Origin of the sequence: Gardnerella sp. KA01000 (genome assembly GCF_049244035.1) — a bacterium.
Classification (GTDB): Bacteria; Actinomycetota; Actinomycetes; order Actinomycetales; family Bifidobacteriaceae; genus Bifidobacterium; species Bifidobacterium leopoldii.
In genome coordinates this window covers 1,211,099-1,268,769 of sequence record NZ_CP058367.1, presented here as the reverse complement: position 1 = coordinate 1,268,769, position 57,671 = coordinate 1,211,099, and the positions used below count along the sequence as shown (strand labels likewise).

Annotated in this window: 48 protein-coding genes, 1 tRNA gene and 2 pseudogenes (2 of these 51 running past the window's edge); 44 read left to right on the top strand and 7 right to left on the bottom strand. The window is 43.9% G+C overall.

Features of this window, described 5'->3' with window-relative positions; genetic code table 11:
• From rpmD to HXT58_RS04760, 13 genes are all read left to right on the top strand, one after another.
• Window positions 1-126 carry the 3' portion of a 50S ribosomal protein L30 gene (gene rpmD / locus HXT58_RS04820; RefSeq protein ID WP_004105491.1) on the top strand. 57 nt of this gene lie to the left of the window's left edge, so only the last 126 of its 183 coding nucleotides appear in the window; its start codon lies off the left edge, out of view; it ends in the stop codon at window positions 124-126.
• Window positions 127-128: 2 nt separating this feature from the next.
• The gene (rplO, locus tag HXT58_RS04815; protein WP_004105490.1) at window positions 129-584 is read left to right on the top strand and encodes a 50S ribosomal protein L15; all 456 of its coding nucleotides are present in this window, start codon (window positions 129-131) and stop codon (window positions 582-584) included.
• Between the two features lie 195 nt (window positions 585-779).
• Entirely contained in the window at window positions 780-2,123 is a 1,344-nt protein-coding gene (gene secY, locus HXT58_RS04810) for a preprotein translocase subunit SecY (RefSeq protein WP_004574086.1), read from the top strand.
• Window positions 2,124-2,151: 28 nt separating this feature from the next.
• On the top strand, window positions 2,152-2,712 hold the full coding sequence (locus HXT58_RS04805; RefSeq protein WP_004574085.1) for an adenylate kinase: 561 nt from the start codon (window positions 2,152-2,154) through the stop codon (window positions 2,710-2,712).
• A gap of 142 nt (window positions 2,713-2,854) precedes the next feature.
• Entirely contained in the window at window positions 2,855-3,073 is a 219-nt protein-coding gene (gene infA / locus HXT58_RS04800) for a translation initiation factor IF-1 (RefSeq protein WP_004105485.1), read from the top strand.
• A gap of 20 nt (window positions 3,074-3,093) precedes the next feature.
• Entirely contained in the window at window positions 3,094-3,207 is a 114-nt protein-coding gene (gene rpmJ, locus HXT58_RS04795; RefSeq protein ID WP_003842636.1) for a 50S ribosomal protein L36, read from the top strand.
• Window positions 3,208-3,351: 144 nt separating this feature from the next.
• Window positions 3,352-3,729: a 30S ribosomal protein S13 gene (rpsM, locus tag HXT58_RS04790; RefSeq protein WP_421775623.1), complete on the top strand. Its 378-nt coding sequence runs from the start codon at window positions 3,352-3,354 to the stop codon at window positions 3,727-3,729.
• 83 nt (window positions 3,730-3,812) lie between these two features.
• Window positions 3,813-4,211, top strand: coding sequence for a 30S ribosomal protein S11 (gene rpsK, locus HXT58_RS04785; protein WP_004105468.1), 399 nt, complete (start codon window positions 3,813-3,815; stop codon window positions 4,209-4,211).
• A gap of 79 nt (window positions 4,212-4,290) precedes the next feature.
• Entirely contained in the window at window positions 4,291-5,286 is a 996-nt protein-coding gene (locus HXT58_RS04780; protein WP_004574084.1) for a DNA-directed RNA polymerase subunit alpha, read from the top strand.
• 77 nt (window positions 5,287-5,363) lie between these two features.
• The gene (gene rplQ, locus HXT58_RS04775; protein WP_004129014.1) at window positions 5,364-5,798 is read left to right on the top strand and encodes a 50S ribosomal protein L17; all 435 of its coding nucleotides are present in this window, start codon (window positions 5,364-5,366) and stop codon (window positions 5,796-5,798) included.
• A gap of 129 nt (window positions 5,799-5,927) precedes the next feature.
• Window positions 5,928-7,166, top strand: coding sequence for an Mbeg1-like protein (locus HXT58_RS04770; RefSeq protein ID WP_004105456.1), 1,239 nt, complete (start codon window positions 5,928-5,930; stop codon window positions 7,164-7,166).
• Between the two features lie 28 nt (window positions 7,167-7,194).
• Entirely contained in the window at window positions 7,195-8,100 is a 906-nt protein-coding gene (gene truA, locus HXT58_RS04765; RefSeq protein WP_004574082.1) for a tRNA pseudouridine(38-40) synthase TruA, read from the top strand.
• 92 nt (window positions 8,101-8,192) lie between these two features.
• Window positions 8,193-8,278, top strand: a tRNA-Ser gene (locus HXT58_RS04760).
• A 270-nt stretch (window positions 8,279-8,548) separates the two neighbouring features.
• Here the strand turns inward: HXT58_RS04760 and HXT58_RS04755 are convergent.
• Window positions 8,549-9,550: a hypothetical protein gene (locus HXT58_RS04755; RefSeq protein WP_004105452.1), complete on the bottom strand. Its 1,002-nt coding sequence runs from the start codon at window positions 9,548-9,550 to the stop codon at window positions 8,549-8,551.
• 171 nt (window positions 9,551-9,721) lie between these two features.
• Between HXT58_RS04755 and nusA the strand changes: the two genes are divergently transcribed.
• The 10 genes and pseudogenes from nusA (at window position 9,722) to HXT58_RS04705 (ending at window position 21,501) form a co-directional block, all read left to right on the top strand.
• On the top strand, window positions 9,722-10,804 hold the full coding sequence (gene nusA, locus HXT58_RS04750) for a transcription termination factor NusA (protein ID WP_004105450.1): 1,083 nt from the start codon (window positions 9,722-9,724) through the stop codon (window positions 10,802-10,804).
• Window positions 10,805-11,123: 319 nt separating this feature from the next.
• A pseudogene (locus tag HXT58_RS04745) lies at window positions 11,124-11,271 on the top strand (translation initiation factor IF-2 N-terminal domain-containing protein); the annotation flags it as partial.
• A 176-nt stretch (window positions 11,272-11,447) separates the two neighbouring features.
• A pseudogene (gene infB, locus HXT58_RS04740) lies at window positions 11,448-13,979 on the top strand (translation initiation factor IF-2); the annotation flags it as partial.
• A 2-nt stretch (window positions 13,980-13,981) separates the two neighbouring features.
• Window positions 13,982-14,506: a 30S ribosome-binding factor RbfA gene (rbfA, locus tag HXT58_RS04735; RefSeq protein WP_415705811.1), complete on the top strand. Its 525-nt coding sequence runs from the start codon at window positions 13,982-13,984 to the stop codon at window positions 14,504-14,506.
• Window positions 14,507-14,554: 48 nt separating this feature from the next.
• Complete coding sequence (truB, locus tag HXT58_RS04730; RefSeq protein ID WP_415705813.1) at window positions 14,555-15,658, top strand: tRNA pseudouridine(55) synthase TruB; 1,104 nt, start codon at window positions 14,555-14,557, stop codon at window positions 15,656-15,658.
• Between the two features lie 61 nt (window positions 15,659-15,719).
• On the top strand, window positions 15,720-16,964 hold the full coding sequence (ribF, locus tag HXT58_RS04725) for a bifunctional riboflavin kinase/FMN adenylyltransferase (RefSeq protein WP_004105442.1): 1,245 nt from the start codon (window positions 15,720-15,722) through the stop codon (window positions 16,962-16,964).
• Between the two features lie 111 nt (window positions 16,965-17,075).
• Window positions 17,076-18,119 (top strand): ADP-ribosylglycohydrolase family protein, encoded by a 1,044-nt coding sequence (locus tag HXT58_RS04720; RefSeq protein ID WP_012913835.1) that lies wholly within the window; start codon window positions 17,076-17,078, stop codon window positions 18,117-18,119.
• Window positions 18,120-18,173: 54 nt separating this feature from the next.
• Complete coding sequence (locus tag HXT58_RS04715) at window positions 18,174-19,298, top strand: PfkB family carbohydrate kinase (protein WP_076002624.1); 1,125 nt, start codon at window positions 18,174-18,176, stop codon at window positions 19,296-19,298.
• A gap of 79 nt (window positions 19,299-19,377) precedes the next feature.
• Complete coding sequence (locus tag HXT58_RS04710) at window positions 19,378-20,901, top strand: purine-cytosine permease family protein (protein WP_415705817.1); 1,524 nt, start codon at window positions 19,378-19,380, stop codon at window positions 20,899-20,901.
• A gap of 42 nt (window positions 20,902-20,943) precedes the next feature.
• Window positions 20,944-21,501: a cysteine hydrolase gene (locus HXT58_RS04705; RefSeq protein WP_415705819.1), complete on the top strand. Its 558-nt coding sequence runs from the start codon at window positions 20,944-20,946 to the stop codon at window positions 21,499-21,501.
• A gap of 28 nt (window positions 21,502-21,529) precedes the next feature.
• Here the strand turns inward: HXT58_RS04705 and radA are convergent, their stop codons facing one another.
• Entirely contained in the window at window positions 21,530-23,017 is a 1,488-nt protein-coding gene (radA, locus tag HXT58_RS04700; RefSeq protein WP_415705821.1) for a DNA repair protein RadA, read from the bottom strand.
• Window positions 23,018-23,124: 107 nt separating this feature from the next.
• On the opposite strand from radA, the gene HXT58_RS04695 reads away from it, so the two are divergent.
• Both HXT58_RS04695 and HXT58_RS04690 read left to right on the top strand, forming a co-directional pair.
• Window positions 23,125-23,781, top strand: coding sequence for a hypothetical protein (locus HXT58_RS04695; protein ID WP_004109607.1), 657 nt, complete (start codon window positions 23,125-23,127; stop codon window positions 23,779-23,781).
• Window positions 23,782-23,884: 103 nt separating this feature from the next.
• Complete coding sequence (locus HXT58_RS04690; RefSeq protein ID WP_004268639.1) at window positions 23,885-23,974, top strand: 30S ribosomal protein bS22; 90 nt, start codon at window positions 23,885-23,887, stop codon at window positions 23,972-23,974.
• Window positions 23,975-24,110: 136 nt separating this feature from the next.
• Here the strand turns inward: HXT58_RS04690 and rpiA are convergent, their stop codons facing one another.
• From rpiA to HXT58_RS04670, 4 genes are all read right to left on the bottom strand, one after another.
• Window positions 24,111-24,809 carry a ribose-5-phosphate isomerase RpiA gene (rpiA, locus tag HXT58_RS04685; RefSeq protein WP_004105437.1) on the bottom strand — a complete coding sequence of 233 codons (699 nt, stop codon included), beginning with the start codon at window positions 24,807-24,809 and terminating at the stop codon, window positions 24,111-24,113.
• Between the two features lie 597 nt (window positions 24,810-25,406).
• Complete coding sequence (locus tag HXT58_RS04680) at window positions 25,407-26,513, bottom strand: ribonuclease H family protein (RefSeq protein ID WP_415705823.1); 1,107 nt, start codon at window positions 26,511-26,513, stop codon at window positions 25,407-25,409.
• 34 nt (window positions 26,514-26,547) lie between these two features.
• Entirely contained in the window at window positions 26,548-28,221 is a 1,674-nt protein-coding gene (gene pgm, locus HXT58_RS04675; RefSeq protein ID WP_004574076.1) for a phosphoglucomutase (alpha-D-glucose-1,6-bisphosphate-dependent), read from the bottom strand.
• A 30-nt stretch (window positions 28,222-28,251) separates the two neighbouring features.
• The gene (locus tag HXT58_RS04670; RefSeq protein WP_004105433.1) at window positions 28,252-29,352 is read right to left on the bottom strand and encodes a diacylglycerol/lipid kinase family protein; all 1,101 of its coding nucleotides are present in this window, start codon (window positions 29,350-29,352) and stop codon (window positions 28,252-28,254) included.
• Window positions 29,353-29,734: 382 nt separating this feature from the next.
• Here HXT58_RS04670 and HXT58_RS04665 point away from each other — a divergent pair, with 382 nt between their 5' ends.
• The 5 genes from HXT58_RS04665 to HXT58_RS04645 all read left to right on the top strand — a co-directional run bounded on the left by HXT58_RS04665 (window position 29,735) and on the right by HXT58_RS04645 (window position 39,004).
• Complete coding sequence (locus HXT58_RS04665) at window positions 29,735-31,552, top strand: L,D-transpeptidase (protein WP_112928497.1); 1,818 nt, start codon at window positions 29,735-29,737, stop codon at window positions 31,550-31,552.
• Window positions 31,549-33,033, top strand: coding sequence for an App1 family protein (locus HXT58_RS04660; RefSeq protein WP_101885888.1), 1,485 nt, complete (start codon window positions 31,549-31,551; stop codon window positions 33,031-33,033). The genes HXT58_RS04665 and HXT58_RS04660 overlap by 4 nt, the downstream gene beginning before the upstream one ends.
• A gap of 89 nt (window positions 33,034-33,122) precedes the next feature.
• Window positions 33,123-35,627 (top strand): S9 family peptidase, encoded by a 2,505-nt coding sequence (locus tag HXT58_RS04655; protein WP_421775622.1) that lies wholly within the window; start codon window positions 33,123-33,125, stop codon window positions 35,625-35,627.
• A 286-nt stretch (window positions 35,628-35,913) separates the two neighbouring features.
• A complete protein-coding gene (locus HXT58_RS04650) occupies window positions 35,914-36,624 on the top strand; it encodes a Crp/Fnr family transcriptional regulator (protein WP_004105425.1) in 711 nt (236 codons plus the stop codon).
• A gap of 58 nt (window positions 36,625-36,682) precedes the next feature.
• On the top strand, window positions 36,683-39,004 hold the full coding sequence (locus tag HXT58_RS04645; protein ID WP_004574072.1) for a transglycosylase domain-containing protein: 2,322 nt from the start codon (window positions 36,683-36,685) through the stop codon (window positions 39,002-39,004).
• Window positions 39,005-39,145: 141 nt separating this feature from the next.
• On the opposite strand, the gene HXT58_RS04640 is transcribed toward HXT58_RS04645, so the two are convergent.
• Window positions 39,146-40,300: a quinone-dependent dihydroorotate dehydrogenase gene (locus HXT58_RS04640; RefSeq protein WP_004105417.1), complete on the bottom strand. Its 1,155-nt coding sequence runs from the start codon at window positions 40,298-40,300 to the stop codon at window positions 39,146-39,148.
• Between the two features lie 229 nt (window positions 40,301-40,529).
• On the opposite strand from HXT58_RS04640, the gene HXT58_RS04635 reads away from it, so the two are divergent.
• The 14 genes from HXT58_RS04635 to HXT58_RS04570 all read left to right on the top strand — a co-directional run.
• On the top strand, window positions 40,530-41,387 hold the full coding sequence (locus HXT58_RS04635; protein ID WP_004105415.1) for a DeoR/GlpR family DNA-binding transcription regulator: 858 nt from the start codon (window positions 40,530-40,532) through the stop codon (window positions 41,385-41,387).
• A gap of 533 nt (window positions 41,388-41,920) precedes the next feature.
• On the top strand, window positions 41,921-43,114 hold the full coding sequence (locus tag HXT58_RS04630) for a hypothetical protein (protein WP_421775621.1): 1,194 nt from the start codon (window positions 41,921-41,923) through the stop codon (window positions 43,112-43,114).
• Window positions 43,115-43,748: 634 nt separating this feature from the next.
• On the top strand, window positions 43,749-44,999 hold the full coding sequence (locus tag HXT58_RS04625; protein ID WP_421775620.1) for an AMP-dependent synthetase: 1,251 nt from the start codon (window positions 43,749-43,751) through the stop codon (window positions 44,997-44,999).
• 396 nt (window positions 45,000-45,395) lie between these two features.
• Window positions 45,396-45,692, top strand: a complete 297-nt coding sequence (gene rpsF, locus HXT58_RS04620; protein ID WP_004574062.1) for a 30S ribosomal protein S6 — start codon at window positions 45,396-45,398, stop codon at window positions 45,690-45,692.
• A 154-nt stretch (window positions 45,693-45,846) separates the two neighbouring features.
• On the top strand, window positions 45,847-46,428 hold the full coding sequence (locus HXT58_RS04615; protein ID WP_064340624.1) for a single-stranded DNA-binding protein: 582 nt from the start codon (window positions 45,847-45,849) through the stop codon (window positions 46,426-46,428).
• 139 nt (window positions 46,429-46,567) lie between these two features.
• Window positions 46,568-46,816 carry a 30S ribosomal protein S18 gene (gene rpsR / locus HXT58_RS04610; protein WP_004105399.1) on the top strand — a complete coding sequence of 83 codons (249 nt, stop codon included), beginning with the start codon at window positions 46,568-46,570 and terminating at the stop codon, window positions 46,814-46,816.
• A 16-nt stretch (window positions 46,817-46,832) separates the two neighbouring features.
• Window positions 46,833-47,279 carry a 50S ribosomal protein L9 gene (rplI, locus tag HXT58_RS04605; protein ID WP_102703364.1) on the top strand — a complete coding sequence of 149 codons (447 nt, stop codon included), beginning with the start codon at window positions 46,833-46,835 and terminating at the stop codon, window positions 47,277-47,279.
• Window positions 47,280-47,819: 540 nt separating this feature from the next.
• Window positions 47,820-48,944, top strand: coding sequence for a mevalonate kinase (gene mvk / locus HXT58_RS04600; protein WP_415705861.1), 1,125 nt, complete (start codon window positions 47,820-47,822; stop codon window positions 48,942-48,944).
• A gap of 135 nt (window positions 48,945-49,079) precedes the next feature.
• The gene (gene mvaD / locus HXT58_RS04595; RefSeq protein ID WP_410297454.1) at window positions 49,080-50,177 is read left to right on the top strand and encodes a diphosphomevalonate decarboxylase; all 1,098 of its coding nucleotides are present in this window, start codon (window positions 49,080-49,082) and stop codon (window positions 50,175-50,177) included.
• A 9-nt stretch (window positions 50,178-50,186) separates the two neighbouring features.
• Entirely contained in the window at window positions 50,187-52,550 is a 2,364-nt protein-coding gene (fni, locus tag HXT58_RS04590) for a type 2 isopentenyl-diphosphate Delta-isomerase (RefSeq protein WP_415705829.1), read from the top strand.
• A 127-nt stretch (window positions 52,551-52,677) separates the two neighbouring features.
• On the top strand, window positions 52,678-52,872 hold the full coding sequence (rpmB, locus tag HXT58_RS04585) for a 50S ribosomal protein L28 (protein ID WP_004105392.1): 195 nt from the start codon (window positions 52,678-52,680) through the stop codon (window positions 52,870-52,872).
• A gap of 91 nt (window positions 52,873-52,963) precedes the next feature.
• On the top strand, window positions 52,964-55,414 hold the full coding sequence (locus HXT58_RS04580; protein ID WP_415705831.1) for an ATP-dependent DNA helicase RecG: 2,451 nt from the start codon (window positions 52,964-52,966) through the stop codon (window positions 55,412-55,414).
• Between the two features lie 289 nt (window positions 55,415-55,703).
• Window positions 55,704-56,852, top strand: coding sequence for a PfkB family carbohydrate kinase (locus HXT58_RS04575; protein ID WP_421775619.1), 1,149 nt, complete (start codon window positions 55,704-55,706; stop codon window positions 56,850-56,852).
• 72 nt (window positions 56,853-56,924) lie between these two features.
• On the top strand, window positions 56,925-57,671 hold the 5' portion of the coding sequence (locus HXT58_RS04570; RefSeq protein WP_004574052.1) for a nucleoside hydrolase. Its footprint extends 192 nt past the window's final position; the window shows 747 of its 939 coding nt (coding positions 1-747); its start codon is at window positions 56,925-56,927; the stop codon falls past the right edge of the window.

Here is a 57,671-nt window from a genome sequence, read left to right as displayed (position 1 = left end):
CGCGCGAATGTTCATACGCTCGGCCTTCATAAGATTGGTCACAGCGTAGTTCGCGAGGACACCCCCGTCAATCGTGGCTTGGTTATGGCCGTTCGCCACTTGGTGAGCGTCGAGGAGGTCGACTGATTATGGCTAACGAAGAACCAATGCTGCATATGCACACGTTGCGTCCAGCTCCAGGAGCTAAGAAGGATCGCATCCGTGTAGGTCGTGGTGAAGGCTCTAAGGGTAAGACCTCAGGTCGTGGTGATAAGGGCACAAAGAAGCGTTATCAGGTTCGTCCTGGCTTCGAAGGTGGCCAGCTCCCACTGTACATGCGCTTGCCTAAGTTGCGTGGCTTCAAGAGTCCTTTCAAGAAGGAATTCCAAGTCGTCAACGTTGCAGATCTTGCTGAACTTTTCCCAAAGGGTGGCGAGGTTACTGTAGCTGACCTTATTACTAAGGGCGCTGTACGTGATGGCTATCCTGTAAAGGTTCTTGGTGATGGTGAATTGACTGTTGCCTTGACTCTTAAGGGTATGAAAGCTTCTGCTTCTGCTAAGGCAAAGGTTGAGGCTGCCGGCGGCTCCATCAGCGAAGAGTAGTTAAAGGCTACTTAAAGCTTGATGCAGTTATAAATCTGTGATAGTCCCTCTAGCATTGTCTAGAGGGACTATTTTTATCACCAAAACTCACCAATAACCTATTTCAGTAGGTACCGTGGGTTAAACTATTGCCTCAGAGTTTGTTTTTTGCACTGTTGCGCCTAGGAGTGCGCGAAAAAAGGGAGGAAGACCCAGGTGAAAACGTTAATCCAGGCCTTCAGGACGAAGGAGTTGAGGAACAAGATCCTCTTCGTCTTCGCTATGATAATTATTTATCGTATTGGTTCATTTATTCCGATTCCGGGTGTGGACTATAAAGTTGTGCATGCTTGCACTGTTAAATTAGCTTCATCGAGCGAGAACTTTATTGGGTTAGTTAACTTGTTCTCAGGTGGCTCGCTGTTGCAGCTTTCTATTTTTGCTTTGGGTGTTATGCCTTACATCACTGCTTCCATTGTGATTCAGCTTTTGCGCGTGGTTATTCCTCGCTTTGAAGCTCTTCATAAGGAAGGTCAGTCTGGAGAAACAAAGCTTACGCAGTACACGCGTTATCTAACTATTGGATTGGCAATTTTGCAATCTACTACGATTTTGGTAACAGCACGTACGGGTGCTTTGTTTAATTATCAGTGCGGAAATAATATTATTCCAGACGGAAGCATGTGGAGCCTTATTGTCATGGTTTTGATCATGACTGGCGGTACTGGTCTTATTATGTGGATGGCAGAACTCATCACCGATAAGGGTATCGGTCAAGGCATGTCTGTCTTAATCTTTATGTCTATTTGCTCTGGCTTCTTGCCAAAGCTTTGGGAAATTGGTTGGGGCACCAACGGTTCTAATGGCGATTGGAATAAGTTCGCTATTGTTGGTGGCGTTTTGATTGTTATCCTCATATTTGTTGACTTTGTTGAGCTTGCTCAACGTCGTATTCCTGTGCAGTATACGCGCCGCATGATTGGCCGAAAAATGTATGGTGGCTCTTCGACTTATTTGCCATTAAAGGTGAATATGAGTGGTGTTATCCCACCAATCTTTGCTTCGTCAATTCTTGCTGTTCCTACTCTTATTGCCCAGTTTGGAGATAAGAGCAAGGCTTGGGTGAATTGGATTGAAGCTAATTTGGCTAATTCCACTTCTGCTTGGTATATTGCGTTTTACACAGTAATGATTGTGTTCTTCTGCTTCTTCTACACAGAGATTACTTTTAATCCTGATGAGACTGCAGATAACATGAAAGAGTATGGTGGCTTCATACCAGGCATTCGCGCTGGTAGTGCTACAAGTCATTATCTTAGCTATGTTATGAACAGGTTGAATACTGTCGGTGCTATTTATTTGCTCTTTGTTGCATTGATTCCTACCGTTTTGATTATGGCTTTGCATTTGAATACAAAATTGCCATTCGGTGGTACAACAATTTTGATTATTGCTGGCGTTGGTTTGGATACGTTGCGTCAAGCAAAGGCTCAGACTGAACAATTCCAGTATGCTGGTTTCTTGTTCAAGCATGATGAGCAAAAGCAAGTATCTAAGTAACTACAGTTAGCGAGCCAAGGAGATGAATATGCGATTACTAATTATGGGTCCACAGGGCGTTGGAAAAGGCACTCAGGCCGCTTTGTTAAGTGAACATTATGGCATTCCAGCGATTTCTACTGGTGATATTTTCCGCTATAACCTTAAGAATCATACTGAGCTTGGAAAACAGGTTCAGGGATATCTTGACAAGGGCGAGTTGGTTCCAGATGAGCTGACTAACAACATTGTTAAGGATCGTCTTGCTCAAGATGATGCAAAGAGTGGTTGGATTCTCGACGGTTATCCTCGCAACGCTTCTCAGGTTCAAGCTTTAGATCGTATGTTGGAAGAGCTTGGCACTCCTCTTGATCACGTTGTGGCTCTCGAGGCTGAGCGCGATGTTTTGCTCGAACGCATGCAAAAGCGTGCAGTGGAGCAAGGCCGTTCTGACGATACTCCAGAAGTAATTGCTAAGCGTTTGGAAACGTATGAGAAAGAAACAGCTCCATTGCTTGATATTTATGATAGCCGCGGTCAGTTGGTTGAAGTAGATGGCGTTGGAGATATTAAGGAAATCAATAATCGCATTGTTGAATCACTTAATTAAGTAGTGCGTTTTTAAATTTAAAAAGTAAGATGCGTTCTATTCGACACGCCGAGTGTTGAATGGGACGCATTTACTGTATTATAGAAGATTGGCGTGTCTTCGGATGCGCAAAGTAGTATGCCCAAGGAACGGAACGAGGCTCATGGCAAAAGACGGTGTGATTGAAGTCGAAGGCACGGTAGTAGAAGCACTACCAAATGCGATGTTTCGCGTTCAGCTTGAGAATGAGCACATTGTTTTAGCTACGATCTCTGGTAAGATGCGTAAAAATTATATTCGCATTCTTCCTCAAGATCGTGTAGTGCTAGAGATGAGCCCTTACGATCTGAATCGTGGGCGTATTACGTACCGTTATAAGTAAGGTACAAGCAAAGGAAAACCATGAAGGTCAGCCCTAGCGTGAAGAGGATCTGCGAAAACTGCCGCGTGATCCGCCGTCACGGCCGCGTCATGGTGATCTGCATTAACCCACGTCATAAGCAGCGTCAGGGCTGAGCAGATTTCCATCGCGGAATACAAAGAATAAGGCGCTAAGTCACAGCAGAAGCTGAACCCTGGGTGCGCAGGCCCAGGCCGCATTTAATTTATATTAATGCGGAAGACTTGGTGCACGACCTGCGTAACAGTAAAGGAATTACAATGGCACGTCTTGCCGGAGTAGATATTCCCAATGAGAAGCGCATTGAGATTGCCCTCACCTACATTTTTGGTGTTGGTCGTACTCGCGCTAAGGAAACGCTTGTCGCGACCGGTGTTAATCCGGACACTCGCGTCAAGGATCTTACGGATGAACAGCTGATCACCTTGCGTGATTATCTTGAGGCCAATTACAAGATTGAAGGCGATTTGCGTCGTGAGATTGACGCTGACATCCGTCGTAAGATTCAGATCAACTGCTATCAAGGCCAGCGTCATCGCAAGGGTCTTCCTGTGCGTGGTCAGCGTACCAAGACTAATGCTCGTACTCGCAAGGGTCCGAAGCGTACTGTCGCCGGGAAGAAGAAGGCCACCCGATAGTAGTCGGTGGTCGGCTCTAGGCCACGGATATATTTCCATCGTCTAGACATACCAACTCATTCGTCATTAGGAAACGAGGGTCAATGGCAGCTGCAAAGCAAGCCTCGCGCAAGCCGCGTCGCCGGGACCGCAAGTCGGTGCCGGTTGGGCAGGCGCATATTAAATCAACATTCAATAACACGATTATCTCCATTACCGATCCATCCGGTGCAGTCCTTTCTTGGGCTTCCGGCGGTGATGTCGGCTTTAAGGGTTCCCGTAAGTCGACTCCTTACGCTGCAGGTATGGCTGCTGAGTCTGCCGCACGCAAGGCAATGGAGCATGGCCTCAAGAAGGTCGACGTGTTTGTTAAGGGTCCAGGTTCCGGTCGTGAAACCGCTATCCGTTCCCTCCAGTCCGCGGGTCTCGAAGTTGGTTCTATTACCGACGTTACCCCGCAAGCGCATAACGGCGTACGTCCACCAAAGCGTCGCCGCGTCTGAGCACTCTTACGAATCCATCCATCCAACCCGCTTATGGGCGGCGAGTGCACCACCGACCAGAAGCTGAAAGGATACCAAAGTGCTTATCGCACAGCGTCCGACACTTACCGAGGAATCACTGAATCCCCAGCGTTCTCGCTTTACTATTGAGCCGCTGGAACCAGGTTTTGGCTACACTCTCGGCAATTCGCTGCGTCGTACCTTGTTAAGCTCTATTCCAGGTGCTGCCGTTACTTCGGTTCGCATCTCTGGAGCTCTGCATGAGTTTACGACTCTGCCAGGTGTTGAAGAAGATGTCACTGAAATTCTGCTGAACATCAAGGGCATCGTGCTCACGAGTGAGTACGACGAGCCTGTAGTGATGTATTTGCGCAAGAATGGTAAAGGTGAAGCCACTGCTGGAGATATTACTCCTCCAGCCGGTGTTACTATTGCTAACCCTGACTTGCATATTGCTACACTCGCAGAAGATGGTGAACTTGAAATTGAGTTTACTGTTGAACGCGGTCGCGGCTACGTGCCAGCTCAGATGAACAAGCAGGAGAACAGCGAAATCGGCCGCATTCCTGTGGATTCGATCTACTCACCAGTTTTGAAGGTGAGCTATAAGGTCGAAGCTACCCGCGTGGAACAGCGCACGGACTTCGATAAGCTCATCCTGGATGTGGAAACCAAGCCAGCTATTACACCGCGTGATGCAGTTGCATCTGCAGGCTCGACTTTAGTTGAGCTTTTCGGTCTTTGCCGTGAGCTTAACGTTGATGCTGAAGGTGTTGAAGTTGGTCCAGCGCCAACTCATGATGAAGCTGATTCTCAGTTGGCTATACCGATTGAAGATATGAATTTTACTCAGCGTAGCTATAATTGCTTGAAGCGTGAGGGTATTCATACAGTCGGCGAACTGGTAGTTCACACTGAGCAGGATTTGCTCGATATTCGTAATTTCGGCATGAAATCCATCGATGAAGTTAAAGAGAAGTTGCAGGCAATGGGTCTGTCTTTGAAGGCTTCACCGATTGGCTTCGACGCCAATAATCTCGAAGGTGGCACTTTCTTCTCGCCTGAAGACGAGTAAGTTCCGCCTGCAATCGTCGTAACGTTCGGATGTTCGGGTTGATGCCCACCTGAGCGATGCGACAATAAGGAGTAATAATGCCTACACCGAAACAAGGCCCTCGTCTGGCTTCTAGCCCGGCTCATGAGCGCCTGATGCTGGCCAATATGGCGACCAGCCTCTTCCAGCACGGTCGTATCGTAACGACGTTGCCAAAGGCAAAGCGTCTTCGTCCGCTTGCTGAGCGTTTGATTTCATTCGCTAAGCGTGGCGATTTACATTCGCGTCGTCGTGTGTTGCGTGTAATTCGCAACAAGTCCGTGGTTCACGTGCTTTTCACTCAGATTGCTGAGCAGATGAAGCAGCGTGAAGGTGGTTACACCCGCATCGTGAAGATTGCTCCACGTCGTGGTGATACCGCTCCTCAGGCAATTATTGAGCTCGTGACTGAGCCAGTAAGCCCAAAGAAGGCTGTTGTGAAGGAAGCTGAAGCAGCTACTAAGGTTGCAGCTAAAGAAGAAGCTGCCGAGTAGTTTATATTCCAGCTTTACGCATCGGTAAAGTGAATCTTAAAGCAAGCGTTTAATCGCTTCTTAAAGAATTGCTAAGACGAGTCGAGGTTAGTTCCTCGGCTCGTTTTTTATTTGTATTATTATTAAGTTATGCCGAATATTATTGATTTGTTGCGCAACGATTTCTCTACCTTCGCTCAGCGCAAGTTTAATGCCGTGGATGCGCTGATTTTGTGCGAGCTATCTTATATAAATATGCCAACTTCCGTGCCAAAATATTGCGATAATCCAAAGAATATTTCGACTGTATCTATTAACGAATTGCTTAGAATAGAAGACTATTCGTCAATGTTTGCTTCTGGGGCTCCTAAAGTAGATAAATTCCGTAGGAAGCTGCTTCTTGCTGTCGCTTCCAGCCCTAGGTATAGGGGAATTCGCGTAGGGGAGTATCTTGAGAGGTTTGATGAATCAAATATTGACGAATCATTAGAACAGCAGTTTGCTGGAGTTACTTTTGATCTTAGCAATTGCGAGGGGATTGATAATCCTCATACTCTTGTTGTTGCGTATCGTGGCACTGATAATACGCTTGTTGGGTGGAAAGAAGATTTCAACATGGCTTTCCGCTGCCCAGTGCCAGCGCAAGAATCTGCTGCTGAATATTTGACTTCTGTAGCGCAAAGATATAGCAAACGTTATTCTAATAAAAACTTCTTTAATAAACTTTTTGCGAACAAACTTTTTGCCCGCTTTTCAAAATCTTCCGTAGACTTGCAAAATAATAATTCAAATATTATTGTTGTCGGTCATTCAAAAGGTGGGAACATGGCTGCTTATGCGGCTATGCGCTTAGATGCTACAAGTCAAAAACTAGGTGACCTTGTATCAAAAATTTATTCTATGGACGGCCCTGGTTTTGCGTCTGATGTAGTGGATACAAGCGTTTTTGCGAATGTTTCAAGTCGTATTGAAAAAGTAGTTCCGCAGTCTGCTTTTATTGGACTGATTATGGATACTGGGGTGCCGTATAAAGTCACGACTGCCGATTCTATTGGCTTAATGCAACATTTTGGCATGTATTGGCAAGTTAAGAATGGCGATTTTGATTACTGCGATTGCGTAACGCCGCGCGCGCTGGCAGTTTCTAAGGCAGCGAACGAGTGGATGATGAATTTGCCGTTTGAAGAGCGCAAGCGCAGGATTGACGCTGTTTATAAGATTTTTAGTAATTTGGGTTACCCAACTTTTGATGAAATGTCTTTGCATTGGTCGGAAGTTGTTCCTAAATTATTGAAGGTTGCGATGCATATGGATTCAAAGACTCATGAGCTGATTCGTAGTGTTATGAGCGCTTTTGCGCTTGTGGGCGGTTCGGATAAGAAAAGCTAGTGTAAAGTCTGTTTGGAAAGGTTTTTAAATGCGACTTCGCTTGGATTTGGCTTATGACGGCGGCGGATTTTATGGTTGGGCCAAGCAGCCTACTTTGCGCACTGTTCAAGGTGATATTGAAGCAGCATTGCATATGGTTTTGCGCGTCCCGGAAAATGATCCTACTGAATCGTTGCGTCTTACTGTTGCTGGTCGTACGGATACTGGCGTTCATGCATCTCATCAAGTGTGTCATTTAGATATTTCAGATGAAACATTGCAGCGTTGCATAGGGCATACTGGTTTAGATGGTGTTAGTGCGTTGGAGTATAGGCTGAGGCATGTGCTTCCGCAGGATATTGTTATACACAAGGTTAGTGTTGCGCCTTATGGCTTTGATGCTAGATTTTCTGCGCTAGAGCGCACATATGTGTATCGTATTGCTGATGGATATTGCAAAGCTAAATATGATCCTCGTATGCGCGGCTTTGTTTTGCGTTTTGATTCAGAGCTTGATATTGATGCTATGAATCAGGCTGCGCGTCTTATGGTTGGTTTGCATGATTTTGGCTCATTTGCTAAGCCGAATCCTGGCGGAACTACTATTCGCGAAGTTAAGCAGGCTCGATGGCACAGAGTTGGGTCAAAGGATGCGCAGAATAGTACTGGATTTGTTCTTCCTATTGAACAAAGTTTGCTTGAATTTACTATTGTCGCTGATGCTTTTGCGCACAATATGGTGCGTTCTCTTGTGCAAGCTTGTGTGCAAATTGGTTGCGGAAAACGTTCTGTTGATTGGTTTGAGGAAAAGATTAATGTTCCTCTTCGTGAAGGCTCGACGGGTCCAATTGATCCTCATGGATTGACATTGGAATATGTAGCTTATCCTCCTGATGAGGAGCTTGCTTCTCGCGCTGAAAAAATTCGCGCTCGCCGTGATTCGTCTGAGTTATAACGTTTCAACGCACCATGGATTTTATATTCGCGGCATGGTTTACAATTGAAAAGTTGCGTTTGTGCGCGCTTGCAGTGCGACAAATCGCAAGTGGATGAATGTCCGAGCGGTCTAAGGAGCACGCCTCGAAAGCGTGTGAGGGTAAACTCCTCCGCGAGTTCGAATCTCGCTTCATCCGCGAATTAACCAAGCCTAAAGCATGTAAATTGCTTTAGGCTTTTTTAATTCGCCGAGCTTGCGTCAATAAAGACGCAGGCAGGGCAGACTAGTGTATTTCCGCGCAAGCTCAGCAGCAAGCGCGTAATCCGCGCGAACTTTCTCTCGTGTTTGGAGCGTTTTGTTTTGGAAATTGCTCCAAACGTGCGCAACTTATCTCGCGTTTGAAGTCAAGTCCTGTTTTGTGTGTAAAGGGGAATGCCGTATAGGCTAAAAGCACTAAGTTTAAGTTTTACTTCAAAATAAGTTTTGCATCAGTAGGATACCCAAGCTCATAAGCTCTTAACAGTCTAGATGTGATTAATTGCACAATTGCATTTTTAAGAGTTTGTTGGGCGCGCATTACAGAATCGTTATCATCGCTTTTTGCAGTAACGTTATTCTCGGATGCATTATTATTTTTTGACGTAATCGTTATTATTTGATTAAAAGCAGCTAGTTCTTCTCTAGCGCAATCCATGTAAGCTATAGCGGTAATCGGCAGATCTTTTCCGTTTACTGAATCATGTGTTTTTCCGCTTTCTAACGTCTCTTGAGGAATATCGTAAACTTTTTTGCGCAAGTCTGTTCCTTCTCCTGCAGCTCGCATAAGAGTTTGAGCATTTGTCGACGCCATATCGCTGTATTCCAATGCAATATTTTGCTCTTTTCGCGCTGCTAGTGTCTGTAAAATAAAAGCAAGTTTGTCTTCAGCTTCTGCAGCTTGAGCCAAGGGCTGATGTGTCCATTTGAAGTTTTTGTAATGATTTATTACTTCTATAAGATTCGCGTATGAATCATGCTCCATTTGTTGCGCTGTTGTAGTTTTTGTATTTTCTGAGCTTTCGTTTCCGCTTTTATTGCTTACATTATTTGAATTTTCGTCACTATTTTTCTTTGAAAGCATTTCCCATTGAGCTTGCGTGCTGTATACAATACTTTCGCTTAATCTTCCTGGGCATTGCTGAGCGACAGTTTTCCAATATTTCGCTGCAGTTTCAAAATCCTTAAGGGATGTGTTATTCTGGTTCTTCTTGATTTCGCGCTGCCTTTTTTGCGCAAGCCTGTATGCTTTAGCACATGCATTTTCTGGAGCTGCTGTGTGAACTGTATGCTCGACATGAATGTTTTGCAATGTTCCGCAAGCTGTTAGAAGTGGAGATATTAAAACGCATATAAGAAGCACGAGTGCTCTGGCAATACTGCGTTTTACTTGTTTGTGCATATCATTTAACAAAACATAAAGTGTCTGCATAATCTACTAAAATAGCCACTGACTGTGACCAATATCGATTTATTAATTTGGTATTTGTTCTAAGTCTGTAACAATTAAAGCTAACTGTTGTTAGAAGAAAAAAATAAGTGTGCTCTAATAGTTACAATTAATAATCATAAATTAATGCGTTATAACGAGAGGACGTGCGCGATGGAATTGGATTTGGCGGGAATGCATCAGCTTGCGGCACAGCAGGGGATTAATGCCGAGGAGCTGGACGAGGCGCTCGCCGAGGCCTTGCGTCTTGCGTATATGAAAACCGCTCATCCTGCAAAGCATGTGCGAGTTGAATTGGACGAACGTGCAGGTTCGTTCACTGTGTGGGCTAGGGATGAAATTCCTGGTAAACCTACTGAAGATAACCCGTATCCAGCCCCAACGCTGGGAGAGGAGTATGACGATACTCCGCGTGATTTTGGTCGTTTAGCTGCTGCGACGGCTCGTCAAGTTATTAGTCAAATTTTCCGTAAAGCTGAAGATGACCGCGTATTTGGTGCGTTTTCTGGTCAAAAAGGCAAACTTATTAACGGCATCATTCAACAAGACGCAAAAGATAACACTAACATCCACGTTGCTGTTGGAGATGTTGAAGCTATTTTGCCGCGTCGCGAGCAGGTTCCAGGTGAACGTTACCGCCATGGTGAGCGTATTCGCGTATATGTCGTAAATGTTGCGCGTGGTCTGCGTGGTCCAGAAATTGTTGTTTCACGTTCACATCCTGAATTAGTTCGTCGTCTTTTTGAGCGAGAAGTGCCGGAACTTGTTTCTGGAGCAGTTTCTATTATGTCGATTGCGCGCGAAGCCGGTGCTCGCACAAAGATTGCTGTTAGAGCTAATACTGAAGGTGTGAATCCAAAGGGTGCTTTAATTGGTCCTGGCGGTTCACGCGTGCGTGCTGTAATGGAAAACTTGGGTCAAGAGAAGATTGATATTGTGGATTGGTCATCTGATCCAGCAAAGTTTGTTGCTGCTGCTCTTTCGCCTGCTACTGCTACACAAGTGCAAGTAGTGAGTGAAAAGAATCAAACTGCAGTTGCTTTTATTCATGATGCTCAGCTTTCTCTTGCTATTGGTAAAGAAGGTCAGAACGCTCGTTTGGCTGCAAAGTTGACTGGTTGGAAGATTGGTATTGAGTCTGCGGAAGAGCATGCTAAGAAGGTTGCTGCAGCTCAAGCACAAAATGCTCAGCCTGCTTCAGTTGATTTGAATAATAACGCATCTGCTGCTGAATAGATTGTTAATTGAGAAGTGCTAAATATTTTTTAGATTGATATTTCCGCAATGTTTAGCACTTCTTGATTGTTTATATTGCTAGTGGTGTGCAAATAAAGTAGTCTCTCGCGTGGCATTTAGCGACACTCGAGCCAATCCAACGTTTCGAGTATGCTAAAAGCTGGAATCTGGGCGAAAGGCAATCGCCATCGTCCGGCGGGAGACGAGGTATAAGATCATGGTCGCACGATGATATATCGCACGATAATAAATAATAAGCTCGCAATAATGTAAAGTGGTCGCGTGTACTAGCGCTGCCACAGACAGAGGAGAACACTGAGTGGTTAAAAAGCGCGTGTATGAACTGGCCAAAGAATTTGGTGTAGACAGTAAAACCGTGTTGGAGCGTTTGAAGAGCATGGGCGAATTTGTTAAGTCTGCTTCTTCAACAGTTGAGGCTCCAGTAGTCCGTCGTTTGCAAACAGCGTTAGCATCTGACGGAAATAAGTCCGAAAAGGCATCTAGTGCAAGTAAGCCTGCTGCGCCAAAAGCTAAGCCTCAAGCTAAGCCGCAGGCTAAACCTCAAGCTAAAGATTCGTCACACAGTGATTCTGTAGCTGGCTCTTCTGCTAACCAGCCTGTGCATAACACAGCTTCTCATTTTGCTCCAAAGCCGGGTGCAAATCATACTCGTTCAAACAATACTTCGCGTTCTAATGCGTCTGCCGGCGAAAATAGAAAAAATGATCGCCGCAATGATAATCGCGGCGAATCGCGACAGCAAGCTCAAGGTCAATCTCACTCAGATCGTTCACAGATGCCTCCTCGCCCTCGTCCGCACCAGAATGCACAAGGTGCAGGCGCATCTGCTCCACGTCCTGGTAATAATCCGTTTAGCCGTAAGCAAGGTATGCGTGCTCCTACACCTGGAGATATTCCACGTCCTCATCCGATGTCTCGTCCTGGCGCTGAAAATGGCCGCGGTGGTCGTCCGGGTCAAGGTGGCTCTGGAGCTCAAGGTTCGCGTGGTGAACGTGCAGAACGCGGTGGTCGCTCACGTGGCGGTCGCTCTGGTCAAGGTGGCGCACGCTCATCGCAGTGGTCGGGTCAGCGTCGCGGTCAAGGTGGCGCAGGTGCAGGCTCTGGTGCATCTTCTCGCCCATCTGCAGAATCTCGTTTTGCGTCTCAAGGAGCTAGCTTCCAGGCTGCTGCAGCGGGCGCACCTAATGGTGGTCCATCGCGTGGTGGCGGTCGCGGTCGTGCAGGAGCTGCAGGTGCATTCGGTCGTCAAGGTGGTAAATCTTCTAAGGCTCGTAAGAATCGCTTGGCGAAACGTCGTGAATACGAAGAGCTTAAAGCACCAGTGATTGGCGGTGTGCGTATTCCTTCTGGTAACGGCGCTACGATTCGCTTGCGTCAAGGCGCAACTCTTTCTGATTTGGCAGAAAAGATCGATGTAAATCCAGCAGCTTTGGTAACTGTTCTCTTCCACTTGGGTGAGATGGCAACAGCTACACAATCTTTGGATGAGTCGACATTCCAAATTTTGGGTGAAGAAATCGGCTGGAATATCAGCATTGTTTCTGCTGAAGAAGAAGATAAAGAGCTTTTGCAGCAGTTTGACATCGATTTGGACGAAGAAGAGCTGCAAGAAGATGACGATTTGCAGTCTCGTCCGCCTGTAGTAACAGTTATGGGTCACGTCGATCACGGTAAAACTCGCTTGCTTGATACCATTCGTAAGTCGAATGTTATCGATCGTGAAGCAGGTGGCATTACTCAGCGCATCGGTGCTTATCAAGTAACTGTAAATCTTGAAGGAAAGCCTCGTAAGATTACGTTCCTCGATACTCCAGGCCACGAAGCGTTTACTGCTATGCGTGCTCGCGGTGCTGAGCTTACAGACGTTGCAATTCTTGTTGTTGCAGCAGACGACGGCGTAATGCCTCAGACTGTTGAAGCTATTAACCACGCTCAAGCTGCTCATGTGCCAATTGTTGTGGCTGTGAACAAGATTGATGTTGAAGGTGCTAACCCAGATAAGGTTCGCGGTCAGCTTACAGAATACGGTTTAGTTGCTGAAGATTACGGTGGAGACACCATGTTTGTGGATATTTCTGCAAAGCAGGGCACGAATGTCGATAAGCTTCTTGAAGCTGTGTTGTTGACTGCTGACGCTGAGCTTGATCCTAAAGCAAATCCAAATATGGATGCTCGCGGTGCAACTATCGAAGCTCGACTCGATAAGGGTCGTGGTGCTGTTGCTACTGTTCTTGTGCAGCAAGGTACTCTTCACGTCGGTGATTCCATTGTTGCTGGCACTTCTTATGGTCGTGTGCGCGCTATGCTCGACGAGAACGGCAAGCATTTGCAGGATGCGGCTCCTTCCACTCCTGTTCAGGTGCTTGGTTTGACTTCTGTTCCAACCGCTGGCGACTTGTTCTTGGTTACTTCGGACGACCGTTCTGCTCGTCAAATTGCTGAAAAGCGCGCAGCTACAGAGCGTGCAGCTCAGCTTGCTAAGCGCCGCAAGGTTGTGTCTCTTGAAAGCCTTAAGGAACAGTTCGCTAAGTCTGAAGTTGACATGCTGAACATCGTTATTAAGGGCGATTCTTCTGGTTCTGTTGAAGCTTTGGAAGATTCCTTGATGAAGATTGAGGTCTCTGAGGAAGTTGGCATCCAGGTTATTCACCGCGGTGTTGGTGCAATTACTCAGAATGATGTGAACTTGGCAACTGTCGATAAGGCTGTGATTATTGGCTTCAACGTGCGTCCAAACCGTCAGGTTGCTGATTTGGCTGAGCGCGAAGGCGTGGAGGTTAAGTACTACTCGGTTATTTACAAGGCAATCGAAGATATCGAAGCTGCTTTGAAGGGTATGCTTAAGCCAGAATTTGAAGAGGTTGTCACTTCTCACTCTGAGATTCGCGAAATCTTCCGTTCTTCCAAGTTCGGCAATATTGCTGGTGTTATGGTTCAAGATGGCGAAGTCAAGCGCGGTACGAAGTGCCGTATTTTGCGCGACGGCGTTGCTACAGTCAACGACTTGGAGATTTCCAGCTTGCGTAGGTTTAAGGATGACGTGCAATCCGTTAGCGAAGGTTACGAAGCTGGTATTAATCTCGGCAGCTTTAATGACATTGAGCTTGGCGATATAATCGAAACCTTTGAAATGAAGCAGATTGAGCGCAAGTAATTATGGCAGGAACGAATCCTAGAGCTGCACGTATTGCAGCATTAATTCAGCGCGTAATCGCTTCCAATATGGAATCGCATTTGCATGATAAGCGTTTGGCGAGTGTGACTATTACGGAAGTGCGTGTTACGAACGATTTGCAAATTGCAAAGGTTTACTGGACTCAACTTGGTCACGAAGGCAAAGAGCAGGGCGAGCGTCAGCGTGCAGCACAAGCTTTGCAGCAGGCTCACGGTCGACTGCGCTCTTTGGTCGGTGCAAAAGCTGGATTGCGTTTGACTCCTCAATTGCAATTTATTTATGACGAAGTGCCGTCTGAAGCGCACGAAATTGAGGATATTCTTGTTGCAGCTCGTCATCGTGATGAAGAATTAGCTAAGTTGCGTGAAAATGCTAAGTATGCTGGTGATGTCGATCCGTATAAGAAGCCACGCGAAGTTGAAGAATCTGACGATGATTTCGATGACGACGACGATTTTGAAGAGGACGACTTTGAAGACACGTCTGAATCGTCTGACAACAATTAAATCTCAAAGCAAACTCAATGTGAATCGTATAGTAGCTAGATTTAACTTATGTGCATACCAGATTCAGGATTACTGCTTGTAGATAAGCCTCAGGGCGTTACAAGTCACGATATTGTTGCATGCGCTCGTCATTTGTTGCATACAAAACGAGTTGGGCACGCAGGAACGCTTGATCCTATGGCAACAGGATTGCTAATCATAGGTTTTGGCAACGCAACGCGACTTTTAAATTACATGTTGGGGCATGATAAAACCTATGAAGCAGTAATCCGCTTAGGAGAAGCAACTACTACTGATGATGCAGAAGGTGAAATTCTTCCGGATGACGCATTAAATATAGGTCCGGGGGTTCACGTCGCTAATAAAGACATGTCTTTTGAAAAGTCACTGTCTTTTGAGCGAATTAAGCAAGTTGTTAGCGAAAATTTAGTAGGCAAAATTATGCAAGCTCCTACTGCTTTTTCTGCTATTAAAATTAATGGTCAACGCGCTTATGATTTAGCGCGCGAAGGAAAATCAGTAGAGATTGCTCCTAGAGAGATATTTGTTAGTGATTTTTCAGTGAGCAATCCTCGAATTACTAGGGGAGTGAGTGGGAAACTCGTATGCGATATATCTGCAAAAGTTTCTTGCAGTAGTGGAACATATATTCGCGCTTTAGCTCGTGATTTAGGTCGCTTACTAGGAGTTGGTGGACATCTTACTCAGCTTCGTCGCACTAGCGTTGGTGATTTTTCGGTTGCTGATTCGCGAGTTCTTAAACTTCGCGCTCAAATGCGAGAATTTACTGATCGCAATGGAGTATTGCAGCATCGCTCAAAAGCAGTTCCTAGTGACGATTTTGACGCAAATAATATGCTTCCTAAAATTTGCTTAAATATGATGGATGCAGCTTCGCATTCGCTTCCAACTTTAAGCATTGATGAGAATCAAGCTAAAGACTTACGTTTTGGTCGCTGGATTGAGCTTAAATCTGGCATAAATTACGAAAATTATCCGGCAATAGCGTACGTTTCAAACGCAAATAATGCGGAATGTGACGTTGTTGCAGTAGTTGAATTGACAAAAAATATAAAAAGTAATCAAATCAAACCAATTGTGGTATTTCCGGCAAGCGAGAAGACTGGTAAACTAGATAAGTATTTAAAATAACGAATTGCGTATTTTGCGTAGTTTGCTTGAGTAATGCTTGAACGCGGATAGTAAGGATATCATGAAGGTCATCGACATTCGACCAGATGCCAACGGCATGATTAATTGGCCAACGTTAAGTGCAGAGCGTAAAGCGGTTGTTACCATTGGCGTATTCGACGGTATGCACAAAGGTCATCGCGAGGTTATTCGTCGTACTGTGGATCTTGCGCATCGTCATGGAGCGTTTTCAGTAGTGATTATGTTTGATCCGCGTCCAAGCGTAGTGCATGCTAATCCTGATTTATACGATGATTTTGGCGACGTTAATTCTAAACTTCCGGACGATCCGGATGCTCTTACAAGCGTGCGTCAACGTTTGCGCGTGATGTCACAGTTGGATGTTGATCATGTTGTGATTGTGCGCTACAGCCTTGCTTTTGCTGCAAAATCGTACCGTTTCTTCTTAGGTCAGCTCGTTGGAAAGCTTGGTATGCGAGCATTAGTTCTTGGCTCTGATGCTGCGCTTGGTGCTCGTCGTGCTGGTGATATTAAAGCAATTCGTGAGTTGTCTCAAGCAACTGGAGTTTTTGAGCTTATTGAAGTAGAGGATTTGGGTCCAGATGACGTTCGCGTGCCTGATCCTATTGTTCGTGAAGTTCCACAGGAGCCTGGAGATCCTAAAGATCCTTCTGAGGGCATGAATAAAGCTGAATATCGTGCTTGGAGTAAGAGCATGCCAAATAAGAAAGTGCGTGCTTGGAGTTCTACAAATGTGCGCTGGATGTTGGCTACTGGTCGAGTCAAAGAAGCGCGTGAAATTTTGGATCAGCCGCATCGCGTTGAAGGAACAGTAGTTCATGGAGACGAGCGTGGGCGCGAGATTGGATTCCCAACAGTAAATCTTGGCGAAAAAATTGAAGGCTATGTGCCAGTTGATGGCGTGTATGCAGGCTGGGTTGTTGATTTAGATGCTGACAATAAGAACGATGTCAGACCATCGAAAAATGCTGTTCCAGATGTGAGTGTTTTGCGTCGTGATGAGCTTCATTTAGGCGTTCATTCTCCGTGGCGTTGGCCTGCTGCGATTTCTATTGGAACTAAGCCAACATTTAATAAAGATGGCGAAGAAGATGCAGAGCGCACTGTTGAAGCTTACGGATTGTTCGACGATTGGAAAGACTTGTACGGGCATCGCGTTTGCATTGAGTTTGCTAGTTTCTTGCGTCCGCAACAGGCTTTTGACTCAGTTGACGCGCTAAAAGATATGCTCAAAGCTAATGTTGAGCAAGTGCGCGAGATTACAGATGCTGAAGCTGAAGTCTGATTTTGATATTTGCGCTTAGTTGTTTTTAGTTGCGATTATTTTTGCTAGCTGCGTTTAACTCATAGCCCAAGTGCTTTTAAAATTGTGTTTGCTAAAGCATAAAATATACTTATGATAAACGCATCAATCAATCTTGAGCAAAGTGAAACATATAATCGCGCGTTTGGAGCTATTGTTGGTCTTGCTATAGGCGATGCGCTTGGAATGCCAACTCAAAGTATGAGCGCTCAAAGCATACGCCGTTTTTATGGCGGTCCAATTACAAGGTTAATGGATGCTGTAAGTCAGCAGCCAATCGCGCCAAATATGAAAGCAGGTTCCGTAACTGATGATACGGAGCAAGCTTTTTTACTTGCTGAACGCATAATCGCAGATAATGGCAATATTGACAACAACAAGTATGCGCAAAATCTTTTAGATTGGGAAGATGCAATGCGCGAAAAAGGTTCCTTGGATTTGCTAGGACCGTCAACTAAGTCAGCTTTAAAAGCGCTTGTAAATGGAGTAAGTCCTGAAGAAACAGGCAAATTTGGCACAACTAATGGTGGTGCAATGCGTGCAACGCCAATTGGCATTGCTTTCAAACCAGGTGAATCTCTCGCTAATGCAGCCAGAAAATCATGCTTAATTACTCACAATACGACTCAAGGAATTGAATCTACAACTCTTATTGCTGCGGCAGTAAGTTTAGGTATTGAAGGTTGTGAGAATCCGCTTAAAGAAGCAATAAAATTCGTAAAATCGCTTCCAAAGTATGGCAATTGGAGCGCAAAAGCAAGCGTTATAAGTAGGGTCGAATTTTTCACTAAAAAAGCTGAAGAGTTGAGTTTCGCATCTGTTAGTGACGAAGAATTTGCGGAAATACTCCAAAATGATTGTGGTACAAGTGTTGAAGCTAATGAATCCGTAGCTGCAGCTTTCGCAATTGCAACTCGCTTTGCGAATGAACCAACCAAAGCTGCGTGTTTTGCAGCATCGATTGGCGGAGATACTGATACGATTGCTGCAATGTGCTCTGCGATGTTGGGTTCACAGTATGGGTTGCAAGTATTCGATGAAAAAATACGAGAACGCGTTTTAGAGAATTTGCGAATTGAACACTGCTATGACGTAGAAAAGACAGTGTATGATTTGTGCTTAATGAGAAAAAATTAGAAGATTGAGAAAAGTAGAGAATATGCTGCATAGTAGCTTTCAGAGGCGATTGCAATGTACGAATCAAACATAAGCTTGAATGAAAAAGCAAGTTTGGTAGTGCCGCAGGTAATCTCACTTGGCCAAATTATCGTAGATGTAACTATGAAAGTTAGCTCTGTTCCTAAGCCTGGTGAAGACATATTTGCAAACTCTTATAGTATGAGCGCTGGTGCAAGTTACAACATGCTATTTGCTGCAAGTCAAATGGGAGCTAAAGCGCAATGGGCTGGCGTTTTGGGTGAAGGCTATTTTGCAAATATTATTTCTAAAGCTTTAAACGAAGCGCATATTTCGCATATTGGCACAAAAAATTCCATGCTTGATTCAGGATTTTGCATAGCTCTTACGGATAAAAGCGCAGAGCGAACTTTTATATCTACTAAAGGTGCAGAAACTAGTGGTGACGAGCATGCTTTTGACTTAGTAAACCCAAATCCGCAAGATGTTGTGTACATTAGTGGATACACATTTGTGAGTCCTATAAAGCGCGCGCTTTTGCGGTTTATGTTAAGAACATGCGGTTCAATTAGTAGTGCTTCAAGTAGTGCTTTAGAGAGTTCTTTTGATAAACACAAGCGCCGGTTTACAGCGATTTTTGATGCGTCTCCAATGATTGCAAATATTTTAGATGAAGATTTAAAAGCTTTGATTGACTACGCGCCAATTTGGTTGTGTAATGCTAGAGAAGCTGAGATTTTAGCAAAAAGGCTTAACGCTTGGGGAAATGACGAAATCGAAGATGATTGCAGCGAAGATGCTGACGAAAGCAAAGTTGCTGATAGCAAAAACTTTAATGACAAAATAAATAATCAACTTACAAAACGAAAGATTGAGCGTTTACAGCGTGCGTTAAAAGCTCCGCTCATCGTTCATGCAGGATCTCACGGAGCTTGGGTGTGTGATTTAGGTAAAGAAGCCGAGCATATTAAAGGATTTCAAGTAAAAGCAGTAGATACGAATGGAGCTGGCGATGCTCATACTGGCGTACTTGCGGCTTGTATAGGCTACAAAATGACACTTAAGCAGGCTGTTTTATGCGCGAATGCTGCAGCTGCTATTGCTGTCACAAAATATGGGCCTGCAACGTGTCCTACAAAAAAGGAGATAGAAGATTTTATTAAAACAAATGTTTATTAACACCAACATTTAATGGATTTTCTTAAATTATCTACAAATCTATAAAACAAAATCAATATAAAAAGAAGCTAGGTGAAAAATGAGTAAATCTCAAGTAGGAGAATCTAAAACTCAACAAGCCACAGACTCGTCGAGTCAACATTCCTTAAGCATTGAGGAACAAGGCATAGACACAATCAGTGAAAGCGAACGTAAAGGAACGCCATCAAGCCTATTCTGGCCGTGGTTTGCGTCAAATATTTCTGTATTTGCAATGTCGTACGGAGCGTGGGCGCTTGGTTTTGCAATATCCTTCTGGCAGGCAACGCTGATGACAATAATCGGCGTAATTGTGTCATTCCTGCTGGTTGGAGTGATTTCAATAGCCGGCAAACGTGGAAACGCGCCAACAATGGTATTGACTCGCGCAACGTTCGGTGTACGTGGAGCAAACATTCCAGCAGCACTAAGTTGGATTGCAACGCTCGGATGGGAGATTTCTCTAGCAATAACTGCCGTTCTTGCAATGGCAACAGCCGCAGAAAAGATCGGCTGGGGTAGTGGTATGAGTGTTAAAATCGTGAGCACAATCATCGTAGTTGGATTAATTGTAATTGTTGGAATTTACGGCTACGACTTAATTATGAAGTGCCAGCAAGTTATAACAATTGTAACGGGAATAATCACTCTTGGATTCTTCGTACTAGGCTGGGGACACATAAACTTTGCTGCGATTGGTCAAATTCCAAACGGATCTCTTCCTGCAATGCTCGGTTGCTGCTTCTTCGTTATGACTGGCTTCGGCATAGGATGGGTTAATGTTGCTGCTGATTACTCAAGATACTTGCCTAGAAAATCTTCAAATAGCGGAATCGTTTTTTGGACTACTTTTGGAGCGTCAATTGCAAACGTGTTCCTAATTTTCTACGGTCTTCTACTCGCAGCTTCTAATATGAAATTAGCTCAAAACGTTGGAAACGACCCGATTGGAGCAATTGCGGCAATCTTGCCAGCGTGGTATTTGATTCCGTACACGATTGTAGCGGTTCTAGGACTTATGTCTGGAGCAATTATGGACAATTATTCAAACGGTCTTGCGTTGCTATCTTTTGGAATATGTATTCCTAGAACTGTTGCAGCAATTATTACTGCAATTCTAACTACTCTTGGTGTTGTTTATGTCACGTTCTTCTCTGACACATTTATTGGACCATTCCAAGGCTTCTTAACAACTTTGGGAGTGCCGATGGCTGTTTGGGCCGGAATGTTTACTACGGATGTGCTTGTTCGCAAAAAAGATTATTGCACTGAGGACTTGTATAAGCCGGAAGGTCGTTATGGTGCTTGGAATGTTAAAGCTTTTGCAATTCTTTGCGTTGGAACGATTGTTGGATGGGGTTTGGTCGTAAATTCTGCAGCGAAATGGCTTACATGGCAAGGTTATTTGCTTTGGTTTGTTGGCGGAAAATCAAGTAGCTGGGCTGGTGCAAACCTGGGTGTAATAGTTGCGTTACTAATTGGCTTGGCTGGTTCTTTAATTTTCCAGCGCAAAGATATTGCTAAGCAGGAAGCGGATTTGCCAACAAGTGAAGTAGATTTGTCGACAAGCGAAATTGCAGAATAAAAATAAAAATAAAAAAGGATATTCGTATGAAAGGATATTCAAATGATTAAAGAAGACGAATGGTTAGTTGTAATCGACAGGCAGCGCGTTTTTTGCGAAAGTGACTGGTCGACTTGGGCATGCGCAGATCACACCTACGATTCAACAACCGGAGCTTTTACAAAACTTGCAAAAGCCTACGGTAATCGAGTAATTTACACGCGCTATGTAGCACCGCTTAAGCCAGAAAACGCTTGGGTTGACTATTTTAAAGATTGGCCACAATTCCTCGTAAAACCTGACGACCCAATGTATGACTTCACTCCAGAAACAGCAGAACTTGCGGAAGGTCACACTGTAGTTACGTGCGAAACTTTTGGAAAGTGGGGTACGAAACTTAAAGCCGCATTAGGCGAATGTCACAAAATAACAATTTGCGGAGTCGCAACAGATTGTTGTGTACTGACAACCGCTTTAGCTGCAGCAGATAATGGCGTTGCTGTGCGTATCGCAGAAGATGCTTGTGCAGGAAGCACGCCAGAAAATCATAAGCTAGCTCTTAAAACTATGGAGCTTTTTACGCCGCTTATAACAGTGTGCAGCACAAGCGAAATTCTTTAAAGTAGTAGCACTTGGGCATTTGCTTAGCTTATAGCCCAAGTGCTTTTAACGCTTCTCGCACTGTATTAACTTCAATAACTTCTAATCCTGGAATACTAACGCTTTTCCGCATATGGCAAACTATTGCGCGCTTATATCCTATTCGCGCAGCCTCGCGCAATCGCGGCTCTATTCTTGGCACTGGGCGAACTTGACCAGTTAAGCTCATCTCGCCAATTGCGCAAGTTTTAGGAGTTACTGCTTTCCCGGCAGCAGCACTAGCTAAAGCTGCTACAATTGCCAAGTCGCAAGACGGCTCCTTTGCCAACGCTCCTGCAATAGTAGATACGTACAAATCTTTTGCAAGCAAATTAACGCGTCCGTGACGATACAAAACTGCTGTAAGCATTGCAAGACGGTTAGAATCAACACCAGAAACTGCACGGCGAGGAGTGGGCAGAGCCGATTGTGTTACAAGTGCTTGTATTTCAATCGGCAGGCTTCTGTGTCCTTCAAGTGTAAAAGTGACGCAAGTTCCGTCGTTTGTGCCATCTTGCGCATTTTTACCTTGATTATTGTTTTCTGTAGAAGACAAAAACAGTCCGGAAGGATCTGGCACTTCCTCAATTCCTTCACCGCTCATATCGAAGCAGCCAACTTCGTCTGTAGGTCCAAAGCGATTCTTTACAGCTCTTAGCATGCGTAGTGCTGTTTGTGTATCGCCCTCAAATTGACATACTGTGTCGACTAAATGCTCAAGCGTACGCGGCCCTGCTATTGAACCATCTTTTGTAACGTGCCCAACTAAAAGTATCGGAATATTGTTAGTTTTAGCAACGTCGATAAGTGCGCTCGCAACTTCTCTAACTTGTGTAGAACCGCCTGTAATGCCATCTACTTCTTGTGCGGAAATCGTTTGTGCAGAATCGACAATAGCAAGCGTAGGATGATGCGTTTCAATAAGATCTAGTACAGTGTCAAGATCGCCTGTTGTTGCAAGTAATAAATAATCGTTTACAGCGTTAATTCTAGACGCGCGCAATTTAACTTGTGCTGCTGATTCCTCGCCGGAAATATACAATACAGGGGGAGTGTTGCTTTCTTTTGATTGTTTAGATACGTAAGCTGCTGTTTTTAGAAGTAGTGTTGATTTTCCGATACCTGGCTCTCCTGCTATAAGAGTTACGGAGCCTGGCACAAGTCCTCCGCCTAATACGCGATCGAATTCGCTAAAACCAGTGTGAATGCGCATTGCGTCGTCTGCTTGAATTTCATTAATTGGTTGCGCGGATGTTGCTGAATCGAGAGTTGAATATGCGATATTGCGATTAGAAGTAGTTATGCTATCTGGTGAATAGGTGCGCGATGCTGTTGTTGTGCGCGATGCACGTGTTGTACGAGATAATCCGCTAACTCGCGCCTCTCTAAACTCGTTCACTGTGCCCCATTCGCCACATTCAGGGCAGCGACCGTACCATTTTGAGCCGCTCCAACCGCATTCGGAGCATAAATAGTGAAGAGTAGATTTACTAGCCATATCTCGACGCTATACGCTTTATTAGACAATCATATTTTGTATTTGTTTTTGATTGTAAAGCGCTTTTGCGTACTAAAAGCGTCATCGCGATGTGACATAATGCAAGTATGTCGAAATCGAATGCTTCAAGTATGAATGCTTCAAAGATGGGTGCGTTGAATATGAATTCCTCAAGTGTCAATAATTCATCACACAGCAAGTTATTAGTTGTGTTGACTTCAGCTGCAGTAATTGTGGTTTTGGCTCTAATTTCAGCATTTATGTGGCCAGGTTGGGCATTGAATCACGAAAATGTTGCGAGCAAAAATCATATGGTAATGCCTAAAACGCCTTCTATACCATCGAAACCTTTGCCAGCATCTTCTACAGCATTGCTTAAGGCTATGCCAGATAGCGTACTTGATTTCGCTCGTGTTGACGCTATACCTAGTGCAACTTGGACTGAATCGTCGCCTTTGGAGGAATATTCTGTTAAGTACTCAACTGGTCAGCCAGATGGGGAAGTGTCTGTAACTGTTGCTCAATGGTCGAATCGCGATTCTGCGAACAAGCAGTATGAAGCGTTAGTTGATGGACTTAAGGGTTCTGATATCGCAAGTGGAAAAATTCAAGTTTCTGGTAAGACTTCCGGTAGCTATGTGTTGCGAAATGATGAAAATGATAAATCACAGGCTAGTGCATTGTGGCAGAATGATACCGCTGTTTTTGAAGTGAACGGCGCAAAGCAAGCAGTAGAGCGTTTTTATCACAGATTCCCAATGTAAATGTTGTAAAAAATGATGTTCTTTGTAATATCACTCCACAAAGTCGTTAAAACGGTGTAACATTAGGCAAGTTGCACACTTTACATAGGAATGGAGGCTTCAGATGGGTTCTGTCATCAAGAAGCGCCGCAAGCGGATGAGCAAGAAGAAGCACCGCAAACTGCTGCGTAAGACTCGTCACCAGCGCAAGTAATTTTCTTACTATGCGTTGATGCGTGTCTGAACGTTTAGGCACGTAAGACTTTTTTGAAGCGTCGGTTTTTCCGGCGCTTTTTATATACAAAAAAGTAGAGCCCGCGTTTGCGGACTCTACTTTTCGATTAGTTTCGCTACTTATTTGGGTTTGTAAGCGTGCGAGGACCGTTTGGATCGCCAACAATCACCGTGTCAACCATGTTCAAGAACAAGCCGTGTTCCACAACGCCAACAGTTTCAATCAAATCTTTCGCCAACTCCTGCGGATGCTCAATGCGCTCCATGTGCAAATCAACCACGAAGTTGTTCTCGTCGGTGCGCACTTCCTTGCCGTCAGCATCAAGACGCAAAACTGGCTTATATCCGCGCTTTTCGAACTTACGAATCACCTGCGCGGAGCCAAACGGAATCACCTCAACAGGAAGCGGGAACTTGCCAATCGTGTCGACTACCTTACTTGCGTCAACAATCCACACAATGCGGTCGGAATTAATAGCCACAATCTTTTCCCAAAGAAGAGCTGCGCCGCCGCCTTTAATTCCGTTGAAATTCTTGTCAACTTCATCAGAACCATCGATTGTAACGTCAATGTGATCCACTTCGTTAATGTCGAGAATCTTAATGCCGTAGCCCTCTGCCTGCTCTTGTGTGCGACGAGAAGTGGTGACTCCTGTGAAGCTCAAGCCTTCTTCCTTAACTCTGCGGCCAAGCTCGTCAACTAAGAAGCGCACTGTAGAGCCGGTGCCAAGACCAACCATCATTCCATTCTTTACAATCTTTGCGGCTTCAATGCCTGCTGCTTTTTTAAGCGCATCTTGTTGTGCTTTATCCATTATCCCTGCTTTCTTGTTTTTGTTATTCCCGAGTTCGCCGATGAACTTCCATCGCTATTTGCGGGAGAGGCTTTGTGTTTTTATGCGTGCCTCATTTTCGTACATTTCCATATTAACCTTTGCCAAGATTTTTAGGGCTATGTGCATCTTAGTTGCGTCGTCATTCATTCACGGGATATTCGTGTGGTAGAGATTTGAGATTTTTCGCACTGATTGGATGCTTGCATGTTTATGAAGTTTTGCAGTTGCGCTCTGCCGACGTTGAGTATTTATTGCTTAGAGAACACTAGCGTCATTGCTACTGCATGCGTCACGCCAGGCACTCCTACCACACCACAGAACACTAGCGGTTTTACTAGTAGTGAGGGGTGGGTGTTGCTTGGTCGAGCAATATAAAAGCGGAACGATAGTAATAATCGTGATGATGAATACTATTTTTGCAGAGAAAGTAAGTAAAAAACTAAACTTAACTACGCAACCGCTAAGTCTAAGTAAGGTATAAGAGCGGAGCGCTGCGAGACAAGTAACACCCACTACTCACAGCCACATATAGAAATCCGCCAGCCAAACACCACACTAAACGAATTGCAAAAATAGCTATGAAAGGTAGAAGGCAGTTGGAGATAAATGCAAGGTGCCGTCGGGCTCTACGTAGCCGCTTACGTTGATTGTGCCGGAAATAAAACGCGCCTCGCCGTTAAAGCTTGGGCTTGTGTTTGGCGGGGGAGTAAACTGCAGCACGCCAGAAACACTTAATCCTTGAACTGGTTTAGATGTAGTTTGCGTAACATTTTGCTCTGTTTTTGGAACTTCTTGAACAATAGTTATAGCGTCTTGCTGGTGCATATCTTGTTTATTTTCTATTGATAGTGCATCTTTTTCGCTATCTTCTAACGTTTCACGCTTTGTTTCACGCGTTTGTTCAGGCTTCGTTTCACATGCTGCTTCTTGCGCTTGTTTGCGTGCTGATTCATTTGCAGATTCAGTTAGATCACTAGCATTTTTACTATTTTGTGCAGAAAAATCAGGATTAATATCTTCGCCAACTGTGCGTTCAAGATGATATTCTGCATTGGAAATTTTGCCATCTAAAAGCATTTTCGCATCACTTGGCACATTCGTACCTTTTGCATATTCAGAAGCAAGAAGCGACTTCCAGCCTTCTAAAGGCAAGTATCCGTCCTTCAAACCATTTCGGCAATCTTCCGCATATCCACGCGCTAATGTATCAACTTTTTCGTTTCCTTCGTTTCCTGCGTGACCCTTAACCCACACGAATTTTACGGCGCCTTCGCGCTTAGTAATTTCCGCGTCGATTGCTCGAATCAGCTCGGCATTTTTAACAGGTTCATTTTTAGAGTTTTTCCAACCGTTCTTTTTCCATCCGTGAATCCACGTAGTTGCGCAGTTTATAGCGTATTGTGAATCACTTTCGATTGTGAGCAGCTCACTTCCAGGATGTGCTCGCAAAGCTTCCAAAACTGCGCATAATTCGCCAATTTGATTTGTGCCATTAGTTGCGCCTCCAGCATCTGCATTGCCTGTGTGATGGTGTTCGTTAGAGCTACCAGACTCGTCAATGTGATCTGCCCACGCCCAACCCATTGAACCGTTTGGGTTTCCGAGCGCGGAACCGTCTGTCGAAACAACAATCATGACAAAACCTTTCAAAAATGCGCCGGCTGCATATTGCAACCAGCGCAATTAGTAGATTCTTTATTTACGCAAGATTATTACGTTACGCTAAAGCCTTGTCGACTACAGCAGTAGCTTCCTCAAGCACCTTGTCAAGTGCTTCTGGAGAAACGAAGGATTCTGCGTAAACCTTGTAAATATTCTCGGTACCAGATGGGCGAGCAGCGAACCAGTTGTTCTTAGTCGTCACCTTCAAGCCCCCAATCTTTGCGCCGTTTCCAGGAGCTTCCGTAAGCTTTGCGGTGATATCTTCGCCAGCAAGCTTGGTTGCTTCAACATCGTCGCCGCTCAAAGCTGCGAACTTCTGCTTCTGCTCAAGCGTGGTTGGGGTATCAACGCGCTTATACCAGCTTTCGCCAAAGCGAGCAACCTGATCCTGGTGAAGCTGAGCTGGGTTCTTGCCAGTCTTTGCAGTAATTTCCGCAGCGAGCAAATCAGGAATCAAACCATCCTTATCGGTGGTCCACACGCGACCATCTTTGCGCAAGAAGCTCATGCCGGAGCTTTCCTCTCCGCCGAAAGCAACTTCGCCGCTAAAGAGTGGGTCAACGAACCACTTGAAGCCAACAGGAACTTCCACAAGCTTTGCGTTAATAGAAGCAGCCACGCGGTCGATCAAGGAAGAAGACACAAGCGTCTTGCCGATAGCAGTATTCTTTGGCCAATCCGGACGAGCACCGCCGAACAAATACTCCACGCATACCGCAATGTAATGGTTCGGGTTCATAACGCCCCAGTTAGGGCACACAATACCGTGGCGATCAGCATCTGGATCGGTGCCGCCAACCAAATCGTACTTATCCCAAGCGCCAGCGTTAAGCTGATCAACTAAGCCCTTCATTGCGTAAGGGGAGCTTGGATCCATACGAATCTTGCCATCGTGGTCAATAGTCATGAATCGCCAAGTTGGATCAACTTCTGGACGCACAACGCCGATGTTCAAACCGTACTTTTCGTTCATAAGTGGCCAGTAGTTTACGCTTGCGCCGCCGAGTGGGTCAATTCCCAAACGCACGCCGCTAGAGCGAATCACATCGAAATCAATAACGTTTGCCAAATCGCTAACGTAGTGTTCGCGGTAATCGAAGCCTTCAACCAAATCAGACTTGATTGCTTCCTCGAAAGGTACGCGCTTTACGGACTTGTAATTGTCGAGCAATTCGTTTGCACGAGCTGCAATTGCGTTAGTTACTTCCGCAGGTGCAGGGCCGCCTGTTACAGGATCGTACTTAAAACCACCGTCAGTTGGTGGGTTGTGTGAAGGAGTGACGACAATGCCGTCAGCCAAGCCGTCGCCGCTAAAACGCTGAGTGCCGTCGGCTGCGCGATTATGCGTCAAAATAGCTTGAGAAACAACAGGAGTTGGCACGAAATCTCCGCGAGAATCCACGCGAACGTGAACTCCGTTAGCAACCAAAACCTCAATAGCGGTTTTTTGAGCAGGCTCAGAAAGAGCGTGCGTATCGCGACCAATATAAAGAGGACCAGTTACGCCAGCTTTCTTGCGATATTCAGCAATAGCTTGCGTAATTGCCACAATATGAGCTTCGTTAAACGAAGTTTTCAAAGCAGAACCACGGTGACCGGACGTGCCGAAAATCACGCGCTGTTCTGGAATGTTGGAATTTGGAACTTCATCATAGTAAGCGCCAACCAAAGCGTCGACGTCGACTAGATCTTCTGGGGTGGCGGGCATTCCCGCATTTTTTGCTACCATAATTTTTTATTTTGCCACAGCGCTTGTATTTTATTTATTTTCTGGCACTCTTACGCACAATGCTTGCTTGTCAACAGTGAAGCGCAAATGTTTTGTATATCCCAAAATGTCGCCGTCTACTTGCACTGGAGCAGATTTTTCTAATTGCACTTCTGCGCTAAAACCTTGCGTTTGGTCAATTCTTGAGCCTGCAGAAAGCGAATCCTGCTGGAGTGCGCGCCCTGTTAGCGTTTGATGTATTACTCCTCGGAACAAATTAGCCCAACCAATTAAACCGCCAGAAGTGTCAATAATCTCAAAATCAAGCACACCATCGTCGTATGCTGCTTCTGGCATAAGCGAAAACATAGGAATTTGACCGCAATTTCCAGCCATAAGTGTGCGGAAAGTCAATCCTTTTAGCACACTTTCGTCGCCATTTGAACGCTGTAAGGTAACGGTTGCGCGATATTTTGGCATAAACAAATGCTTTACACCAGAGACAAAATAAGCAAGCCAACTAATATTCTTTTTTAAGTTTGGATCAGTGTCGTCAATCATTAACGCGTCAAAACCAATGCCTGCAATAATTAAGAATGCGTGTCCATGATCTTCTTCTGGATTGTCGAGAATCGTTACGCGCCCAACGTCAACCTGCCTAGAGCCGTGAGAAGTTGCAACACGCAGCGCAGCATCCACGTCGTTTACTGGAATTCCCATATTTCTAGCAAAAAGATTGCCGGTTCCAATAGGAATAATTCCCATCGCATGACCTTTACCGCTTACTGCGCTCGCAACAGTACGAACCGTGCCATCTCCGCCGACCGCTACTACTACGTTAGCTCCGTTTGAAAGCGCTTCTAAAGCGCATTCGCGTCCATCTTTATCTAACTGTGTATCAATAATTTCGTAGGTTAAATTGCGTTCTTTGCAATAATTTTTAATACTTTCGCGATACGATTCTGCTTGTGGTTTTGAAGGATTAAGTATGAATGCGTAATGCACTGAGTCGCCGTGTCGTTGAGCAAGTTTTTCTGCCAAATGATGACGTTTTAAAGCGCGCGAAACAATCATGATGACGAATGGTGCGAGTACAAGCGCGAATACAATCATCATAAGAGCAATAGTCGCTTGAATAGGCATAGTTGGCATACCTCCTATTCTTGCACATTATTTTTCCTACAATACTAAATTTTGCGGCATATTGCGAATATTTACGTTTTTTACACATTTGTGTAGTATTTATTGTTTTTATAAATATCGTTTATTGCTTGTATTAGATGTTTATTAGTTACTCATTAGGTGTCGGCTAGTTGCTAGTTAATTGTGCATTTTGCTGCTTTTGCTTGTTCTTTGCTCGTTTTTTAACGTGTATTATTCGCATTAATTCTGTACTAAATATTTAGCTAGTTATATAGCTAGTTATGTAACCAGTTATGCTCTCATGTTTCGCTAATACTAATTTCGTGCGTCGCTAGTGGTAAACTGTGCAAGCGTGTCTGTCGCATACAATTATTGAGCAGAGGTTTTGAATATGGCTGAATTACAGCAAAATTTTGAGGGAGATGAATCCTTCAATATTACATCTAGTAATATGCCTGATGATGCTAGTGACGATACTGTTGCTTTTATGCAGGTTCCTCAAAGTCATGTAGAAGATCAAATGGCTGATAATTCTGTTAATTATGAGGGAACTCTTGCTGATAATTTAGGCGAAGTCGCCGATGAAGAAGATACTTCTGGAGACATTGTTGACGATATCGTTGAAGATATTGCCGGTAATAAGAAGAATGTGTTTGGCAATAATGCTACATCTTATGGCATGTATGCAAATGCAACTCCTGCCGATTCAACTGCAACCGATTCATTTAGAGTAGTAGAGCCGAAAGCAAAGAAACATCGTGCGAACCGTTCCGCATTGGCGTTGATGTATTCGCTTCTTATTTTTGTTATTTTGTTAGCTGCAGCATTTTTTGCACTTCATTTGTATTTCAACAATCGAGTTGCTCCAGGTGTTGATTTTGGTGATGCTTCTATTACGCGCAATCTCACTGGCTATCAGGAAGATTCTGTAAGCAAGACTGTTCAGAATGCTGTGGATCATAGCGAATTAGTAATTAGTGACGATCAAGGCAATAGTGTTGATGCAGATTTGAGTCAACTTGGTGTCAAGATTGATAAGAACGCAACTGTAAAAGCTATTATGAATGCTAAGCGAGATAATTTATTTACTCGTATTATGCCTTGGGTTCATCAAACCGTGAGTTTGAAAGCTGTACGTGATGATTCTGCTTTGGATTCGTACTTATTGCATAAGTTTATTCGTGAGAAGGATCGCGCTGTACCTTATAGTGCAGTTTTCGACAAGGATTCTGAATCTTACAAGGTAGAGGATGGTATACCTGGTCGCACTATAGAAACTATGTCTGTTCGTGAAGCAGTAAAAAAGTTAATTGCTCACCCTGGTAAAACAGTAAAAGTTTCTGTTACATCTCGACGCACTGACGCTCCTATTAAGCTTGATGCAGCGCAGAAACTTGTAGATGATTTAAATAAACTTCTTGAGAAAAAAATCACGTTTAATAACGGTGACGGTAAAGATTTTACGGTTCCAAAAGAAGCGATTGCGTCTTGGATCAGTATAAAAGCAGATACGACTCGCCGTAAGCTTTCTTACACAATTGATGCAGATAAAGCAGATTATTATTTGTCTCAAGTTCTTCCAAAAGAGCTTAATCAGCAAAAGATTAATCAGGAAGATGCAGTCAATAAAGAAGGCAAGTTTATTTTCACAACACTTAAAGGTTCTAATGGTGTTGAAATTAGCTATTCCGATAGTATTGCGAAAAAGGCTGTAGAATCTTTGCGCAATGGCAATGATTTCAAGATGTCTGTTCCTTCAAAAATCACTAAGTTTACCGTTGAAAAGAAGCTTGTTGAAATGCGCATTGTTGTTGACAAAACAACCCAAACGGCTTCTGTTTATAGGAATGATGAACTTGTAAAAACATTCCCTGTTTGCACAGGTAAGCGCGGTGCCGATGATTCAGCTTCTGGTACATTCTTTATTTACTTGCGTTATGCTTCACAAGATATGCGCGGTAGGAATGGCGATGGATCTCCTTACTTCTCTCCTGGAGTGCGTTGGGTTAGCTATTACCATGGTGGAGAAGGTTTCCACACTGCTTCTTGGAATTATAAGGGTATTGCAACTGGCGATGCTGCAAATCACGGCTCTCATGGTTGCATAAACATGTATGAGCAGGATGCTCGCTGGATTTTTGAAAATTGCCCACGTGGCACTATTGTGCAAATTGTTGGCACGACTCCGGATGGTCCGGTACGCGAATGAGCGAATCTGTGGGTAACTCACTTAACAAAGATGAACGCGCCGAAGGACTTTCGCTTTCTGCGCGTTCTAATCTTGAGTATGTGCAAAGCCCACAATCTACTCCGCAATTAGTGGCGTCTAGACGGATTAGCAGTGCGCCAATTCCTGTGCATGTGACGGCAACATTGTTTGACGCTCCTTCTAAAGCTGAGCGTATTGACAATAAGCCATTGCTTGTGCGTTTTGGTCGCAGGCTCATTACGTCTATTGTCGGCATGTGGATGCGTCTTGCTGGTCGTGTTGCTCGTCGTTTTAGCTGGTTTCCAAGTGTTGAGCCATATATTGGGTATGGAACGCATAGATATGCTCGCTTGATTTGCAGAACTGTGTATGCTCCAAAGCTTGGTCATCATTCTGCTCTAAAACGCGGAATTTATGCGATGCTTGTTGTTCCTGCTGTGCGTGTGCGCGTGGCTTTGTCTATTGACGGTATTCCTGTAGAAACAGCTCAAATTGGCGATTCTGAAATATACGATAAGCCTGAAGGTTCACGCGATGGTAGTGCAGAGTACTGTATTTCTGACCGTGCAGGGTATTTAGATTTAATTACCGAACGCGCTTTAGAGCCTGGTCGTCACGTTGTTTCGTATTCTGTTAGTGACCGTGAGCCTGTAAAAGCGAGTTTATTTGCTATTGATGCAAATGTTCCTGTTGGTGTTATTTCGGACGTTGACGACACTATTATGGTTACTCAAGCGCCTTCGCCAATTCGCGCTGCTTATAATTTGCTTATTATGAATCCTGCTCATCGTTCGCCAGTTGCTGGAATGTCTGAGTTTTTCCAGTCTTTAGAGCGTTTGCGTGACGATATTCCATTTTTCTATCTTTCTACTTCTCCGTGGAATGTTGAGGCTTCAATTCGTCACTTTATTGATCGCGAAAAGTTTCCTGAGGGTCCTCTTCTTCTTCGTGATTTGGATCCGCGTCCTAAAACTTTTATTCCAAACGGACCGCAGCATAAATTAGAATTTGCAACTCAACTTATGGATGATTTTCCTGGCATGCGTTTTGTGCTTATTGGCGATGATGGTCAAAAGGATCCTTTAACGTATGCGAATATTATTCGTAAGCATCCAGGTCGTGTGCTTGCAGTAGGTATTAGGCAATTGCGTAAGCGTGCTACTGTTGAGGATTTTCGTCGTAAATTATCTCGTGATTTTGCTGTTGCTTTAAGTGCATCTAAACGTGCGTATGTTTTTTCGGATGCTCTTGATACTACGTGTGAAGATGCGCAAGAAATTCCTACTATGGCGATCGAAAAATTAAATAATGCTAACGAGTTTTCTGGTGATATTGATGATTTTGATGATGCTCAAATGCGCATAATTGAAGCAGAAGGTGCTGCTGGTACTTTGCAAGGCGTGCCATTTTTTGCAGCTCCTCAAGGCAAAGATTTAGCTAAAGTAATGCTTCCGTTTATAGAGGAAGCGATTGCGAAATAGTATAAAATAATTGCAAAATAATTTTGTAATATTAAAGAATTGCAGAAAATATTTCGTTACTAATATATAAGAGCTGAAGAAAATACTTAATGAAAATTAAAAGAGGTGTAGCTATGAATAATCAAGATTTTGCAAAGCCAAAAGCGGCAGAACGCATACCGTCGGCACGTGAATTCCATGGCGACACTTATATAGACGAATATGCTTGGATGAAAGATCGCAATAATCCTAAGCTTATGGAATACGTCAATAGTCAAAATGCTTATACTGAACAGCGTGTAAAGCACTTAGCAAACTTGCGTTCTACATTATTTGACGAGTTGCGCTCAAGAGTTCAAGAAACAGACATGTCTGTTCCTGTGCGCATGAATAATTACTGGTATTATGTGCGCACTGAAAAAGGCAAACAATACGCTGTGCAATGCCGTATGAAAGTCGAAAATAGTGACGATTGGAATCCGCCAACTATCGACAATTCTGCAAAACCTGGCACAACTGATGGTGAAGAAATTTTATTTGATGCAAACCTTGAATCTGAGCACTCTGGTGGCAAGTTCTTTAGAGTCGGTGGAATGGATTTGAGTACCAACGGTTTGAGAATGCTGTACGGTGTCGACACTCAAGGTGATGAACGCTTTAACTATTTTATTCGTGACTTTTCTACAAAAACATGTTCTTGGTTGCAGTTGGAAGAATCGTGGGAAAATCTTGCTTCTGCTTCACTTTCTCCAGATGGAAAATGGATGTTTTATGTAAAGCTTGATGATGCTTGGCGTCCTTATCAAGTTTGGAGGCATAAGGTCGGCACTAAAGTTTCCAGCGATGTAAAAGTTTTTGAAGAAACTGACGAGCGATTTTTTGTTGACGTGTATGAAAGTTTTGACGAACGATACATGATGATCAGTAGTAGTTCAAAGACTACATCGCGTGTGCTCATGCTTCCTTTGAGCAATCCTGAGGGCGAATTCCGTATGGTTATTGAGCCGGTTGAGGGAGTGGAATACGATATTTCTTTCGCTTGCTTCGAGAATGCTGGCGAAAATGGTGAAGATATTCCAATTGCGATTGTGTGCCATAACGCTAAAAATCCTAATTTTGAAATTGACATTATTGATATGAGAGGAAATTCCGGAAAGTTTGATGAGCATGTAACGTATAAGCTTTCGGATGGAGTATGTGTTGCTTCGGGTTCTCCTTATGGTTGCGAGCAAGGAGATGCTTGGCAAAAAGGTGCCGGAAGTGAGCCTATTACAAAGCCTTATAATTCGCCTCAAAATCCTGAAATATTGCAAAATGCAGTTGGATTGAGCATAAGCGGATTGTCAATGTACAAAAATTATGTGGCACTAGCTTACCGTTCTCAAGGTTTGCCGCATTTGGCTGTAATGAGCAAGAAGCGCGCTGTTGAAGATTTTTTGCAAGCAAAACCGTGGCGTTTTTGCGAAGTGCGACCGCTTTCTTCCCAGCTTGCGAATCAATTTACGGATCAACCTACGGATCAATTTTCTTCTCAACTTACGGATCAACTTGCGGATCAAGCGCAAGCCGAATCACGTGCTGCGCTCGCAAATATTTCACAAGAAGAAATCAACAATAATCGCTTATTTAGTATTTCTATGACTGGAAATCCTTCGTACGAAGCTCCGCATATGCGTTACGCTTTTGGCAGTTACGCAACTTTAGGTCAACTTCGCGAGTTGGATCCTTTAACAGGCGAAGATGTGCTGCTCAAGCAAGGTAAAATTTTAGGCGAATTTAATGAGCACAATTATGCTGAAAAGCGCGTTTGGATTACTGCTCGAGATGGTGAGCGTGTGCCAGTATCGCTTGTGTGGCGTCCGGATAAAATTTCTCAAACTGACTCAATGTTTATTACTGGTTATGGAGCGTATGAAGTTAGTTCAGACCCTACTTTTTCTGTCGGTCGCTTGAGTTTGCTGGATCGCGGCGTGTTATATGCGCAAGTGCATGTGCGAGGCGGTGGCGAAATGGGTCGCGCGTGGTATGAGCAGGGTAGGCGCGTTAATAAAAAGCATACTTTTGAAGATTTTGTTGATGCCACGCGTGCTTTGCAAAATGCTGGTTTTGCTTCCGCTTGCCATACTGTTGCAAACGGTGGTTCAGCGGGAGGCTTGCTTATGGGTGCTATAGCAAATATGGCTCCGGAATGTTATGCAGGAATTGAAGCAGACGTGCCTTTTGTAGATGCCCTTACGTCTATGCTCGACTCTTCTTTGCCGCTTACTGTAACAGAGTGGGATGAGTGGGGCAATCCGCTCGATGATTCTGAAGCTTATGCTTATATGAAATCGTATACTCCTTACGAAAATGTGCCTTGCGCAAAAACGGAAGATGTTCGCAAAAAGTTAGCTGATTTTCCGAAAATCTTAATCACATCGTCTATTCACGACACGCGCGTGCTTGTTACGGAACCTTTGAAATGGCTCGCTAAATTGCAAGCTTCTGGGGTTGATGCAATTGCTCGTATTGAAACTGACGGTGGTCACGGTGGCACTTCTGGCAGGTACAGGCAATGGCAGGAGTTAGCTTATGAAAACGCATGGTGCTTGCATGTTATGGGAGTAAATAGTTAGTCGGAAGCGGCAGAAACTTTACTGCGTTGTAAAGTAAATGTCGTTTGTGTGCTAAAAGGCGGCAGAAACTTTACTGCGTTGTAAAAAAACGGTCGTTTGCATGCTAAAAAGCGGCAGAAACTTTACAGCGGCGTAAAGTAAATGTCGTTTCCTCGTCTTTCGTGATATCATAGGTCAGGTGATGTGCGTTTTTCGCTTACGTTTTTCGTTTGCGTTTGCGCTCATCCGCATACAGGTAGTTCAATGGAGATATCTACTTATTGCTTAATGAAGGGGTAGAGCAGCAATGGCAACACTCAGCGTTGACAGTGATGAATTTTCACTGCAACATACCGCATTGTTTAAGCAAGTTCCAGCTGATCAAGTAAAAGAATTGATGCAGTATTTGCAAGAATCGACATTTAAAAAAGGTTCGGCAATTTTTAATGAAGGCGATACTGACCATCGAATGTACTTGCTTGAGCGTGGAAGAGTAAAATTAGTTCGTCATTCAAACGACAATCGTGTGCAATTGTTAAGTATTCACACTCCTGGCGAAATTCTAGGCGAAATTCCCGTTTTTGATCCTAGCGGCGGTCCTCGTACAGCTTCAGCAATATCTATTACCAACAATACTAGAGTTTTATGGCTAGAAAATGACGTGTTATTCCATTGGCTAAACAATCACCCTAGCGTTGCAGTAGATATGCTTCAAGTGCTTGCAGCGCGCATGAGAGCAAATAATGAGCGAATTTCCGACTTAGTTTTTATGGATGTTCCTGCTCGTTTAGCGAAGACTTTGCTGAATTTAGCTTCAAGATTTGGCGAGCCTATGAGCGATGGCTTGCTTGTGCCGCATGATTTAACGCAAGAAGAGCTTGCGCAACTTGTTGGCTCTTCACGCGAAACAGTTAACAAAGCACTTATGGATTTTGCAAACAGAGGCTGGATTATGCGCCAAGGCAGGTCAATTATTATTTATAAGCCTGGCATGCTTATTCGTCGAGCTGAGCGTTAAAGTGCGAATGTTTATGATGCCAGTTTTCAAGTAGAGGCAAACCTTTAGAATAGTACGCATGCCGAAAAAGAATTCACTGACTGTTCGCCGTGTGCTAGCACTGTTCCTTACCTACATCACTTTGTGTGTTGCAGGAGGTGTTGCAGCAAGTATTATGTTTGTTCCTGGCGTAATGAGCGTGAATAGCATAGTGAAAACAGTAGTACCTTCACTTCGCGTTGACGGCATCGATTTTGATGTAACTGCTTTGCCGCAAAAATCGCGACTTTACGCTTCTGATGGCAAAACTATTATTGCAACTTTTTATGCTCAAAACCGCACTGTAGTGCCGCTCCGACGCATATCGCAATATATGCAGCGAGCAATGGTTGCTCGTGAAGACCGTCGATTCTTTGAGCATTCCGGCGTAGATATGCAAGGTGTTATTCGCGCATTCGTGCAAACATTCGTTAAAAAGGGAGATATGCAAGGTGGCTCTTCCTTAACTCAGCAATATGTAAAAAATGTGCTTATGATTAAAGCTCGCGAAAATAACGATCCTTTAGCTGAGTATCACGCTTCTGAAGGCACTATTGCTCGTAAATTGCGCGAAATGCTTATTGCAATTCAAATGGAGAAAAAATACTCTAAACTTGAGATTTTGCAGGGATATTTAAATATTGCGCAGTTCGGTAGCAATAATATTTACGGCGTAGAAACTGCAGCTCATCGCTACTTCAATACGAGCGCTGCAAAACTTAATCTTGTGCAATCGGCAACTATTGCTGCAATTACAAAGAATCCTTCGCGTTACGATCCTTCTATTGAAGCAAATCAGCCTGAAGCGCAAAAGCAGCGCAATATTGTACTTGATTTAATGCTTCGTCAAGGTTTTATTACTAAGAGCGAGCATGATTCCGCTGTTGCTATTCCTCTTAAAAGCACTCTTAACATACAGAGGGAAGTTTCTAAGATTGGATGCCAAGCTGCAGGTGATGCAGCATTCTTCTGCGATTATGTAACGAAGAAAATTTTGCATTCTCGCGAGTTTGGTAAAACTGCTGCCATGCGCGAAAAGTTGCTTACTGAGGGTGGTCTTGATATCTACACAACTATGGATTTGCGCGCCAGCAAGGCTGCTATGAAAGCTGCTAGAGATACGATTCCTGTAAACGATAAGAGCGGTTTTGAAGTTTCAATTGCGGCAATTAAGCCTGGAACTGGTGAAGTTTTGGCATTTGGCAGCAATCGTATTTATGATGCTACGGATGCTGCAAAATCAGATCCTACGCATACGGCTTTGAACTATGCTGTAGATGAGCGCGATGGTGGCGGTCTTGGTTGGCAGATTGGTTCTACGTGGAAGCCAATTAATATGGTTGCATGGATGCTTGCTGGAAAGTCGATTAATCAGCCTCTTCGCACTTCTATGCTTTACAACAATGCTGATTTTAATTGCAGCAAATTCCGCGGAGTTGGTAGTTGGTCAGTTCAAAACTCTGGTGGTGGCACAACTAATCCGGAAACTCCTTTGCAAGGTCTTGTGCGCTCGCATAACACCACTCAGGCTTCTATGGCTCAGCAAATTAAGCTGTGCTCAATCGCGGATGCTGCTCGCATACTTGGTTACCATAATTCGCCTCTTGGTCAGGAAAGTGTGTATTCTTCTAACTCGCTTAATCCGCCTATGACGATTGGTTCTGTGCAAGCTTCGCCTTTAACTGTGGCGAATGTGTATGCAACTATTGGCGCTGATGGCGTGGCATGCGATCCTATTGCTATTAAGCGAGTTGTTGACAAAAACGGTAAGCGTTTGAAAGTTCCTAGTGCGCATTGCCATCAAGCAATTCCAAAGGGAATTGCTCAAACTGCTGCTTATGCGCTGAATCAGGGTGTTGTGCAACCTGGCGGCGAGGCTTCAACTACCCAACTTGATGGTGGTCGCAAGACTTTCGCAAAAACTGGTACTAACGAACAGTACTACATGACTACAGCTGGTTTTGTGCCGTATCAAGTTGCTTCGTTTGTGGCAGTTGGTAACGCCGAATCACAAAAAAGCTTTAATGGCATGACTATTAACGGTCGTACAATGGCAGCTTGGTATGGTATGTATATTGCAACGCCAGCGTGGAAACAGTTTATGAATGACTATTTGAAAGCTGCTAACATTCCTGTTGACAACGATTATGGCAAGCCTGATCCAAAGTACACTGCCGGTGGAACTCTGCCTGGCATGCCTAAAAATACTGTTAAAACTGATCAGCAGAAGCGAGATGAAGACGCTAGAAAGCAGGCAGCACAAGAACAGCAGGAAGAAGCTAAGAAACAAAAGAACACGCAAGATCAGTACGGCACTGCTCGTCGCGACGACTATAGTAATTCAGAAACTGATAATTACTAAATGGTATTTGTTAACTCGTAATTGCTAGTTAACTTACTAAATACTAAGTTGTTTTGTGCTGTTCCTTACAAATAGACCCTTACTTATGCTACTTGATTGTGAGCAAAGTAAGGGTCATTTTTAGCGCAAATACGCACTGTACTAGTTCAAATCCGCACCAACTGCGTCTGTAACATGCTCAAAGCCGTCGCGTTTCAAAAGATCCGCAAGTCCGCGTTTCAGCGTTGTGATTTGCTGCGGTCCTCTGTACATAAGTGACGTAATAAACATAACCAAATCAGCGCCTGAGCGAATCTTCTCATATGCTTGCTTTGGCGTAAATACTCCGCCAATGCCTGCAATAGCAAAACGTTTACCAAAAGCTTTGCGCGTGCGTCGAATAAGCTCGTTGCTTGCGCTGTAGGTAGGACCTCCAGAAAGTGCTCCTTGCCAATCTTCCGGAACATCAAGTCCTGCGCGATTCTTTTGCAAGTTCGCAATACTTACTCCGTCAACTTTATGTTCGGCAAGTACGTCAAGCAAAGATTTGAACTGTTCCCAACCACCGTGCAAATTAAGCGGCATCTTAACTAACGTTGGCTGAGGTCGCTTAATAGTGTCAAGATCGGTGAATAATTTGTCAAGTGCTTCCGGCTGACTAAATGGTTCACCCACACGCGTGTTCGGGCATGAAATATTTACTTCAATTATTGAGCTTTTTCCGGCTGCACGTTCCATAGAAATATGGTAGTCTTCAATTCCTTCTTCCAAGTCGCCAACTAAGTCGTCGTTTGTGCGCGCAATAGAAATAGACATATTCATAGACTTTGCGTGCGTCCAGGCTTTCTCGGCTCGTGCAACAACGGCTTCGCTGCCATCGTTTGCTAGTCCTGCGTGTACAAGAATAGAGTCATATTCTGGAAGGCGATGATACCAAGGTTTTTGATTTCCTTCGCATGGTCGGCTTGTGGTAGAGCCAACTGTTTCAAATCCAAAGCCGGCGTTGTCTAGTACGGTCGCCATTTGGCAGTTTTTATCTAGTCCTGCACTTAAGCCAAACGGGTTTGCAAAATCCACACCCATAACGTTAGTTTCTAGCACTGGGTCTGTGTAGTTAAGCATTTCGCGAAGAAGCCACATTAATCCAGGAGTGCGCTCGCTAAATTTGCAAAAATTAATCATGCGATCATGCGCTTCGTCTGGAGGAATGTTAAAAACAAAATGTGGTTTAATAATGTGTTTGTATGAGAATGTAAAAAGGTCGGTCGTTGCTTTATTGACGACATTGTGCAATGAGTGTTCAGAAACGTAATACATATTTATATAGTAGGGCATTATTGTTATATGCGCTATTACTTAGTGTATTTTGTGCGTTTTCTTTCTTGCCGTAGTTTGTGCGTTTTCTTCCTTAGTACGCGTTCGTTTTTGTGCGATTTTTCATAAAACTTGCTTTGCTTGACAACAAAATGTGCGTTCTTTTCGTTTTAATGCCCTGAAACGCTCAATTACGTTTGTTTTTTGCGTTTACGTGTGCGATAATGTTCGTATGATTTCTTCACAGCGTCAACATTTGATTTTAAGCCGTCTCCGTACGCGCGGTGCTGTTCGCATTACTGCGCTTTCTAAAGAACTGAACGTTTCTGCTATGACGGTTCGCAGGGATATCGCAGAGCTTTCGGATCGTGGGCTTTTAAAGCGCGTTCACGGTGGCGCAGTAACGACTAATACTCTGCTTTCGGAGCCGCTGTTTTCTGTAAAGTCGCAAATGGATATTGGTTTGAAGGATGCAATTGCGCGTTTGGCTGTGGATTATGTGTCTCCTGGAGATGTGATTGCTATTGGCGGCGGTACCACTGCTTATGTGTTTGCGCAACATTTGCTCGAGTCGCGCAGGGCTTCTGGTATTACGATTTTGACTAATTCGATTCCTGTTGCGGAGCTTGTGCAAGCTTTAGAGTCGAAGGATGTCGAGGTTATTGTTACCGGCGGCGTGATTACGCGTTCCAATTCGCTGGTCGGTCCTATTGCAGATAAAGTTGTTGCTTCTCTTCGTGTGAATACCGTTTTTCTTGGCACGCATTCTGTGTCTCTTCCTCGCGGATTCCTTATGCCAAATTCTTTGGAAGCTGCTACGGATATGGCGTTAATGGATATTGCGGATCGCACGATTATTTTGACGGATCATACTAAATGGAGTTGTACGTCGCTTTCGCTATTTGCTCGTTTTGATCAGGTTGATACTGTTATTACCGACGATGGTTTGGATGCTGACTCTCAGCTTCGTACGCGTGAGCTTGTGAAGGATTTGGTTTTGGCACCTGTTATTGATGAGCGAGATGTTCTTGATGCGTCTAATGCTGACGATTTAGTGAGTTCTGGAGATTCTGACGATTTGCTTGATTAGTATTTTTGCGAATATTTTTGCAAAGTTTAATTTTGCGCGCTGATGATTTTAATGCCCGAGTGAGTTGTTTACTCGGGCATTTTTGGTTTTTCTGTTTGGTTTTGCTTCAAGTGTGTCGATGTTTAAACAAATTTTGCTATGTTTAAATAAAGCGTGCCGATGCTTAAATATTGCGTTTTTTTGTTGTTTTTATAAGGCATTTAAAGAAATCGCAAAACTCAAACCTTAAAGAAAGCTGAAAAAACGTTAAAAAAATCCAGTATATGGCGTGTCGCGTAATTTTTATTAAAAAATACAGAAAAATGTCGTAAATATTTCTGCTTTTCAATGAATATAACGAATATTTATCAAGATTTTTGTATTTTTGATGCTGAGAAACCTGAATTTTAGTGTTGAGTTTTCTGAGAGCTTGCGGTAAGTTTTAACTCAGTTACCGGTTGAATCCCTAGTTCACTGGTACGAGCGGGAAACCGCAAATGGCAAATTTTTCTTCGCATACCCTAGTGCGAAGGAGAAGAAGAAAGGAAAATATTATGTTGAATAAGAAGGCTATCGCCGCATTCGCTGCTGGCGCCACCCTCCTCTCTGGTTTCGCTTTTGCTGCTCCAGCAATGGCTGCATGCCCAGATCCTGCTCCATTCAAGAGCGCTGCTAAGACGTCTGCTGATGCTGCTTACAAAGCTTATACTGATGCTAAGGCTGTTCTTGATGGTATGACTGTAACTCCTAAGCCAGAACAGCCTCTAGTTGTTATTACTACTTGGATTAATTTAACTCCTGATGCTACTACTGGTTTGATTGCTCTTAAGCCTACTGCTGCTTCTGCTGCTCCGTACGATGTGTATGTAAAAGCTAAGGCATATGTTGATGCTTTCAATGCTAACGTTACAGAGACTAGGGCTAAGGAAGCTCAGCAGACTAAGGTAAATGATCTTCTTGCTAAGTATCTCGATGCTAAGAACGTATTGGAGAACTGCGCAGTTCCAGATCCAACTGAGGATCAGATTAAGAGGGCTCTTATTGACAAGGTTCGTCTTGCTAAGATGAACTTGGACAACAAGGATGATTTGCTTGCTGTTGCTAAGAAGAATTTCAATGATGCTTATAAGGCTTTGGTTGCTGCTATTGCTGAGTACAATGCTCGCATGGATGCATTCAGTGCTGCTAATGGAAAGCTCAATGCATTCTTGGCTTCTGGCGTGAATGATTCTGCTACTGAGACTCGTTTGCGTGATGCAGCAGATCGTGCTGAGGCTCATCTTAAGCGTGCAACTGTTGCTCTTGCTAAGGCTAAGGCTGCTTATGATGATGCTTTGGCAAAGGATTTGGCTGCTGTAGCTGCTTATAATAAGGCTTTGCAGACTTACAAGGATGTTTACAATGAGGCTGTTGCTGCTGGTGTGAACCCAGCTTTGTTGCCACCAGTTGTGACTTCTGATCCTTTGGATCCAAAGGTTCCAGCTGTTCCTGGTTTGAAGCATGCTTATGCTTCTGCTATGAGCGGTAAGTTTGGTAAGGAAGCTAAGGCTGCTGAGGCTGCTGCTAAGCAGGGTAAGGATACCAAGGCTTCTGCTCAGCAGAACAACAATGCTAACGGTGCTGCCGCTGGTGCAAACGGTGCCGCTGCTGCTGGTTTAGCTAAGACCGGTGCTGCTGTAGCTATGGCTGCTGTTGCTGCTTCTGTGCTTGCTGGCATGGGTGCTGCTCTTCGCAAGATCCGTCACTAAGCTAAAAGCTGATTCAGCGATGAATCATTTGGGCTTTAGCTTACTGGTTGATCGTTGAGTCGATTTTACTGTGAATTACTTAGTCTAGTGTGCTAAAAGGTGCACTAGACTAAGTTTTTTTATAACAATTTTGTGCTCTGCACGCTTGCATTCACCGCGTTCGTCCTCTTTTTACGCCGCTGTAAAGTTTTTGCCGCTTCTTCCAATTCCGCGCTTTCTGTTCGCACTTTCTGTTCGCGCCGCTGTAAACTTTCTGCCGCTTTTTCGTGCGTATCCGACTTTTTCTTGACAATGCTGTAAAGTTTTTGCCGTTTTTTGGCGCGTAGTCGACCGAAACTTTACGCCGCTGTAAAGTTTCTGCCGTTTTATCGTGCGCATCCGACCGTTCCTTTACTCCCATGTAAACTTTCTGCCGCTACCTGCCAATTCCGCACCTTCTTTCCGTACCTTTTATCCACAATGCAAGAAATTTATTTACGCACGAATAAGGCTTTAATAACCTTGCATTATGAATAATTTTTATATAAACGATTTATTTTCGAATAGCGAACAAAATAAGTGTTGCTTCGCCCCGAAAACTAATGCTGAAAGAAAAGCAGTTCAAAGGTCGGCGCAACGTGGAGAAGCTGTGCGCGTGTACAAAAATCTTTACATGCGTAAAGAATATTGGAATAGTCTTTACGAAGCTGAAAAAATACGTCATATTGCGTTATCTATTATTGAATCGCACCCCGATTGTAAATTAACAGCTTCGACTGCCTCGGCACTTCTTGGGTATCAAGTTTCGAAAGATTATGACAGCGAAAAAAATTGCTATGATAATGCTTTTCTTAGCAAAAAGAAAAATTGTGTGGACGCAAGAGATACTAAAATTTATATTCGAAGCAACAAGCGAAAATCAAACAAGTATAACAATCAACTAAAAGTTATTCCTTCCGTAGGTTACGAACAGAATGGTATGAGCGATGATGTCCGCATTTTAACGCGTGAGAATAACAGTACTGGACAATTAATAAAGCTTCCGCATGCAAGCGATTGCGTGACTGAAGAAATAAAAAGTCACTTGGTAGATAAAAGCACTATGTTGTTTGACGTTGCTAATAATTACTCATTTAGATTTGCTTTGCCTATTTTCGATTCAGCAGCGCGAGATAATGTGAATTTAAACAGAGTGATCGAAATTTGCAAAAGCCGATACTGCGATTGCAAGAATAACTTGAGTGGCGTCGATTGTAATAGTGAGATTGCAAATAATAAAACGTGTGCGAATAGCAGTTTACACAAAAACCAACGTCATTATACAAGGGATTACGCTTATTTGGATGACTTGCGAAACTATGCAAAAACGAATGGTGGGACTAATTTTTCATTGTCTTTTAAGCAAATTTTTGAGTGTGAACAAAAAAAGTTGGCTAAATTATGTAAGCTTTGCTTCTTTGCAAATGGTCTTAGCGAGAACGCTGGTGAATCCTTAGCTCGGGGAACAATGATTAATTTAGGATTTATGATACCAGAATTACAGCGTGAGTTTGAGATTCCACATGTAAATTTGAAGTATCGTTGCGACTTTTTGTGGAGCCTGAATAATGGGGAGTTGATTGTTGGGGAGTTTGACGGGTATTCGAAATACTACATTGATACAGATGATGCGCAATATAAGAATGTGAATCTTAATTCTTCAGAAGACAATAAAAATTTATTCGAATCGCGAAACCAGAGTGTTATTCATAAGAATATCGACAAACAAGCGGAACGTGAGGTATTGCTTATGAAGGAATGTGGCGTAAATAAAATCGTGCGCTTTAATTACTCGGATATCCTTGATCCTAGGAAGCTTGAGAAGAAACTTGCAGCTGTTGGAGTGCCTAGAATTATTGGGAAATAGCCGATGCGTGCGTGTGCTGCGGAACTTTGCGCTTGATTCCGACCAAAACTTTACACCGTTGTAAAGTTTTTGCCGTTTTTTAGCACGAAAACGACCTTTTCTTGACAACGCTGTAAAGTTTCTGCCGCTTTTTAGCACGAAAACGACCTTTCCTTTACTCCCGTGTAAAGTTTTTGCCGTTTTTTGGCGCGTAGCCGACCGAAACTTTACGCCGCTGTAAAGTTTCTGCCGCCTGACACCATCGTTTAAGCGCGTAACTCTCGTCGTCACGAGCGTGCTGTAAAATAGCAAAGTTGTGTGCGGTTTTGGTGCTTGTCATCAAACATATCGCGCATATTTTGCAAACACACTCCTGCTGTGGAAGGTCCACAGCCGATAGTCCGAAGGAGGTGGGTGATGTCTGCACATAAGTATGAACTGATGTTCATTGCAAATCCTGAGCTGGATGAGCACGGTCTTAAGAAGTTGACCGAGCAGTATCTTGAGCTTGTCACCAACGAGGGCGGTTCCGTTGACGGTACCGATTACTGGGGTCGCCGCAAGTTTGCCTACGAAATTGAAGGCAAAACTGAAGGTAACTACGTTGTGGTGAACTACACTGCCGAGCCATCTGTAAGTGACGAACTTGACCGTGTTTTGAACCTTAACGAATCTGTAATCCGCACGAAGATTCTTCGCAAGGACGCTAAGTAAAAACTAGCAAAACTAAGTAAGCTCTAGTGAATTAAATAAAAACTAGTTAAGTTAAATAAATACGTAAACAACCGCGCATAAGTTGCGCACAAAATTGCCAGTAATTGCTAACTAACATGCGATTACGAGTAAAGCGAGAAAGAAAAGGCACGATATGGCAGGTGAAACAATTATTACCGTCGTGGGAAATCTCACTTCGGATCCTGAATTAAGGGCACTTTCCAACGGTGCTTCTGTTGCGAGCTTTACCATTGCATCCACACCTAGAACGTTTAATCGTAATACGAATCAGTTCGAGGATGGGCCTGCATTATTTATGCGTTGCTCAGCGTGGAGAGACTTGGCAGAACATTGTGCAAACAGCCTTTCTAAAGGCATGCGCGTGATTGCTCAAGGCAGGTTGTCGCAGCGTTCGTATCAAGCGCAAGACGGCTCTAATCGCACAGTTGTTGAACTTACAGTTGACGAAATTGGTCCATCTTTGCGTTATGCAACTGCGCAAGTTAACCGCCAAAGCTCTTCAACAGGTTTTGCTGGTGGCTCGCGTGCAGCAAATGCTGCTGGTGCAGGTTATGCTGGCGGAGCAAATTATGCTGCTAGCCAGACTGCTTCTCAGCATGCCGCAAGTTCTTCAGCGGCTGATCCGTGGAGTGCTGCTGCGCCAACAAACGATAGTTTTTCAACTTTCGGCGCCAATTCTGATTTTGGTGGCGATTCTGAAGAACCTGAGTTCTAGCGTTTTAGTTGAGCTATAGATAGCGTATTTATTTGTTTATTTATGCACTTATTTACGCGCTTACTTAATCCTTATAAATACATCATCAGTTACATGTTATGCGAACAAAAAGCATAACGGATTTGAGAGAGGACATCTTATGTCACGCAAAAGGCCGCAACCACCGGTCAAGCCTTTCAAAAAGAAGCCAAATCCTTTGAAGGCTGCCAAGATTACTGAAATTGATTATAAAGACGTTGCTTTGCTGCGCAAGTTCGTTTCTGACCGCGGCAAGATTCGTTCCCGTCGTATCACCGGCGTAACCGTGCAGGAACAGCGCAAGATCGCGAAGGCAGTGAAGAATGCTCGCGAAATGGCTTTGCTTCCTTACGCCACTACCGGTCGCTGATTGAGAGGATAGGAATATGGCTGAAACCAAGGTTATTCTTACCAAGACTGTTGCCAACCTCGGTCACTCTGGTGACGTTGTTGAAGTTAAGGCTGGCTATGCACGCAACTACCTGATTCCTCAGGGTCTTGCTTTTGCATGGAACAAGGGTGCTGCTTCCCAGATTGAAGCAATGCGTCGCGCTCGTCTTGCCAAGGCTGTTGCCACTCGTGAAGAGGCAGTTGCAGCTAAGGCTCAGATTGAAGGCACCGTTGTGGAGCTTTCTGCTAAGGTTTCCGAATCCGGCAAGCTTTTCGGTGGCGTTTCTGCCGAGAAGATTGCTGCCGCTTTGGCTTCCAAGGCTCAAGTTGAGGCTCGCGCAATTAAGGTTGCTACTATTAAGACCACTGGTGAGTTCCCAGCAACCGTAACGTTGCATCCGGAAATCACCGCTTCCTTCACTGTTAAGGTTGTGGCTGAGTAAGTAGCTTTGTGAATTTTACAAAACATGTTGCAGCAAGCAGATTCGTGCTTTTAGTGGTTTCTTGCTTGTAATACATGTGGATTGAACTTAAGCATTAGCTCTGCGTTTGCGTTGTATTGAGTTTTCTCATTGCGATGCTGCGCAGAGTTTTTTTATTGCTGCGCGCTGGTCGGTTTTACATTTCTATTCCCCGCGCGACCTTTTCTTTACAAGCTTGTAAAGTTTCTGCCGTTTTATTGCCTTAATCCGACCGAAATTTTACACTCGTGTAAGGTTTCTGCCGTTTTTCTGCCATTTTGCGACTTTTTCTTTACAAGCGTGCACAGTTTCTGCTGTTTTATTGCTTTAATCCGACCGAAACTTTACACTCGTGTAAGGTTTCTGCCGTTTTCCAAATGTGAATGTGTTGTAAGTGTCACGTGCGTAACGTAGTTTTTTAAGTTTTACTCGACTAAATTAGAACAGTTGGAAAATTGCGAAATTATAAAGGAGATGCAAACTGTGCTGGAAAGCAAATATGAACTGGCTGACGAGCTTAGTATGAACGCAAAAGCGCAAGATGCCAACATATCTGCTATTCGCAATGACGAAGAGTATGCTTGTAAAAATTCCGTAAGCGCAAGTCTTGAAAACGCAATAAAATACAGCAATCACAAAGGTTATGGCGAAACTTGCGCGAAGGTTATTCTTTTTGGCGAACATTCCGTGGTTTATGGCCATTCTGCAATAGCTTTGCCGCTTAAAAACTTGCGTATGCGCGCTGTTGTAACTAGTTGCAATGAATTTTTAGCACCTGCTTCGTGTGAATCTTTATCTTCTACATCAAGCGAATCTTTAGCATCTACGACGAATCTCGATTCACATATAACTCTTTCATGCCTTGACTTTACTGGCAAACTTTCCGAAATTCCTACGCGCTTTAATAGCATACGAACAGCAATCCGAGCGTCGCTAGAGTTTGCAGGGTGGAGCGGTGAGAGTTTGCACATTTTTACCGAGTCTGATTTTCCAGCAGAACGAGGTCTTGGCTCGTCTGCGGCTGCTGCTGGTGCTGTAATTCGTGCGATTCTTGACTATTACGGCGTTTCAGCTAGCAATGATGAGATTTTTAAGTTGACGCAGACTGCTGAGTGTGTGGCTCACGGACGTTCTTCAGGCTTGGATGCCACTGCAACTGCTGCTTCCTGGCCTGTGCGTTTTAGTCGTGGCTGTTTTGATCGCATGGAAATTAACATGCGCGCGTGGCTGGTTTTGGCGGATTCTGGATGCAAAGGAATGACTCGCGAAACAGTTGAAGCTTTGCGTTCTCGTTTAGAATCGAATCCTGTTGAAGTTGGAGCGCAGCTCAATAAATTGGGGGAGATTGCGGCTGTTGCAGAAGATGATTTGGCGTTTGGCCGTATTGAAAATATGGGTAAGCAAATGACTTTCGCACACCGTATTTTGGCGGATTTGGGCGTAAGTACTGCAAAACTTGACGCCTTGGTAGATGCTGCTTGTCAGCATGGCGCGTTGGGTGCAAAACTTACCGGTGGAGGTGGTGGAGGATGTGTCATTGCGCTGGCTGATAGTGAGGATGCTGCTAAGCGAGTGAGTGAAGCTTTTAAAAATGCCGGTGCTTGCGATACGTGGGTTGTAAATATAGGTGATTCTGCAATAAATTGAATCTTATTTTTACTTGAAATGTGGCATAAACTTTACAGTTCTTTAAAGAAAAGAAGCTTGTGCGCACTGTTTTGCTAAAATATTGCTTAGCACATTAACAAACGAGAATTACTTATCTGCCGCAAAAGGAACAGCATGCAAAATGTTGAAATTCAGCCAAAAATAACGTTTGACGCTAGTCTTTCACCCAACTCAGCTTTTGCTAAAGCAAACGCGAATATTGCGCTGATTAAGTATTGGGGTAAGCGCGATGAAAAGCTGATTTTGCCTTATACTTCCTCGCTTTCGCTCACCCTTTCGGATTTGTCTACAACTACAAGCGTAAGTTTTGCGAATAATCTTGAACAAGATACTTTTACTTTAGATGATGAAAATATTTCGCCGTCTTCCAAAACTTTTCGTCGTGTAGTCGCTATGCTTGATTTGGTGCGTGAAATTGCAGGAATTTCAACGAAAGCAAGCGTTATTTCGCATAATATTGTGCCAACTGCTGCTGGTCTTGCGTCGAGTGCGTCTGGTTTTGCAGCTCTTGCGTCTGCTGCCTCGTACGCTGCTGGATTAAACCTAACTCCACGAGAACTTTCTAGACTTGCAAGACGTGGTTCTGGTTCAGCTTGTCGTTCGATTTTTGGAGGACTTTCAATTTGGCATGCAGGTTGCGACGACGAAACGTCTTATGCAGAGCCTATTGAAAACGCACAAGTTGCGCTTAAAAATTTAAACCTTGCTATGATTGTCGTCACTTTGGACGATAGCAAAAAGCCGATTTCTAGCCGAGAAGCGATGCGCAGAACGGTTGAAACTTCGCCAACGTATATGCAATGGGTTGAGCAGTCGAAGGACGACCTTGAAATTGCTAAAAACGCAATTCAGCGAGCAGATATTGAGCAATTGGGTGAGGTTGTTGAACGCAATGCTTTTGGAATGCACGAAACTATGCATAATGCTGTTCCATCGGTGAATTATTTGACTAGTAGCACGCATATTGTGCTTGAAGCGGTTAAAAATATGCGAAAAGATGGTTGGCTGGTGTGGTCTACGATGGATGCTGGTCCGAATGTGAAGGTGCTTACTTCTGGAGATGATGCTTATCGTGCGATGTGTCAGTTGCGCTCGCGAGTTGAAGATGGTTTGCGTAATTCTAGCGTTTTTTGTAATACAGAATATTGCGAGCCGAAATTTGCGATTGCGCTGCCAGGTGACGCTGTGACGGTGAGTACGAGTTTAAAATAGGCGGATAATATGACTCAAGTGCGCTCTAGTGCCCCAGGAAAGCTTTATATTGCGGGCGAGTATGCTGTTGTTGACGGCTGTGCTGCAATTGTTGCTGCTGTTAATCGTTATGTGACGGTTAGTGTAAGCGATGAAACTTTAAACGAAGAGTTACGCGAAAATTTGCAGAAAAATGCGCCTAGTAGCAGAAATTATTGTGGTGTGATTACCTCAGATGGCGAAAAATATAAACCGCTTCTTTGGTCGCGTGCATCCGACGGAAGTATTGAAATACAAAACGACGGAAAATATGCTTATGTGCTTGCAGCAATGAGTGTAGTTGACGCTTATGCTAGTGAGGAATGTGCGCCAAATATTAACCGAAAAAGTTACAATGTGCATATTTCTAGCGAACTTGATGACGCAAAAACCGGTAGAAAATACGGTCTTGGATCTTCTGCTGCGGTAACTGTTGCGGTTATTCGCGCGTTGTGCAAATGGTATGATTTGAATCTTTCGACTCCAGAAATTTGCAAGTTAGCGTTAATTGCGTCGTCGAGTGTTAAAAAATCCGGAAGCGGTGGAGACGTTGCTGCCAGCTCTTATGGCGGTTGGATTATGTATCGCGCGTATAACCGCGAGTGGCTTGAAGCTGAGCTTACGCTAGTAAAATCCGGATGCTCTGATTTCGGTGAGTTGTTGCACAAAAAGTGGCCGCGCCTGGAAGTTAAGCGTTTAAACGTAGATAAGTCGCTAAAACTTTTAGTCGGCTGGACTGGTTCTCCTGCGTCTAGCGCAAAGCTAGTAAGTAGCGTAGAAAGTAGCGTTAAAACTAGTACGGAAAGTAGCGTTGAAAGTAACGCTGAAAATAACGTTGAAAGTAGCGTCGAAACTAGTGCTTTTGACAAAAAAATTAAATCTTTCACTTACGAAGATTTTTGCAAAGAAAGTGAGATTTGCGTGCAAAAACTTGCGCGCGCAATTGAAAAGTTTGAAATAAGCGAAATCTATAGCGGTTTTGCTCAAAATCGTGCGTTGTTGCAAAAATTAAGTGCTCTTACTGGAACTGTTATCGAAACGCGTGAACTTACAAAATTTATTGAAATTGCGACTTGTGCCGGTATTCCTGCAAAAACTAGCGGTGCAGGCGGAGGAGATTGCGCAATTGCGCTGTCGACAATTTATGACAATAATGTAATTGAAACTATGAAATCTACTTGGGAAGCCAATGGAATAAAGCCATTGAATATTGATGTTACGGAAATTTTTGGAACTGGTAAGCCTTCTGAAAATATTGTATTAGACGCGTTTGCTAAGCGTAACGAGCTTAATATGCAATCTGCTCAATCTTGCATAATACAAAACCGAAAAGACGCGCATATTGCGCTTGCGGACAAGCAGTATAAAACTCGTGCAGATTCAGATTTTGACAAAGTGCGTTTTGTGCCGAATGCTTTGCCGCAAGTCGCGCTTGAAGAAATTGACGCTAGCGTGAGCGTGCTAGGAAGCGAAGTATGCGATTCTGTGCATTGGTGCTCGCCGATATATATTAACGCAATGACAGGCGGAAGTGATGCTGCTAAAAAAGTGAATGCAAGTCTTGCTAGAGTTGCTGCAAAAAATTCTGTTGCTATGGCGAGTGGATCTTTGAGTGCTGCTCTTCGAGACGAAACTTTACTCAGCACTTTCAGTGTCATAAGAAGCGAAAATCCACACGGATTTGTGATGGCAAATGTTAGCGCTGGAACTAGCGCGTCTGATGCATTGCGTGCTGTAAACATGATTCATGCGAATGCGTTACAAGTGCATTTAAATGCTGCACAAGAGTTGGTTATGCAAGAAGGCGATCGCGATTTTCGAAATTGGTTGCGCAATATTGAGTCTATTGTCAGTGCGTGCGAAGCTCTAAAAGTGCCTGTGATTGTGAAGGAAACTGGATGCGGAATTTCTGCTAAAGATGTTCAGCGTCTTAAAGATGTTGGAGTGCGCACTGTAGATGTTTCTGGTCGTGGTGGAACTAATTTTGTAACAATAGAGAATGCTCGCAGGAACTTAGGCGACTGTGATTATTTGGCTGATTGGGGTCTTACTACTGTTGAGTCGCTGGTTGACATACGCAAGTGTGATTCGTTAAAAAATATGGAAGTTTTCGCAAGTGGAGGAGTTCGCACGCCTTTGGATGTTGTGCGCGCGTTGGCTTTGGGTGCTTCTGCAGTTGGTGTCGCTGGCGAGTTTTTGCATACGCTTATGCATGAAGGTGAGGACGCGCTTTCTTTGCAAATTGATAACTGGAAGAAGCAAATTAGGGTGATTATGGCGCTTCTTGGATGCAAGACAGTTAAGGATTTACAAGAAAAGACTGAGTTTGTGCGTGCGGATTGTCTTGGTAAGTGATATACTTGTGTAGTTGTGCGTTCAAGCGTGCTTATTTGTTTATGCAATGTGCGTAAGTAATTTGCGTAAGTAGTTCGTGTGTTTGAATGACGCAAGACTTGCAAGTCAAAGAAAATAGGAGTCCATTATGGCAGCTCGTTGCGCAGTATGTGGCAAGGGACCGCAGACCGGTTTCAGCGTTTCACATTCGCACATTCGCAATAAGCGCACCTTCCGCCCGAACCTTCAGCCGGTTCGCACCACCATTGATGGCGAAAACGTTCGCCTTCGTGTGTGCGTAAAATGCATTAAGGCAGGCAAGGTTCAGCGCGTTGAGGCGTGAATCGCGTGTTAAATGTAAGGCCCTGAGCAGTGCTCGGGGCTTTTTTGTATTTGCATATTTTTTCGCGCGCACGTTATATTCCTGATTGCGGATGATTTATAATCGAAATATGCTAAATACGCCCACGAACTCAGCCAAAATGCATACTTCGCTTTCTGCGATAATCAGCAATAAGCGACGCGTTTCTGCATTAAAATCTTTGGGCATAGTCACAGTTGAAGACGCGTTAACTTACTACCCGTTTAGAGTTACAAGTCCACTGAGAATTGCGAACTTAAAAGATGTAAAAATTGGCGAAGAAGTGGCTTTCTATGCGCAAGTTCAGTCAATTAACGTTGTGCCTATGAACGCTCGTCGCGGTTTTAGAATCGAAATTAACGTTTTGCAAGATATGCAAGCAGTAGCTCAACTTATTTATTTTTCTAAAAATCGTCAATACGCTCAGTGGCTTTCTGCAAAGATGCATGTTGACGAAATGGTTGTTGTTGGCGGCACGTCTAGTGCTTTTAATGGTAAATTGCAATTTACGCATCCTCAAATTTTAACCGTATCTGCTGTAGAAGAAAGCGATAGCTTACATCAATCTCGCGATACTGTAAGAAGTGTGGAAGATGGTTTGGCGCGTATGAGTGCTCCTATGCCCGTGTATCATGCAAATTCGCGAATCTCTAGTGAGCATATTCACGAAACTATACTTTCTATACTTTCTGCACTTTCTAAAGATTCTGAAGATTTCGCAGCTTCCGCAGCTTCCGCAGATTCTAAAGATTCCGCAACTTGCACTACTGAATCCCTGCAAATCCCAAACATTACGCCTGAATCAGTGCTAAAAAAACGTAACCTCATGACTAGAGCGTCAGCAATATACTCAATTCATAATCCGCAATCAGTTGACGAATTTTACAAAGCTGTTGACTCGTTGCGCTATGAAGAAGCTTTTATTTCCCAAGTAGCTGTATTGCGATCTCGTGAAGATTCTAAAGATAATCAAGCAAAATCCTGTAATAATTCTCTTATAAGAAATGAATTTGTGGAAAGTTTGCCGTTTGAGCTTACTGCAGGTCAAAAAGATGTAATTGATGAGATTGTACGTGACATGCGTGAGCGCCATCCGATGCGTCGCTTGCTTCAAGGTGAAGTTGGTTCCGGAAAAACAGTTGTTGCGCTCGCTGCAATGCTTGAGGCAGTTGGATCAGGATATCAGGCTGTGCTTGTGGCTCCTACTCAAGTTCTGGCGTCTCAACATGCCGAAAATTTGCGCCAAATGATTGCGCGCGCGAATCTAAAAGTGCCTGTAATCGTAGTAACTGGCGGCATGAGACTTGCGGATCGCAGACGTGCGCTAGCGAGTGTTGCAAGTGGGGAGCCTTCGCTTATTGTTGCAACTCATGCAGCGTTCTCGTCGACTTTTAAGCCGACTAATTTAGCTTTGGTAATTATTGATGAGCAACATCGTTTTGGTGTTGAGCAGCGCGATGTTTTGTTACGCAAAATGAGTGTAGATCCGCATGATAGTGCTGAAAAGTCTTTTACACCGCATCTTTTAGTAATGACTGCAACGCCTATTCCGCGCTCTGCTGCTATGACGTGGTTCGGTGATTTGGATGCTTCATATTTAACTGAATTGCCTGGAGGCAGAAAACCTATTCGCACTTTTGTTGTACAAGAATCGGATGCGAATACTATGGCGAGAATGTTTGCGCATATTCGTGCTCGCATTGATGCAGGTGAGCGTGCGTATGTTGTTTGCGCGCATATTGATGATGATTTTAATGAGGATTCTGGTAGGGATTCTGGTAGGGATTCTGGTAGGGATTCTGGTAGTGCTTCTGCTAGGGATTTTGATAGCGATGAATCTGAAGGTTTTGAAGATGTTTCGCAATCTGTGCAATCTAATCAATCTGAAGAAAATAGCGCAGATTCTTTGCGTAAACTTCACACAGTTAACGGCATTTTGAAGCGGCTTTCAGCTTTGCCGCAATTTAAAGGCGTTACTTTTGCTAAGCTTACTGGTCGCGACGATGATGCTACAAAACGCGAAACGATGGAACATTTTGCACGCGGAGATGTGCAAGTTCTTGTTGCTACAACGGTTATTGAGGTCGGTGTTGATGTGCCTCAAGCGAGTTGCATTGTGATTTTTGACGCGGATCGTTTTGGCCTTGCACAATTGCATCAGTTGCGTGGACGTGTTGGGCGTGGTGGCACGAATTCTTGGGCATTTTTGGTTGCGCAAACTGAGGATGGAAGTCTTGCTCAAGAACGTTTGCAAGTTGTTGAAAATTCGCTAGATGGTGCCGTAATTGCTAAAAAAGATTTGGAATTGCGCAATGTTGGCGATGTTCTTGGCGATAAGCAGTCGGGTGGTCGCTCGAGTTTGAAGATTTTGCGAGTTGTTAAGGATGCAAAGATTATCGCTATGGCTCGTGAAGATGCGTTGGAGACTTTGCAAAAAGACGCTCATCTTGTTTCGTTGCCGTATCTTGCAGGTGCAGTGCTTGATTTTACGAGAGGCGGAAGTACGCAAATCGTAAGCAATTAAAATTCTAAAGTTCTGAATTTGCTCGCAAAATATCTTATAAAATTAAAATATTGTATGAATAAAATATCCTATAAAGAAAAGTATAAAGAAAAAATTATTGCATATTTATGCACTTAATTTAGTAAAAAATACTGTAAGAAACTATTTTTAATTGATAATTAATATCAACTTTTGTTAGATATAATATAAAAAAACAACAAAATTACATAAATTTACGTGCATATTATGAGAATTGTGAATATCCTAGATAGTAGGCATCATTTGTAATCACAATAGAGATGAGGCGACAATGACTGAACGTGAACAACAAATCTTGACTTGGATTCAACAAAACTCGATGATTAGCCAGCAGGAACTTGCAAATCTCGCAGGAATTACTCGTTCAGGTGTGGCCGCTCATATTTCCAATTTAATTCGCAAAGGCTATTTACGAGGTAAGGGATATATTGTTACTCCTCCAAGTTATGTGACTGTTGTTGGCGGAATTAGCATGGATGTTCTTGGCATTGCTTGCGGAGATTTGATGGATTACACGTCTAATGCCTCCCACGTGCGCTACATGCTAGGCGGTGTTGGAAGGAATATTGCAGTCGCGTTGGAGCGTCTTAATATTCGCACAAGCATGGTTTCTGTGTACGGTGGCGATCACAACGGAGAACTTTTCCGCATTGATGCTGCTGCAAACGGCTTAGATATTGGTTATGCGAAGCAACTTCCTGAGTCGATGACTGCTTCGTACATGTATGTTGGTGACGCTTCTGGTCAGCGTTTGCTTGCTTTAGACGATATGAGTATTTACGATCACATGACTCCTGATTTTTTGCGTGAGCGTATGTCTATTATTGAAAATGCTGATATTTTGGTGTTGGATACTAATATTCCGCAAAAGTCAATTGAGTGGCTATGTGACCGTTATCGCCGTCCTATTGTTGTTCGTGCAGTTACGGATGCAAAAGCTCCTCGAGTGCTTTCTAGATTGTCTCGTATTGACACTCTTATTTTAGATACTGCTGAATCGCAGGCTTTAACTGGCATTAATGCTGTTGACGAGCGTTCTGCAATTCGCTGTGCGAATGTGCTTTTAAAGCGTGGAGTAAAACGTGTATTTGTAAATGCCGGTCGCGCAGGAGTTGCTTATGGTGTTGCAGATGAGGGAGTGTCGTTCTATCCTGTCCCAGTCAAGCGCGTCCAGAGAATGATGCTAACTCGCGGAAATAGCAATGTTGGTGTTAAAGCAGTCGGCAACGACAACGGTTCTAGCGATGCTGCTACTGCGGCGCTTATTTACGCGCGATATAACGAATTTGATTCTTCAAAAACTGGCAGATTTGCGGTTGCTGCTGCAGCTTTGAATACTGAATCTATGCAGCCTGTACATGAGTCGTTTAATCCAGAACTTATTTCTCAACGCATGACGAATATTCATGAGCATGCTTAATTTTGCGTTCTTACGCGAAGTGCATTCGTCACGATTTGCTTCCAAAATACATGTGTTTATGAAGGAGTTAGTATGACTTCCATCATCCTAGATTGTGACCCTGGTCATGACGATGCGATGGCAATTTTATTAGCTGTTGGCAATCCTAATATCGATTTGCTCGGCGTAACTACGGTTGGTGGAAATCAAAGCCTAGAAAAAGTAACATACAATGCTCGAGCAACTCTAGAAATAGCTCATGCAACTAATATTCCAGTTCATGCCGGATGCGACCGTCCTATGGTTCGTCCTCTAAAAGTTGCTGCTGCTGTTCATGGAGAAACAGGATTAGACGGAGCAAATATTCCAGTGCCAACTAAACCTTTGGATAAAGGGCATGCTGTTAACTGGATTATTGACACAATTATGAGCCATGAGCCTGGCACGATTACGCTTGTACCAACCGGACCTCTTACGAATATCGCTATGGCTGTGCGATTGGAGCCTAGAATTGTCAGCCGCGTTAAAGAAGTAGTTCTTATGGGTGGTGGCTATCATAGCGGCAATTGTAGTGCTGTTGCTGAGTTTAATATTAAGACAGATCCTGAAGCTGCGCATGTTGTGATTAATGAAAATTGGCGAGTTACGATGGTTGGCTTAGACTTAACTCACCAAGCTTTGTGCACTTTAGAGATACAGAAGAAAATTAATTCTATTGGAACGCCTGTTTCCAAATTTGCTTGCGATCTTATGGATTACTTCCGTAAAGCTTATAAGAATAATCAAGATTTTGTTGATCCTCCAGTGCATGATCCTTGCACAGTCGCTTATTTGATCGAT

Coding starts and splice junctions, on each gene's coding strand:
- ribF (WP_004105442.1), top strand. CDS start 15,720: ATGAAGGTCATCGACATTCGACCAGATGCCAACGGCATGATTAATTGG.
- rbfA (WP_415705811.1), top strand. CDS start 13,982: ATGGCAGGAACGAATCCTAGAGCTGCACGTATTGCAGCATTAATTCAG.
- rpsR (WP_004105399.1), top strand. CDS start 46,568: ATGTCACGCAAAAGGCCGCAACCACCGGTCAAGCCTTTCAAAAAGAAG.
- truA (WP_004574082.1), top strand. CDS start 7,195: ATGCGACTTCGCTTGGATTTGGCTTATGACGGCGGCGGATTTTATGGT.
- HXT58_RS04720 (WP_012913835.1), top strand. CDS start 17,076: ATGATAAACGCATCAATCAATCTTGAGCAAAGTGAAACATATAATCGC.
- rpsK (WP_004105468.1), top strand. CDS start 3,813: ATGGCAGCTGCAAAGCAAGCCTCGCGCAAGCCGCGTCGCCGGGACCGC.
- rpiA (WP_004105437.1), bottom strand. CDS start 24,809: ATGGATAAAGCACAACAAGATGCGCTTAAAAAAGCAGCAGGCATTGAA.
- HXT58_RS04615 (WP_064340624.1), top strand. CDS start 45,847: ATGGCAGGTGAAACAATTATTACCGTCGTGGGAAATCTCACTTCGGAT.
- fni (WP_415705829.1), top strand. CDS start 50,187: ATGACTCAAGTGCGCTCTAGTGCCCCAGGAAAGCTTTATATTGCGGGC.
- HXT58_RS04640 (WP_004105417.1), bottom strand. CDS start 40,300: ATGTATTACGTTTCTGAACACTCATTGCACAATGTCGTCAATAAAGCA.
- mvk (WP_415705861.1), top strand. CDS start 47,820: ATGAACGCAAAAGCGCAAGATGCCAACATATCTGCTATTCGCAATGAC.
- radA (WP_415705821.1), bottom strand. CDS start 23,017: ATGGCTAGTAAATCTACTCTTCACTATTTATGCTCCGAATGCGGTTGG.
- infA (WP_004105485.1), top strand. CDS start 2,855: ATGGCAAAAGACGGTGTGATTGAAGTCGAAGGCACGGTAGTAGAAGCA.
- HXT58_RS04710 (WP_415705817.1), top strand. CDS start 19,378: ATGAGTAAATCTCAAGTAGGAGAATCTAAAACTCAACAAGCCACAGAC.
- HXT58_RS04665 (WP_112928497.1), top strand. CDS start 29,735: ATGGCTGAATTACAGCAAAATTTTGAGGGAGATGAATCCTTCAATATT.
- nusA (WP_004105450.1), top strand. CDS start 9,722: ATGGAATTGGATTTGGCGGGAATGCATCAGCTTGCGGCACAGCAGGGG.
- rplQ (WP_004129014.1), top strand. CDS start 5,364: ATGCCTACACCGAAACAAGGCCCTCGTCTGGCTTCTAGCCCGGCTCAT.
- HXT58_RS04690 (WP_004268639.1), top strand. CDS start 23,885: ATGGGTTCTGTCATCAAGAAGCGCCGCAAGCGGATGAGCAAGAAGAAG.
- pgm (WP_004574076.1), bottom strand. CDS start 28,221: ATGGTAGCAAAAAATGCGGGAATGCCCGCCACCCCAGAAGATCTAGTC.
- rpmB (WP_004105392.1), top strand. CDS start 52,678: ATGGCAGCTCGTTGCGCAGTATGTGGCAAGGGACCGCAGACCGGTTTC.
- HXT58_RS04660 (WP_101885888.1), top strand. CDS start 31,549: ATGAGCGAATCTGTGGGTAACTCACTTAACAAAGATGAACGCGCCGAA.
- rpsF (WP_004574062.1), top strand. CDS start 45,396: ATGTCTGCACATAAGTATGAACTGATGTTCATTGCAAATCCTGAGCTG.
- HXT58_RS04650 (WP_004105425.1), top strand. CDS start 35,914: ATGGCAACACTCAGCGTTGACAGTGATGAATTTTCACTGCAACATACC.
- HXT58_RS04635 (WP_004105415.1), top strand. CDS start 40,530: ATGATTTCTTCACAGCGTCAACATTTGATTTTAAGCCGTCTCCGTACG.
- HXT58_RS04705 (WP_415705819.1), top strand. CDS start 20,944: ATGATTAAAGAAGACGAATGGTTAGTTGTAATCGACAGGCAGCGCGTT.
- rplO (WP_004105490.1), top strand. CDS start 129: ATGGCTAACGAAGAACCAATGCTGCATATGCACACGTTGCGTCCAGCT.
- HXT58_RS04670 (WP_004105433.1), bottom strand. CDS start 29,352: ATGCCAACTATGCCTATTCAAGCGACTATTGCTCTTATGATGATTGTA.
- HXT58_RS04805 (WP_004574085.1), top strand. CDS start 2,152: ATGCGATTACTAATTATGGGTCCACAGGGCGTTGGAAAAGGCACTCAG.
- rpmJ (WP_003842636.1), top strand. CDS start 3,094: ATGAAGGTCAGCCCTAGCGTGAAGAGGATCTGCGAAAACTGCCGCGTG.
- HXT58_RS04575 (WP_421775619.1), top strand. CDS start 55,704: ATGACTGAACGTGAACAACAAATCTTGACTTGGATTCAACAAAACTCG.
- HXT58_RS04655 (WP_421775622.1), top strand. CDS start 33,123: ATGAAAATTAAAAGAGGTGTAGCTATGAATAATCAAGATTTTGCAAAG.
- HXT58_RS04645 (WP_004574072.1), top strand. CDS start 36,683: ATGCCGAAAAAGAATTCACTGACTGTTCGCCGTGTGCTAGCACTGTTC.
- HXT58_RS04580 (WP_415705831.1), top strand. CDS start 52,964: ATGATTTATAATCGAAATATGCTAAATACGCCCACGAACTCAGCCAAA.
- HXT58_RS04770 (WP_004105456.1), top strand. CDS start 5,928: ATGCCGAATATTATTGATTTGTTGCGCAACGATTTCTCTACCTTCGCT.
- HXT58_RS04755 (WP_004105452.1), bottom strand. CDS start 9,550: ATGCAGACACTTTATGTTTTGTTAAATGATATGCACAAACAAGTAAAA.
- rpsM (WP_421775623.1), top strand. CDS start 3,352: ATGGCACGTCTTGCCGGAGTAGATATTCCCAATGAGAAGCGCATTGAG.
- truB (WP_415705813.1), top strand. CDS start 14,555: ATGTGCATACCAGATTCAGGATTACTGCTTGTAGATAAGCCTCAGGGC.
- HXT58_RS04630 (WP_421775621.1), top strand. CDS start 41,921: ATGTTGAATAAGAAGGCTATCGCCGCATTCGCTGCTGGCGCCACCCTC.
- HXT58_RS04715 (WP_076002624.1), top strand. CDS start 18,174: ATGTACGAATCAAACATAAGCTTGAATGAAAAAGCAAGTTTGGTAGTG.
- rplI (WP_102703364.1), top strand. CDS start 46,833: ATGGCTGAAACCAAGGTTATTCTTACCAAGACTGTTGCCAACCTCGGT.
- HXT58_RS04695 (WP_004109607.1), top strand. CDS start 23,125: ATGTCGAAATCGAATGCTTCAAGTATGAATGCTTCAAAGATGGGTGCG.
- mvaD (WP_410297454.1), top strand. CDS start 49,080: ATGCAAAATGTTGAAATTCAGCCAAAAATAACGTTTGACGCTAGTCTT.